A 57671-nucleotide genomic window follows, 5' to 3' on the forward strand; every position below is an offset into this window, starting at 1 on the left:
CCCCACAGGTTGCCCGTTACCGACCCACGCTCCTAGCTGCGGCCACCGCCGACGAGCTGATCTACGCCAAATCCGCCTGCGAGGTGCACAGGTGGATCGAGGCGAACGGAGGATCCCAAGCCGTCCTGAACCTCGTGACAAGACTCAACTCCGGCGACGAGTTCTCGGCCATCGTGACCGGACAGACATCGAGGTAGCCCGACCTTGACCCCGACCCCGCGGCACCTCGGTCACCGATTGCCGAGCAATCGCCGCTCAGCGGCCCTCGGTGGCCATCCGCACGCCGAGGGCGACGAGGACGGTGCCGTTGATCGCGTCGAGCCGGCGCCGGACCGTGGACCGGCGGAACCACCCGCTGGCCCGACCGACCACGGCCGCCAGGGTCAGGTACAGCACGATCTCGATGGCCACCTGGAGCACCGCGAGCAGCGCGGTCGTGGTGAACAACGGCCAGCCGGCCGGCACGAACTGCGGATAGAACGCGATCATGAAAGCGGCGGCCTTCGGGTTCGCCAGCATGACCAGCGCACCCTCACCGAACGCCTTCACCCACCCGGTATTCGGGTCGACCGGCGTGTCATCGGCGGGGCTCGCCGCGCTCGTGCGGCTGCGCCACGCCGAGCGCCACGCCTTGATCCCGAGGTAGAGCAGGAAGCCGGCGCCAACGACGCGGAGCACGAGGTACGCGATCTCCGAGGCGGCCACCAGCGCCGCCAGGCCGGCGGCGGCGAACAGCGCCCACAGGTACAGGCCGACCTCGAGCCCGAGCACCGTCGGCACGGCACCGGAAAACCCGCGCACGGCGGCGCGGCGCAGGATCAGCGCCATCGCCGGGCCGGGTGAAGCCGAGATCAGGACCACCGCGACCAGGAACGCGGGCAGCGAGACGACAAGATCCATGGCGACAGCATGACTACGGCGCAAGTGCGATTCAACCGCATTGCTGCCGCCGGCAAGGCGAGCCCTGTTCGTCACGCTGGACGTGGCCACCGCTGACCAGACGACCGTGGTCGTGGTTAAACCTGAAACAAAACCGCAGGCCCAAAACACGGAGAACGACACACTCTCGATCGAGCCCGATTCAGGCTACCGGGGATAAAAGCGCTTCGACGGATCGAGGTTGAGCCTTCGGCTGCTCCCACTCATGCGGCGCCGGGTGTGCTTCGGGCTGACCATGTAGCGGCCTCGCGTTAGCAAATTCTTGCTGGTGGGAATAGCGCCCCGGTCGCCGCGTGAGCCATAGTGATCCTGCTTCTGCATTTACCGGCGAAGTGATGCCCACGCGCGGTCCTCGCTGTGGACTGTCTCGAGCGCCGGGACGTGGCTTTTCGGTGGGTTGAAATACGAGAACCGGTGGGGGCGAATCTTGACGTGGGAGCGTTTGGCATCACGCTGGGCCTGGGCCGGGCTCCCGGCCCGAAAACGGTACGGCAACGGTGCTGCCGGACGGCGTTCAGGTCTTGGGTTGACCCGGGCGGGGCGGGTGAGATCCAGGCCGGATGGCTGGTCGGGGCGGCGATGACCTGGACATTGGCGCTGTGACGGCGCTGTTTTCCGGCGCGTGGGATCTGTCCTGAATGGCGGGAAGTTTTAACGATGTGGATCAGGGTGCCCCGAGGGCCGGAGGTGGTCGAATGGATTAGCTCGTGGTGGGAATCGCATTCGCGACCCGACGATTCTGGCGTTTTCCTGAACCAGACACGATTTGCCGAACGAAGCCGGCATATTGCAGCGGCCAAATCGGTAGAACCGCTTCCTATTGGCGTCATTCGGCCCTGCCGGCGGGTGGCTGAGCATGTCGACAAAGCGCTACTCGTCGACAGAAGCAGCAAAACGCCCGGTTGGCGTCGGATCGCTCCCGTGGGCTCTGCTCGCTGGTCAATTTCCCGTTTGGATGAAATGTGGCAACCTTTTCGGTTGCCGAAAAGTCAATGTCGGGCTTCTGTCATTGCTGCGGGATACCGATCAATCAAGAGCCCTCAATACGATGCGGTAGCCCGTATGGAGCACCACGGACAAGGGAGAACCTCTTGAAATCCGCTCTGCAATGGTCCGCAATGGCCAGCTTGGCGCTCGCACTGGTCGTGACCGGCGCGCCCGCCGAGGCGAAGCCGTCCACGAGCGACCGGAACGGCAACACGACCAGCGTCGCCCGCACCAGTGACGGTCGCGCGATCACCAGCGAGGCCGTCGCGAAGGAGGTCGCCGCGTTCTGGACGCCGGAGCGCATGGCGAAGGCCGTCGACCTGGACTTCGCCAGGCCCGCCCGCGCCACCGAGTCGTCGCACCGCGCGCCGAAGCCCGACGGACCGGTGGGCGCGGTCGCGCCGGTGAAGCCGAGCATCGCCAGCGGCGACGACATCCGCGTCCAGCTCAACGAGTCGCAGACCGTCGGCAAGGTCTACTTCACCACCCCCACCGGCGGGCTCGCCTCCTGCTCGGCCAGCACCGTCGCCAGCGGCAAGCGGCGTCTGGTCGTCACCGCGGGCCACTGCGTGCACCAGGGCCGCGGCGGGACGTGGTACAGCAACTGGCAGTTCGTCCCCCGGTACCGTAACGGCGTCCGGCCGTTCGGCACCTTCGTGGCGTACAACCTCACGACCCGTACCGCCTGGGCCAGCAACAGCAACCTCGACGAGGACATGGGTATCGCCATCATGAACAACGGCGGTATCTACGGCGCGAAGGTGGTCGAGACCGTCGGCGGCAACGGCCTGCGCTGGAACTACGGCTACAACGTCTACGTCACCGCGCTCGGCTACCCGTCCAACCTGGGCGGCGGCGAGAGCCAGTACTTCTGCCAGGGCAACACCTGGCACGCCGGCGGTCAGCAGATCCGGATGTACTGCAACATGACCTACGGCTCCAGCGGCGGACCCTGGCTGCAGGAGTACAACGACCAGACCGGCTACGGGTACATCAACAGCGTCGTGAGTCACGGCGACAACCCGGGTAACGGGCAGTTCGACGGCCCGTACTTCGACAACGACATCAAGAGCCTCTACGACTACGCGGAGAGCATCTCCCCGGCGTGAGCCACATGCTCATCGGAAGCCCCGGCCGTCGGCCGGGGCTTCCCCCACGTACCTGCGCCGCGGCGGCGAGAGCCGGCGCTGTTACTTCCGTGTTACGACACGGCGAAGTCGCTGCCGTGATCCGCCTCCACCGTGGACTCCGAGGTGCCGGCATGACGGAGGTCGGCACCGACACGGTCGGACGAGGAGGAGACAGATGCGGATCAGGAGTGCACTCACGGTGATGGCGGTCGTGGTCGCCGGCCTGGTCGGTGGCGGAGGCACCGGCACGGTCGCGAGCACGAAGGCGGCGACCGGGTCGCCGTACTGCGGAATCACCTGGGGCAGCGGTACGAAGGCGGCCGGCTCGCTGAGCACCGCCCCACTGGTCGACGTGCGGACGGGCCGGCACGACTGCTTCGACCGGGTGGTCTTCGAGTTCGCCGGCCCGGTCAGCGGCTACACCGTGACCTACGGTGAGACGTGGACCGAGGGAGAGGGTCTGCCGCTGTCGCCGTACACCGCCGGGGACGAGCTGCTGCGGGTCTCGTTGCGGGCCCCGTCGTACGACGACGGTCATGTTGCCACCGTCCCCTACCGGGTCGGCGAGCACACGGCCAACGTGCTGCGCTACCGAACGCTGCGGGACGTGGTGTTCGGCGGCAGCTTCGAGGGCTACACCACCTTCGCGGTCGGGGTGCGGGCGCGGCTGCCGTTCCGGGCGTTCGTCCTGGCCGGCCCCGGCCCGCACAGCCGGATCGTGCTCGACGTCGCCCACCAGTGGCAGGAGTGACGACCGTGCGGGCCGGCGCCGGCCGGGCCCGCACACCAACCGTTTTGCCAGGTCAGCGGGGAGCCTCACCCAGCTAGGCTCACCGCATGGATGGCCGGGTGCTCATCGTCGAGGACGACGCCTCCATCCGTGAGGTCACCGCCCTCGGCCTGCGACGCGCCGGCTTCCGGGTGGACACCGCCGTCGACGGCCGGTCGGGGATCGCCGCGTGGCGGGCCCGGCCGGTCGACCTGATCGTCCTGGACGTGATGCTGCCCGGTCTGGACGGGTTCGAGGTCTGCCGGGAGATCCGGCGGACCAGCAGAGTGCCGATCCTCATGCTGACCGCCCGGACGGACACCATCGACGTGGTCGTCGGGCTCGAGTGCGGCGCCGACGACTACCTGCGCAAGCCGTTCGACCTGCCGGAGCTGGTCGCCCGGGTCCGGTCGGTGCTGCGCCGGGCCACCGATCTGCCCGTACCGACCACCATCGAGGTCGGCGGGCTGGAGATCGATCCGGCGAGCTTCGTGGCCCGCAAGCACGGACGGGACCTCGCGCTGACGGCCACCGAGTTCCGGCTCCTGCTGGAGCTGGCCCGCCGGCCTGGCCAGGTCTTCACCCGCGAACTGCTGCTGGAGCGGGTGTGGAACCACGACTTCCTCGGCGACTCCCGGCTGGTCGACGTGGCGGTGCAGCGCCTGCGCGCAAAGGTCGAGGACGACCCGGCCCACCCCCGGTTGGTCCGGACGGTGCGGGGTGCCGGTTACAAACTGTCACCGACGTGAGGTAGGTGCCCGGTGCGGACAGCGGATCCCGTCGTCCCCGGCCGCCTGCGCCGCCGGCTGACCGTGGCGTTCGTGCTCGTCGCCGGGGTCTCCGCCGGGCTGCTCGCCGGTGGGTCGTACGCACTGCTGCGGCAGGCCCGGTTCGACGCCTCTGTGCAGCAGGCCGCGGCGGACGCCCGCTACCGGCTGGTGCTCGCCGGGCAGTTCGTGCCGCTCACCGCGCAACGCCGGAGCGAGCTGCTGACCAGCTTCGAGGGCAGTGGCCGGCACGTGGTGCTCGTCGACGGCGGGACGTACCCGTCGAACCCCGCGTACGCGCCGCCGCCGGGTGGGCGACTGCGGGCGACCGTGGCGGCCGGGCAACTCGGCTACGAACGGTCGGCCCCACAGGCCCGCCCCCGGCTGCTCGTGGTCGGCGGTCGTGTTCCCGGCTCGACCGCCGAGCTGTACGTGGTCACCGTCGAGGACGACATCGCCGCCGAACTCGACCAACTCCGCACCGCGTTGCTGGCCGGCTGGGTGCTGGTCGTGCTGCTCGCCGCCGCCGTGGGGCACACCCTCGCCCGCCGCACCCTCGACCCGGTGGACCGGGCCAGCCGGGCCGCCCGGGCGCTCACCGAAGGGCTGCTGGCCACCCGGCTGCCGGTCCGCGGCCGGGACGAGTTCAGCGTCTGGGCGGCATCGTTCAACGAGATGGCCGAGGCGCTCCAGGCCAAGATCGAGGCGCTGTCCCGGGCACAGGCCCGGGAGCGGCGGTTCACCGCCGATGTCGCGCACGAGCTGCGTACCCCCGTCACCGCCCTGGTGGCCGCGGCCTCGCTGCTGCGCGACCACCTGGACCAGCTGCCGGCCGACGCCCGGCGCGCCGGGGAACTGCTGGTCACCGACGCGGTCCGGCTGCGTCGGCTGGTGGAGGACCTGATGGAGATCTCCCGCCTGGACGCGGGCCGCGAACCACTCGCCGTGACCACGGTCGACGCCGCGGCGCTGCTACGGTCGGTTCTGCGGGCACGGGCCTGGACCGAGCTGGTGGCCGTCGACGTGGCCCGCGTCGACCTGCGGACCGACCCCCGTCGGCTGGAACGGGTCCTCGGGAACCTGCTCGCCAACGCGGTCGAGCACGGCGGCGGTGAGGTACGCGTCTGTGCCCGTCACACAGGCGCGGACGTCGTCTTCGACGTCGCCGACGAGGGCCCGGGTATCTCCGCCGAGCATCTGCCCCACCTCTTCGACCGCTTCTACAAGGTCGACCCGGCCCGCTCCCACCCGGGCAGTGGGCTCGGGCTGGCGATCGCCCGGGAGAACACCCGCCTGCTCGGCGGCCGGTTGAGCGTGGCCAGCACACCCGGCGTCGGTACCCTCTTTCGGCTCGCGCTCCCCGCCGCAGGCCCGCCGGGCACCCCTACCCGGGAACCGCGCGCCGACCGGCGGCCCGTACCGGGAGGTGCGCCGTGAGGCGGACGATGGGCGTCCTGGCCGTCCTCACCATGGTCGTGGTCGGCGGGTGCGGTGAGCCCCGGTCGGGCTCCCTCGGGCCGGCGCCGACGGCGGCCACGTCGACCCCGCCGACCCCGCCCGTCATCGCCCCGGAGCCGCCGCCGACCGGCCCATCGCCCGAAGCGCCGCGCCCGACCGAGACCAGTACGCCACCGGCTCCGACCGCGCAGCCATCCCGTACGGTCACCGTCGAGCTGTGGTATGTCAGGGACGGACGGATCGTCCCGACCCGGCGTACCCGTCCGGCGACCCTGGCCACGTCCCGCCTGGCGCTGGCCGAGCTGGCGGCCGGGCCGACGGCGGCGGAGGCATCGGCAGGGCTGGCCACGCTGGTGCCCACCGGCGTCGAGGTCACCCGGATCGCCGAGGCGACGGCGGTGCTCGGGGCGGTGCCGACGACCGGCGGGCCGGCCGCGGTACGGCTGCGCGAGGCACAGGTCGTCTGGACACTCACCCAGTTCCCCACCGTGCGGCGGGTCCGCTTCGGCACCGCCACTTCGGTCGACCGCACCGACTACGCCGACCTGCTGCCGCCGATTGTCGTTACCACCCCCGCGATCGGCGTGCGGATCGCCAGCCCGGTCACGGTCGCCGGGACGGCGGACGTGTTCGAGGCCACCGTGAGCGTTCGCGTCCTCGACGGCTCCGGCCGCGAGATCGCCACCACGTTCAGCACCGCCAGCTGTGGCACCGGCTGTCGGGGCGACTACCGCGTCTCCCTGGTCTACCGGCTCGACCGGGAGCAGGCCGGCACGGTCGAGGTGTACGAGGTGTCACCGGCGGACGGGTCGCGGACCAAGCTCGTCGCGGTGCCCGTACGGCTCGCCGCCAGCCGCTGACGACACCGACGCGCCGGCCCCTACCTCCATCTCGAACCGGATCTGGCCTACGTGGTGGCGCAGGGGAGCGGGTTGTCGGGCACGTGCTCGGCACGGCGGACACCCCCTCCTTCGTGCGCGCCTACCGGGAGAAGTGGGTTCCCCGGCTGGCGCACCGGTACCCGGCACCCACCCGGCCGCTGACGAGGAGATGATCGCCCTGCACCACCGGCCGGAGCGGATGCTTCTGCCACAACTGGCCGCCTACCCGGCTCACCTGCACATCGACCTGCTGCCCGAGGCCCAGGGCGCGGGCCACGGCCGCCCGCCGGCAGTGCCCGCCGTGCACGGTAGTCGGTGGCCGTACGGTCGCACCGCTGTCAGCGGGCGGCGTCCGGGTGTCCCGGCATACCGGAGCCGCCGCCGCTGCTGCCCGAGGCGCCACCGGCCACACCTGAGCCGTCGTCCTCGGTGACCACGTCCGGCTCCGCACCGTCCGGCGTCGGCACGTCGGTGTCCGCTTCGACCTGGACCAGCCGCGCCTGACCAACCTCGTCCTCGGCGTGCTCCGGGTCGACCGGCAGCTCACCGTCGCGCGCCCGATATCCCATGCGGTGCCTCCCGTTGCGTCGGTGTCGTCCGCCGTGGAGCTACCCGGGATAATCGCGACGAAACGTCGATTTCAGACACGGCGCGGCCGTCGGCCCGGCCCTGCTGAGACACGCCGGGTGCGCCACCTCGACGCGTCCCTTCCGTACGCCAACCGGCCCCACGGCGAGTTCTCCCTCGACCCGGTCCTGCGCGACCTGGCCGAACACACCGACCAGGCAACGGCCCGCACCACGGCCAAGTTCACCGGGTACCCGGCGCGGCACCTGCGCCTGACCGGCGACGCCTGGCCGTGGCGGACCACCCTGCTGGGTGCCCTGACCGTCGCTGTCGCCGTCGCGGCCGCCCTGCTACCGGCGGCCACCGCCCGGCTCCTCGCCCGCCGCCGATCGACCCCACGGGCCGGGGACGCCACCGCCGATCAGCGGCTTGTCCAGACCCGTCGAGGCGCCCACGGCATCATCGGGGTCGCCGACGAGCGAGTCCGGGGCACGCATGCGCCACGCGTCGGTGACGAGTTCCGTCAGGCGAATAACGCTCACCCGGGTCAGCCGCAGCATGACCAGGGGCAGGCCGCCGTACGCGGGCGTGGTGAAGAAGAGTTCGGGCTCGCCGAGGAGTAACGCCTGCTTCTCCGCCTCGTCTCCGACGTACAGCACGGCGATGTCGGTGCGGATCCGGCGCGGCGAACCGGGCCGGCGCTCGGGGTAGGACCAGACGAAGCCCTTGTCGGCGACCCGGAAGTCGAAGCCGTCGCTGTCGATCTCCACCACGTGCGGCAGCGCCAGCGCCAGCCGGCGCACATCGTCGACGTCAGCCACCGACGTCACTCCAGGGCACCGCTGCATGCACCCGCACAGCCTAGCCGGTATGTCCGTGGCAGCGGGTGTCCGGGATCTTGAGAGGTGTGGACGGTCCATACCGCTCACCTGATGCGACCGGGCGCCCTCGTTGGCTGGCCGCCCGTCGCGGGGCACCACGAGCGCCGGGCCGCGGATCTTCACCCGATGCCGGGACGGAATCCGGGTGGTTGCTCCGGGGCGAAGGCCCTGCGATGCTTTCCGTATGTCCTCCCTGCCGGCCACCCTCGCCGAAGACGTCATCGGGCAGCCGGTCCGGGCCCAGTTCGAGGCGTTCCTCGACGAGCATCGCAGGGCACTGCACGACTGCTTGGACGGGCTGACCGAGGAACAGGCGCGCCGGTCCCTGGTGCCCTCCCGGACGACGCTGCTCGGCCTGGTCAAGCACGCCACGTTCGTCGAGAAGGTCTGGTTCGACGAGGCCGTCACGTGCCGGCCGCGTACCGAGATCGGCATTCCGGCGACACCGGACGAGTCCTTCATCCTGCATGACGACGACACCATCGCCACCGTCCAGCTCGCACACCGTGAAGCGTGTGCGGCTTCCCGCCGCGCGACGTCGTTGCTGGGGCTGGACGACATGGTGTACGGGAACCGGCGCGGCCCGCTGCCGCTGCGCTGGGTGTACCTGCACGTGCTGCGTGAGCTCGCCCAGCACTGCGGGCACGCGGACATTCTGCGCGAGCAGCTGTTGCGCCAGTAGCTCGCCGTCGTCCGTGTCCGCCAGGGCAGACGTGCCACGGAGCATGGGCGGGCACTCGTGGGTGGGGCGCTCGGGCGTGCCACGGGCGAGCGCCACCCGACGTGGGCAGCGCACCTGCGTCGACCACCAGGCCGTGGGGTTTCAGTCCGGACGGCGACCATGGTCAGACCTGCGCTGGCGGTAGGCGCTCTGCTGGCAGGCCCGGGAGCAGTACCTTCGGGGGCGTCCGGTGCCGGAGTGCTCGACCTGGTTGCCGCAAACCTGGCACCTTTCGTCACGAGTTTCATCACGCACCTCGCCCCGGTAGCGGCGGACCAGAGCCTCGACGCCATCGAGTAAACACCGTAATCCGAATTCGAACGGATCCTCGGGGTCGTCGTAGCCTCCGGCTTGCCAGAGGCGCGTCAGGGTCGGGTAGCAGTCGAGTCTGGCGTAGAGCGAGTCGCGGGCGGCCCACCACTCATCCTCGGTCACCCCACTGAGCCGTTCCTCCCGTGCCACCTCCACTAGTCGCAGCGCCTCGGCGTCGATGAACCGGCCAACCAGGTTGACGACGGAGACCACCTGGGCCGGTGGCAGCCCCGTGCCGGCGGCGGCGCTCAGCATCCGCTCGTAACGCGCGACGCTGTGGGGGCCCGGCACGCGTCGGGTGCCGCGCACCTCGGCCAGCCAGGGATGCCGTTTCCGCAGTTCCCAGCTTTCCCGGGCGCAAGATTCCAGCCGCGCCCGCCAACCCGGCCCGGTAGGGGCGTCCGCTTCGGTCGCCCCTGTGGGCGGGGTGTCGGGAAGGCTCATGACCGCGTCACACATGAGGTCGATGAGGTGGTCGCGACCGGGGACGTGCCGATAGAGGGACATGGAGGTGAAGCCGAGCCAATCGGCGACCTTGCGCATCGACAGGCCTTCGAGCCCATCGGCGTCGGCCACCTCGACCGCGGCACGGACGATCCGGTGCAGGGTCAGCCCTGGCCGCGACCCGGCGGCCTCGTGCCGCCACAGCAGCTCGACCCCCTCGTCTGGATCCCCGGCCCGATGTCTCGTCATGATCGCCTCCTTCCGTCTATAGTAACCGAATCCTGTTTACGCCATAAACAGCAAAGGGTGATACTTCCATGCCTGAATTCCATGTGGCCCCCGCTGGTGACGACTCCTGGCCCGGCACGTCGCAACGTCCGTTCGCCACGATCGCCCGCGCCCGCGACGCGGCCCGCGCCACGGCCGGCGAGGTTCTCATCCAACTCAGGGCCGGCGTTCACCCGCTGACCGAGCCGCTCACACTGACCGAGGCGGACTCCGGCCGCGACGGTCACCGGATCATCTACCAGGCCCACGGCTACGGGACGCAGGAGCAGGAGGAGGCCGTGATCAGCGGCGGCCGTGAACTCACCGGCTGGCGCATCGAGGACGGGGTCTGGCTCGCCGAGGTGGGCGACCTGAACACCCGCCAGCTCTATGTCGACGGGCGCCGGGCCGAACGCGCCGGCGTCGACGGCCTGCCCGGAAACGCGACCAGGACGGCGACCGGTTACGTCACCGACAGCACCGAACCGCTCGGCTGGCGCAGTCCGGGCGATGTCGAATTCGTCTACCGGGGCGTCTACCCCTGGACCGAGGCGCGCTGTCCCGTCGCCACCGTGACCGGCGCAGATCCGGTCACCATCACCATGGTTCAGCCGGCGTTCGGTTGGGCGATCGACCTCTACAACTCCGTCTACGAAGGCGAGACCATGAGCGGGCCCGGTCTGCCCACCCGGGTGGAGAACGACGCCTCGTTCCTCACCGAGCCCGGCACCTTTGTCCTGGACCGCTCACGCCCGGGCCAGCACGTGGTGCGCTATCTCCCACGGGAGGGCGAGGATCCGGAACGGGCCAGGGTGGTCGCGCCAGTACTGGAACCACTGCTCCGTGCGGACGGTGCCCGTGACGTCTCCTTCCGCGGCCTGGTCTTCGCCGAGGCATCCTGGTCACAGCCGAGCAGTGGAAGGGGATTCCTGCACTACCACGGCAGCGGTTTCTACGAGGGCGGCCAGATCAACCGGGTGCCGTTCGGTGAGGGGGCGTGGGTGACGGTGCCCGCCACGCCGTCCGCCATCCCCGCCGGCGTGATGCTCACCGGCAGCGCCGGGGTGGAGATCGAGGGATGTCGGTTCACCCGGATGGGCGCGACCGGCCTGGGCATCTCCGGTGGCGAGCGCGTGACAGTACGCGGCTGCGACTTCGACCTGCTGTCGGCTGGGGCCGTCACCGTCGTCGACGCGGCCGAGGTCCTGATCGAGGAGAACCACGTCCAGCACATCGGGTTGGACTACTCCGGCTCCCCGGGTATCGCGGTCACGGGCACCCGGGACTGCGCCATCACGCACAACGAAGTCGCCGACGTGCCCCACTGCGGCATCGTTGTCGGACCGGGTGCGGGCAGCCGTGTCCTGCACAACCACACGGTCCGCACCATGGGCGTGCTAGCCGACGGCGGCGGGATCTACCTGGCCGGCCCGCAGGGCGAGTCCGCGCAGAACGGCGCGGTGGTCAGCGGCAACGTCATCGAGGACACCCGTACCCCGTACAACTTCGGGCTCTACACCGACTACGGGGCCGCGTGGGTCACCGTCGAGAACAACGTGGTCGTCCGTGCGGACAACACCGCCATCCTGCTGGTCTCGCCACCCCTGGAGAACGTCGTCTACCGGGGGAACTTCTGGGACGCCGACCCGGTCGGTGCCGCCGAACCGCCCGAGGGGGTCACCTACGAGGACAACAGGACGCTGGCCGACGAGGAGGCGCTGAAGGCGGCGACGGCCGAAATCCGGGACCGGGCCGGACTGGGCCGAAACCGCCGCTGACGGGGCCACGCCGCCGCATCGTTCCCGGGCGTCCCGGCACGAAGCGGCGGCACCCGGCACCGCCGGCCGGCCCGTCAGCCGCTGACCCCTCGCCGCCGAACCGGCCGGACCTCGCCGGTTCCGGCACGGCTGTCCCTACCCCACCGTGCAGGGACTGCCGTTGAGGCTGAACGAAGCGGGCGTCGCCGTGTTGCCGGTGTGGTTGGCCTGGAAGCCGATGTTCACCGATCCGTTGGCCGGGATGGCCGCGTTGTAGCTGACGTTCCGGGCGGTGATCTGCCCACTGGTCGGGCTGTAGTTGGCGTTCCAGCCGCTCGTGATGGTCTGCCCGGCGGGCAGGGTGAACGCCAGGGACCAGCCGTTGATCGCCGTGGTCCCGGTGTTGGCGATCGTGATGCCGGCGGTCAGGCCGGTGTTCCAGGAGTTGTTCGTGAACGTCACCCGGCACCCCGCGCCGCCCGGCGGCGGGGTCGTCGGCGGCGCGGTGGTGGGCGTGGTCGTCGGCGAGGGGGTCACCGTGCCGCCGGCACGGATGACGTACGTGACGAGCGACCGGGCCGGCACGGTCGCGCTGAAGGTGCCGCCGCCCACCGCGACCGACGGTTGCGCGGTCATGCTGGCCGAGCCGTTGGTCAGGTACGGGGTGGCCGTGCCGGTGCTGAACCCGGTGTTCCGCAGGGCGTACGACACCTGGTTGGCGCTGCTGGCCGCGTTGAGAGCGACCACCACGGCCGAGCCGTCGCCGTTGCGGTAGGCGGACAGCCGCAGGTGGCCGTCCGAGGTCGTCGCGCCGATCCGGTTGGCGCCCGGGCGGACGAAGCGGCTGTACGCCGCCATCGCCCAGAGCCGCTTGGAAACCCGGTAGCCGTCGCCGTTCATCTGGATAAACCCGCGGGTGGCGCCGGTGGACGCGCCGTACCAGTAGACGTACCCGTTGACCTGGCCGCCGGTGAGCGCGGTGTGAATCTCGTTGGCGACCCGGAAGCCGTCGTAGCCGCTGCCGTCGTCCCATGCCTCGTTCCAGCTGTCGCCGTCCGGCGACTACTCGGACATCCAGGTGTTCCGCCCGGTGACCGGCAGCGGTGAGGTCGGGTAGCTGCCGTACGAGTGGCCGGTGTGCAGGCCGACCTGGCGGTGCGCCTCGGCGTCGGCCACGACAGCCGAGGTGTACGTGCGCTGACCGCTCCAGCCCACGACGTCACAGCAGGTGACCCTGAGCCCGGCGGTGTTGGCGACCGGCCCGACGATCTTCGCGAACTCGACCGCCTGCGCCGGGGTGAACCGCATCGAGGAGTACGACGTCGTCCAGTTCGGTTCGTTGGTGAAGCCCAGATCGTTGATGGTGACGCCCTCCTGGGCGTAGAAGCGCGCGTACTGCACCAGGTAGTTCGCGTACGCGCGGCGCCAGTCGCCGCTGGGGCAGGACGTCCCGGACAACCCGCACAGCGTGCCGCCGTTGGCCTGGTCGCCGTTGTCCTTCATGTAGCCCGGGGCGCTCCAGGCGTTGGCGTAGAACCGGGACACCCCGTACGCCTGGGCCTGCTTGGCCAGCCAGACCTGGCCGTCGTCGTCGCGGTTCCACACGTACCGTGGTGTGGCGTTGGGGCCGCCCGGGTCGGTCGGCTGGATGGAGGTGTTGGGGGTCGAGCCGATGCCGAGCCGCAGGATGCTCAGTCCGGCGCCGGTGGAGCGGCTGAACAGCAGGTCGAGGATCTCCCGTTGGCGCGGCGCGGACAACCCCTGCGAGCCGCCCATGATCTTGGCCCTGCCGAAGTGCTCCGAGATGCCGAATCCGTCGATCGGCTGCAACACGCTGGACCCGTTGATGGTCGCCGCCGAGGCCGCGTACGCGCTCGTCGGGCGGGAGGCGACCACGACGCCCGACCCCAGCAGCACCGCCGCCGCGACCAGGGCCTGCGTGACCCGCCGGTGGGTGCGGGACATGGCCACTCCCTCCCGGGCCCGTGCGGGCCCGACCATTCATCGAAATCAATCGAATTGATGAACGAGAATTTCAGAAAGGGCTCGGTGAAGGCAAGCCCACGGGCGCGGCGGCCGGGCGACGTCATCCCGGGAACTCCTCGCGGCTGAGCACGGGCTGCGGCCCGTCCCACCCGCATACCGGGAACGGGCCGCAGCCGTGCCCACGGCGGGGGCGGCCGGCGATCAGATGGTGAAGCCGCCGTCGACGTTGAGCGTCGCCCCGGTGACGTAGCGTCCGTCCGGGCCGGCGAGGAACGCCACCGCGGCGGCGACGTCGGCTGGTTCTGCGTAGTGGCCGAGAGCCGTGAACCCGTTGATCGTCTCGGCGTTCGGGCCGTCGGCCGGGTTCAGTTCGGTGTCCGTGGCCCCCGGGTTCACCAGATTCACGGTGATCGCCCTGTTGCCGAGTTCGCGCCCGAGCGCCTTGGTCAGGCCGATCAGGGCGGTCTTGCTCGTCGCGTACAGCGAGAAGCCCGGGAAGACCGCCCGCTCGGCCACGTTGCTGCCGATGTTGATGATCCGCCCACCGGCCGGCATGTGGCGCACCGCGGCCTGTGAGGCGACGAACGGCGCCCGGACGTTGACCGCCATCGTCTGCTCGAACTCCGCCAGGCTTAGCTGCTCCAGCGGTCCGAGCAGGAACGCGCCGGCGTTGTTGACCAGGATGTCCAACCGACCCAGCTCACCGGCGACCCGGTCCACCGCGGCGACCACCGCCGCAGGGTCGGAACTGTCGGCCCGTACGGCGATCGCCCGCCGTCCCGCGGCCTTGATCTGGTCCACCACGTCGTCGGCGCGCTGCTGGTTCTGCTGGAACGTCAGCGCCACATCGGCGCCCTCCTGGGCCAGGCGCGACGCCACGGCAGCGCCGATGCCGCGACCGCCACCGGTTACCAGAGCGACCTTGCCATCAAGTGACTTGTTCATGAGGCAGAGCCTGCTGGACGAGGACCGAGCTGTCCGGCGGTGATCGGACGTCACGTTCGCGCCGCCGGCATCACCACGCAGGCCACGCAACCGTCGTGACGGTAACCGGCGGTGTGGCTGCAGATACCGCTCTCGTTCGCCCTGGTTCAGCCGGCCCGGGACACCGCGACCGGGCTGCCGGGCGTCCGTTGGTGCTCCACACCGGCGGGAAACGCGCGCCGGTAGTCCGTCGGTGACAGCCCGACATGGAGGGAAAAATGCCGGCGCAGATTGTTCGCCGTACCCAGCCCGCTGCGCCGACTGACTCCGTCGATCGGCAGGTCGGTGGTTTCCAGCAGGGCCTGCGCCCGGGCGATGCGCTGGGTCAGCAGCCACTTCATCGGCGTGAGTCCGGTTGCGGCGAGCAGGCGGCGGTGGAAGGTGCGCGGGCTCATCCGTGCCCGTGCGGCCAGGGCATCCACCGACAGCGGCCGGTCGAGTTTCTCCATGGCCCAGTGCAGCACCGGGGCGAGGCTGTCGTCGTCGCTGGGCGAGACCGGGCGCTCGATGAACTGCGCCTGCCCGCCGGGCCGATGGGCGAGGACCACCATGCGGCGGGCCAACTGGTTCGCGACGTGCGCGCCGAGGTCGCGCCGCACGAGGTGCAGGCACAGGTCGAGCCCCGCGCTGAGCCCAGCGCTGGTGAGGATCTGCCCCTCGTCGACGTACAGCACAGAGTCGTCGACGTGGACCGCCGGATAGCGTCTCGCCAGCAACTCCGTGTGGGCCCAATGGGCGGTGGCCCGACGGCCATCGAGTAGGCCGGCGGCGGCGAGGGCGAAGGCGCCGTTGCACAGCGAGACGATTCGCGCCCCGGCGTTGCCGGCGCGACGGAGCGCCTCGAGCAGCTCGGGCGGGAACGGTCGGTCGCCGGTGACGCAGTCGTCCGGCACCGACGGCACGATCACGGTGTCGGCGTCGGCAAGATCGGCCATTCCGTGGTTGGTGTTCACCACGAGGCCCGGCCCGCCGTGCGCGGCGCCCGGTCGGATTCCGCACAGCCGGAAGTCGTACCAGGGGTCGGCCAGGTCGCTGTGCGACCCGCCGAAGACCGCGCACGCGATGCCCAGCTCGTACACGTCCCACGGGGTCAGGGGGATGTCGTCGATGACGGAGGCCGCCACCGTGTGCGTGTTCATGAACGCCAGAGTAGTGGCAGGAAACTGGCGAAGGTTGTCAAGCCCGCCACTGTTCGGTGAGGTGATCCGATGCGAGCGTTGTTCCCTGCCGGGCCGGAAAGCGGCCCGTACGAAGTGGGGGACACGACGATGGGCGAAGGACGCGTGCCGGTGACGGTGATCGGCCTCGGCATGATGGGTCAGGCGCTGGCCCGGGCCTTTCTGGCCGGCGAGCACCCGACGACGGTGTGGAACCGTACGGCTGGCCGGGCCGAGGAACTCGTGGCCGCCGGAGCGGCCGGCACGGACAGCGTCGCCGCCGCGGTCTCGGCCAGTCCGCTGGTCGTGGTCTGCGTACGCGACTACCAGGCCGCATACGAGATCCTCGGTCCGGTGAGCGACGCCCTCGCCGGCCGGGTGCTGGTCAACCTGACATCCGGCACGTCGGCGCAGGCGCGGGCGATGGCCGACTGGGCCGCCGAACGCGGCGCCGGATACCTCGACGGCGCCATCATGATGACCCCACCGGGCATCGGAACTGCGGAGGCGGTCATCCTCTACAGCGGTCCGTCGGAGACATTCGCGGCACACCGACCCGCGCTGACGGCTCTTGGCGGTGGCACCATCCACCTGGGTGCCGGGGTGGGCCTTGCGTCGGTGTACGACGTGGCGCTGCTCGGCATCATGTGGAGCACCTTCAACGGTTTCATGCACGCCGTGGCACTGGTGGGCAGTGAGAACGTCCCAGCGGCCACCTTCCTTCCAGTGGCCAGGCAATGGCTCACCGGGGTCGCCTCGTTCCTCACGCCCTACGCCGAACAGATCGACACCGGCGACTACACGGCGAGCGACGCCACGCTGGAGACCCACCTTTCCCCGGTCGAACACCTGATCGAGGAGAGCCGGGCGCGGGGCATCGACGCGATGGCAGCCGAGTACACCAAGAGCCTCGTCGAAGAGGCGGTTGCCAGCGGTCATGCCCTCGACAGCTACGCGCGCATCGTCGAGCACTTCATGCCGGCCCACCGGGCATGAACGGCTCCTGGCCCAGCCTGGTCTCGTCGGCCGCCGGCGAATGCACCCAGGTGCTGGAGAAGGCGACCGACCAGGACTGGTCCCGCGACGCGACCGGCCTGGAGTGGACCTGTCGAGAGACGCTGGACCACGTGGCCCTCGGCGTCGTCGGCTACGCCGGGCTGCTCATCGCCCAGCCAACCGACCGGTACATCGCGCTCTTCGCCTCGCTCGACCCGCGCGCACCGATCCCCGCATGCCTGGAAGGCCTCCGGATCGCCGGAACCGTCCTCGCCCGGGCCGTTCGCGAGGCGACCCCCGATGTCCGTGCCTGGCATCCGTGGGGGCACTCCGACGGCCCCGGTTTCGCCGCAATGGGGATCGTCGAGTTGGTCGTGCACACCCATGACATCGCCCGCGCCCTCGAACTCGACTGGACGCCACCGGATTGGCTGTGCGGCCCCGCGGTCGAGCGACTGTTTCCGGACGCTCCGGCCGGTCACACCGCCGCCGACACCCTGCTGTGGTGCACAGGCCGGATCGCCCTGACCCGCCTCGGGCGCCGGAAGCAGTGGCAGTGGAACGGGAGAGTGCGGTGACGGCCGAGCGGGCCACCCGGCGCACGTCACCATCGTGCGAGACCGCTGATCCTGGGTGCGGCACGCCGCGGCAACGCGCGCCGGACACCTCCACCTACTGCCAACGGGAACGCCGCGTGCCCATGTCGACGCGGGTGGTGGCTCAACAACCCCGGGTGAGGCTGTCCACGGTGTAGACCCTGCCGCCCCACGCGATCCAACCCTTCGCCGAGACGCAGTAGTTGGCGGTGCCGGTGACGCCGACCGGTCCGGCGTAGGAGGAGTAGGTGCCCTCGTCCGGGGAGGAGAGCGCGGCGAAGTCGCAGGGGCGTCCCTCGCCGGAGCGCTGCTTGCAGCGCGCGATCTGGACCCCGGTCAGTGCGGACTTCCCGAAGGAGGCACCCCGGTGGTAGAAGCAGGCGCTGTTGGTGCCACCGTTGCTGGTGTTGTAGTAGATGACCAGCTCGCCGACGGGGTTGCTGCTCGGCACCGTCTTGCTGTAGGTCACGGTGCCCGAGCAGGAGACCGCGGCCTGCGCGGGCGCGGCGGCGAACAGGCTCGCGGCACCCAGGGTGGTCAGGCAGGCGGTCAGCACGCCGGCACGACGAAGTTTACGGAAAGTCATAGCGGTGCTCCCGTGATCAATATCAGGTGTGGATCTCCGGGGACCGTATCGGCGACCCGTGAAAGGGCGCTGAGATCCCGCTGAACGTGCTGTCTTGGCGTTCTGTCGGCCGTGGACACTAGGCTGACCCGCTCGCGGGGGGCTGCTCGGAAGCGGGGAACGGTGGACGGTGTCGAGTTTCGGGTGCTGGGACCGGTCGGCGTGTGGCGCGACGGCCAGCGGCTCCGCCCGACGAACGCCCAGCAGCGCACCATCCTGGCGATGCTCCTGTTGGCCCCGGGCCATGTGGTCACCCTCGACCAGTTGGTCACCGCGCTGTGGGGCGACAGCCCGCCCGCGTCGGCGCGCAACGCCATCCAGGGGCACGTGTCCCGCCTCCGCCGGCTCGTCCGCAGCATCCCGGCGGTCGAGCTGGCGACGGCGGGGCACGGCTACCAGCTGACCGTGCCGCGCGAGTCGGTGGACGCGCACCGGTTCCGACGGCTGGTGCAGCAGGCAATGGTCGCTGAGGCCACCTCCGACGAGCTGCTGCGAACCGCCGTGGACCTGTGGCGCGGTCCCGCATTCGCCGACGTCGCGGGCGAGTGGCTCGGGGCGACCATCGGACAGACCCTCGAACAGGAGCGGATCGCCGCCATCGAGGAGCTGTCTCGGGCCGAGCTCGGCGCGGGGCGGGTTGCCGACGCGGTGGCCCGGCTGGCCGCTGTGGTCGCCGAGCACCCGGTGCGGGAGAACGCGGTCGCGCTGTGGATGACCGCCCTGCACCGCGCCGGTAGACGCACCGAAGCCCTGGCGGTGTTCCGGGAAACCCGGCTCCGGCTGACCAGGGATCTCGGCGTCGAACCCGGCGACGAACTGCACCGCGTCCATCAGGCGGTGCTGGCAGACGGTCCCCCGGCGACGCCGACTGACCAGGGCAGTCCCTGCTCACGTCAGCTGCCCGCGCAGGTACCCCACTTCACCGGCCGTACCAGCGAACTGGCCGCGCTCGACGCGCTGCTGGAGTCGCGGCACACCGGCGTCGCGATCGCCGTGGTCAGTGGCGCTCCCGGCGCGGGCAAGACGGCGCTCACCGTGCACTGGGCCCACCGGGTCGCCGATCGTTTCCCGGACGGGCAGCTCTTCGTGAACCTGCGCGGCTTCGACACCATGGGCGCCGCGATGGACCCGGTGGATGCCCTGCGCCGACTGTTGGCCGGCCTGGGCGTGCCGGCAAGCCGGATTCCGGCGACGCTGGACGAACAGTCCGCACTCTTCCGCACGGCTGTCGCACAGCGACGCGTCCTGATCGTGCTGGACAACGCGCGAAACGCCGCACAGGTCCGCCCGCTGCTGCCCGGAACGCCGGGTAATTTCGTCCTGGTGAACAGCCGCGACCAGCTGGCCGGGCTGGTGGCCGGACACGGCGCGAAGCCGGTTCCGCTCGGGCGCCCCTCCGCGGTGGAGGCGCGAGCCTTTCTGTCCAAGCGCCTCGGCAGCGAGCGGGTCGCGGGCGAACCGCGGGCCGCCACGGGGATCGTCGAATCGTGTGGGCGGCTGCCCCTGGCGCTGGCCGTGGTCGCCGCCCGCGCCGCCATCAACCCCCGGCTGACGCTGGCCGCGCTCGCAGCCGAGCTGAGAGAGAGCCGTGGCCGCCTCGACGTGCTGGCCAACGGTGACTCCGCCACCGACGTGCGGACCGTGTTCTCCTGGTCCTACCGGGCACTCGGCCCGGAGGCCGCCCGGGTGTTCCGACGGCTCGGCCTGCACGTCGGCCCGGACGTCAGCCTGTCCGCGGCGGCCAGTCTCACGGGTTTGCCCGTGCCGCGGGCGCGGATGCTCATCGGTGAACTGATCCGGGCACACCTGATCGAGGAGCACCTTCCGGGCCGCTACCTGTTCCACGACCTGCTCCGGGCGTACGCGGAAGAACTGGCGCAGGCCACCGAGCCGGCGGAGGACCGCCGCCGGGCGATGCGCCGGCTCTTCGACCACTACCTGCACAGCGCCCGGCACGCCGACGCGCTCGTGGAGCCGAACCGGGCGCCGGTCCGGTTCGAGCCCTGCGCCGACGACGTGCACGTCGACGAACCGACCGACCGGAAGCAGGCCCTGGCGTGGTTCACCGCCGAACGTGCGGGGGTGCTGGCCGCGATCGACCGAGCCGCGGCCGAGGGGTTCGCCGCCCACTCCTGGCAGCTCGCCTGGGTGATCAAACCGTGGCTGAGCCGGCAGTGGCACCGCCACGACCAGGTGCGGGCGCAGCGTACGGCGGTCGCGATGGCGACGAGGGTCGCGGACGCCGCAGCGCAGGCGGTGGCGTACCGGTACCTGGCCGACGGCTACGACCGGCTCGGCCGGCACCGCGACGCCGAGACCACCTACCAGCACGCGCTCGACCGCTACCGGGCGGTCGACGACCGGGTCGGGCAGGCGCACGTGCAACTGGACGTCGCCCGGATGCTCGACCGGCGGAAACGCCACCGGGACTCGGTGCGCCATCTGAAGCTCGCCCTGGCTCTGTTCCGCGCGGAGGGCGATGACGTCGGAGAGGCCCGGGCTCTCGCCGCGCTGGGCTGGGAGCATGCCCAACTCGGCGAGTACGACGAGGCGCTGGTCCATTGCCGGGCAGCGCTGGCGTTGCTCCGGGCGAGCGCGGACCGCCACGGCGAGGCGGCCGGCTGGGACAGCATGGGGTACATCCACCACCAGCGCGGCGAGTTCTCACTCGCCATCCGGTGCTACGAGCGCAGCCTGGAGATGTCGCAGGAGTGCGGCGACCGGATGGGCTCGGCGCGTACCCTGATCAGCCTCGGGGAGAGCAGACTCGCCGCCGGCGAGGTGGCCGAGTGCGAGCGAGCATGGCGACGGGCGCTGGCCCTGCTTCACAACCTGGACGCCGCCGTGGCCGCCGAGCTGGCCGAGCGGCTGCGCCGGTTGTCGGACCCGCCGCACGGTGCCGGCGGGTTGCCGCGCCAGGGCGCCGATCAGGTGGCGGAGGACGCACCCCGGCGCCCGGCCCGGCAGTCCGGGCCGGGCTGAACCCGTCGGCCACAGCGACGGTGTGGCGCCGCGGGTGCTGCGCCGCCACACCGCCGGTTGAGCTAGCCGAGGGTGAACCGGAAGAACCGCGGGCGGTAGATACCCGGATCCCGGTAGTGGTCCCCTTCGGGGCTAACCCTGGTGTCCATGCTGTTCACGTTGTACGAGGCGACGAACGTGTTGCCCGAACTCAGCGACGCGTGGACGTGCGCGTTGTACGCGATGATGTTGCCGTTCCAGTAGCTGCCGTACGGGCCCGGTTCGGGCATCCGGTAGACCGGGGTGCGGTTGGTGAACGGCCCGAACGGCGAGCACGACGTGTACGCCATGATCTGACCGCTGAACGCCTCCGTGCTGTCCTGGCTGAGCAGCAGGTACTGGCCGTTCCACGGCGTCACGCTGTACTCGTTCGCGATGCCGGTGAGCGTGTTGCGGGCGTTCTGCTCCCGGAACGACCAACCCCACGGCGTGTAGTACTGCCAGGTGCCGGAACCGAGGTCGTCGCCCTGGACCCGGGCGATCCGCATCTGCTTGTGCGTCGGCGAGTCGTCGACGCCGTAGATGTAGGTGTAGCCGTCACCGCTGCGGCTGGCCGGCAGCAGCGCCGAACCCCACGCCACCCCACTGGCCGAGGGCAGGTCGCGGACCCGGACGGGAGTGCGCAGGTTGCCCAGGTCGAAGTCCGCCACCACGTTGCGGTTGAACCGGAAGTCCCAGGACCCGGGGCCGAACTTCAGGTACTCCTGGTACACCGCCTGTAGCCGGCCACCGGAGAGATGGCCGTCGCCGATCCAGAACCAGGTGGTCGTGGAGGTCGGACCCATGATGGGCCTGGGCGCCCCGGCCGTTCCACCGTGGTACGTCGTGAGGTTGTTGCCGTTCTGCACCACGAACGTGTTGTTCACCAGTGGCGCCGTCGTCGGCCGGGTGCCGTTGGCGTTGAGCGGGCCGAGCCAGGTGTCGGAGAACAGCCAGATGATGCGGCCGTCCGGCAGCTTCACCGAGTAGGTGGAGTCACCGCCGGTCCAGCCGTCCGGGGTGCTGGCCGCGTAGTTGTTGAACGTCGCCTCGGGGGCGGCGTTCAGGTGCAGGCTGGTGACGTTGGGCGCCCGCAACGAGCACTGCCGCTCCTTGATCGGCAGCGTGGTCTCCATGTAGGTGGTGAACGTCTTGGGGGACTCGGCGGCGTCCTGGGAGTGGACGTCCAGTTCGGTCCAGGTGGTCACCAGCGTGGCCACCATCGGGTACGCGAAGTTCGACACCGTGATGAGCCCGCCGGCGTCGGGGTACTTCACCGTCTGGATCGTCGGGTACTCGGCCAGTGAGCCGGGGCTGCCCTTGGGCGACCAGATGATGATGGCGGAGCTGCGGTTGGGATCCTTGGTGGTGTCCACCAGCAGCGTGGAGCAGTAGCCGCAGCTCGGGTCGCCGGACTGCGCCTTGGCCCAGAAGTCGTGGTAGACCGCCCCACCCTTGCGCAGGATGTCCTGGTACTCGGTGTGCGTACCGGCCGCGACGGTGTGCTTCTTGCGTGCCGGCCGGGCATCGCCGAGCCCGTCGTCGTCGGTCGGGGTGTGGCCGTACAGGTTCGACCGCCACAGGGTGGCGTCGGAGTCCTGGTAGCCGTAGAGATCCCAGCTGCCCGGCGGGGTCGGCAGGGGAGCGTTGTTCGCCCTCGCCAGCCGGTAGTTGGCGATGTGGTAGCCCAGCAGTATGTGCTTGAAGTTCATGCCGTAGCCCTCGACCGCGTTGCGGATCGCCTCGATCGGCAGGTGGTCGTGGTCGCGGACGCTCTCCCAGGTGTGCCGCACGAAGGCACCGTCGGTCCGCTCGGTGAGGTACGCGGGGAGCAGGAAAGCCCCGTACTGCGGGCCGGTACCGAGGCCACCCCACGAGTTCAGCGCCTGCCCGGGCTTGGCCAGCACGTCGGCCACGTTGCGGGCGTAGAGGTCGTCCTCGCCGAGCGGGCTGAACCCGCCGGTGCGGGCGTAGGTCTGGTGGGTCGCCCACTCCGCGGTGGCCTCCATCCACCAGTTCATCGAGCCGAACTCCTTGCCGCCGACGAAGTCCCAGAACCAGTCCTGGACGATGCCGGAGCGGTCCCAGTACTGGTACTGCATGACGTGGAACAGCTCGTGCCGTGGCATGTAGTCCCACCGGCTCTCGCTGGTCGGCACCAGGATGGTGGGCTGCTGGTTCAGGCCCAACGGCAACACAAACGGGGCGTGGATCGGCTGCCCTAACAGCTTGTTCACGCCGTACACCAGCACGTACGGCTTGTCGGTGCGAACCGGCAGGGGATACCCCATCTCCCGGTACTCGCCGACCGCGATCGACAGCGAGTTCAGCATGTGCTGCACGGCCTCGGGCCGCCCGTTCGGGTTGAACACCGGCGGGATGCCGGGCTGGCCGCCGCCGGCGACGTTGTACAGGATGAGGAACTCGCCGGCGCTGGCCCGACACTTGTAGTTGACGTCGAGGTACTCGTAGTCCTCGGCCGCGCAGTCGTCGTACCCGGTCGCCCTGGCTGGGGCGGGTGCGGTGAGCGTCGGCGTCACGGCGCGGGACGCGGCCGGCGTCGCGTTGGCCGACAGCATCGACAGGTACTTCAGGTACGTCGCCGGGTTCTTGACGGCGCCGGTGGGGCGCAGGCGCGCGGGCACCGAGCCGGGGGAGTCGACCGACATCATGCCGTACCGCACAGTGTCGTCGAGTGACAGCTGGCCGCGGTGGTACGCGCGGACGATCTTCTCGTGCGGCCCGAAGTCCGGCGGGCTCGCCTTTGGCCGCTTGGTTTGGCGGTCCGGCGTCACGGGCTGGTACGGCTTCGCGCGCTGCGGCGCGTACTGGCCGGTGTCGTGCCCGGGGTCGGGTGCCGCCGGCGCCGGTCGGGCCGACCGGTCGCCGACGGGGCGAGCGGTGCCGTCGGGCGGCGCGGCCTGGGACGGACCGCCGGCCAGTACGGCGGCGGCCAGGGTAACCGCCGCCGTAGCCATTGCCAGTATTTGTCTCACGCTGCTCCTCGCTGCGGGGGTGGGCGAAACGGGCGCACCGGGGCCGGGGCGCGCATCGGATCCACGCGTGAGGCTGGCTCAGGACCTCGTCGACCTTGACCAGACAGCCCGACCGTGCCGAACTGGACGGAGTGCTGGTGGGTGCTGCGGCACGCCCGCCACGGGCCGGAGGAAAGTAACGCTCGCCGCTGATCGCCCTCTGAAAATGTGCTGAGATCCCAGCGCTGACTGGGTGCCGGCGGCTTCCCGGCCGGCCGCCGGTCCCGACGAACTCCTGCCGGATACGGCCATGCTCGCTAGGATCCTCCTGACCGATTAGTGCCAATACGGGGGGTTTGAATGAAAAAACCGATCAGTGCCGGGATCGCCGGCGCGTTCGTGCTCGCGGCCGGGCTGCTCACCGCAGCGCCGGCCCAGGCCGCCACGTGCGCCGAGGACACCGCCTGCGACACGACGACGACCTTCGACGTCACCGCCGGCGCCCTGGAGATCACCGTGCCCGACACGGCGGACCTGGGGAACGATGCCACCCCCGGCGGGTACGCCTACGGATCGCTCGGGCCGGTGACCGTCAGCGACGAACGCGCGTCCCTCACGCCGACCTGGACCGCGACCGTCACCGGCACCGACTTCACCACCGGGGGCGCGACCACGCCGGAGACCATCCCCAACTCCAGCATCTACTACTTCTCCGGCAACGCCACGGCCACCACCGGCGACGGGACCTTCACCCCGGGACAGGCCGGGGCATTCGCCCCGCCGCCACCTCCTGTCGGGGAGACGCTGGATCTGTCGCGTACCGCCTTCAGCCACTCCGGTGGCACCGGCAACAACTCCGCCACGTGGAATCCCTCGCTGACCGCACAGGTCGCCCTCAACAAGGTGGCGGGCACGTACACCGGGACCATCTCCCACACCGTCACCTGACGGAATGATCACACCCAGCCGGCTGGCCAGAGCAGTGGGCGTCCTCGCCGTGACGCTGCTCCTGACGACGACCGCTCCGGCCCGACGGCGGCACGCTCGGCATCCGCCTTCTGGAGGCCTCCTCCAACCGCCGTGACGACCCCCGCGCGCGGCTGTACATCGTCGACCACATCAACCCGGGGACCACCATCACCCGCCGGTTCGAGGTCACCAACAACTCCGGCAAGCCGCACCCGATCAACGTCCATGTCACCGCCGCGGAGATCCGCGACAACAACTTCCGGCCGGCGGACGACCGCAACGGCAACGAACTGCCGTCGTGGATCTCCATCGACCAGCCGACGTTCCTGGCACCACCGCACAGCCGCACCCGGCTGATCGCCCGGATCAGCATCCCGCCGAACGCCACCAAGGGGGAGCGCTACGGCGCCATCGTCGCCGAGGTGGCGTCACCCACGCCGGGCCAGGGCGAGAACGTCCAGATCGTCAACGGGGTGGGTGTCCGGGTCTACCTTGACATCGGCCCCGGTGGCGATCCCCCGTCCGACTTCCGCATCGATCAGGTGACTCCCGGACGTACCGAGCAGGGCGTACCGATCGTGAAGGCCGACGTCCACAACACCGGCGAACGCGCGCTCGACATGGACGGGCATCTGTGGCTGTCAGGCGGCGGCGGCCGAATCAACGCCGGCCCGTTCCGCGCGCAGAAGAGCGCCACCCTCGCGCCCGGTAACGGTGGGCGGGTGACGTTCCTGCTCGACGAGCAACTGGCCGACGGCCCGTGGGACGCGAAGATCACCCTGGAGAGCGGGCGGATCCAACGTACCTTCACCGGCACGTTGACCTTTCCCGACCGGGCCGGGGCCTGGGGCCTGCCGTCCACGGTCGGCGACCGGTTGCCGCTGATCTTCGCCGTCGTCGGCGCGTTGATCGTCATGGGCGGCGGCGGGATGCTGCTCCTCGTCCGTAGAGGACGGCGGCGTCGCCGGGCATCGGCTATCCGCTGGCAGCGTCTCCGGTCCCCCCGAACGCAATGACCCGGGGTGATGAATTTGCGGACGCCGACGAGCAGGAAGACCGCCCCCACCGCCAAGGTGGCGGTGTGTACGGGGTGTTTCCGGTGGTCGCGGTGCTCGGGCCGGGCCTGGTGACCATCTCATCTACCTCCATCGAATACTTGATTGCTGATGCGCCCCCGCCGGGAACGGCGCGGCCGGTGAGCCGGCCCGGCCTGACTTGCCGGTTCCGGGTAGGCCCGGAAGGGCTGCTGCCGCGAATCGGACGCTTTCCGTGTAAGACGCATCGCGAAGGGTAGGAGTGGAGGTGGGGCAAATGCCTCGGACGGCACCCAGGTTCGTAGATCCCGCGGGGAGGGCGGCCGGAATCCCGGCGACACGGGCGGCCCGCAGAGACCCCCGAGGTGAACGGAGAGGCGATGTTCAATCCACTGGACCACAAGGGAATCCCCCTGGAAGACCAGATCCGCAACTGGCGTGAGCTGAACGTGGAGCCGATCGACCCGGAGGCGGTCGACCCCTACACCCGCTGCCGGATCATCACGATGAACGGCATCGAGGTGGAGGCGATCAACTTCCAGCACCAGTTCGCCCGCAACTGCCCAGACCAGGAGGTCCGCCGCCAGTTGGCGTACGTCCGGTACGTCGAGAGCCAGCAGCAACGGGTGGTGAACTGGCTGCTGCCCGGCGTGGCCAGCGTGCTGGAGACGACCCTGGGCTACGAACAGGTGGCGGTGGACCTGACCGCCTGGGTCGCCCGCCACGAACCCGACCCGTACCTGAAGCAGGCGTACGAGTTCGGCGTCCTGGAGGACTTCGACCACCTGTACCGCTACGCCAACCTGTACGAGATGGTGGAGCGGCGCAAGGCCGAGAAAATCGTCGACGGGCTCACCGAGGTGATGCCGGGGCGCCCCACCGTGCAGGAGCACCGGCACCCGTTCGACGAGGTCCGCACCCCCTACGACCGCGGCAGTGCCGACCCACGGTCGAAGCTGAACGCGCTGACGATCCTGTCAGCCGAGCAGCAGGTGATGTTCTACTACATGAACGTCGGTCCGCAGTACATGGAGCCGATCGCCCGCCAGCTCTACCAGGAGATCAGCCTGATCGAGCAGGAACACGTCACCCACTACGAGTCCCTGGTGGACCCGGGCGAGACCTGGTGGGAGCGGCTCGTCACCCACGAGTACAACGAATGCTGGCTCTACTACTCCTTTCTCCAGCAGGAGAGCGACCTTCGGATCAAGGCGGTGTGGGAGCTGCACCTGCAGATGGAGTTGGCCCACCTCCAGCAGGCCGCCGACCTGCTGCGCCGGCACGACGGCCGGGAGCCGGAGGAGATCGTCGGCAGCACGGGGCTGCCCGAGCCACTGACCTTCGAACCCAACAAGGAATACCTGCGTCACCTGCTGGCGACCCAGATCGACCTCACCAAGCTCGGCGAGGGGTACGTCCGGGAGGCGCACGAGCGCTTCGAGTGGATGCAGCAGCAGTTGCACGACGGCCAGCAGCCGCCGAGCGAGCAGGTCATCGACCTGCACCGGGACCGCTTCGGCGACGAGTACCGGATCGAGACCGAGGGCCCACACCCGGTGGAGAGCCTGCGCGTCCGCGACGGAGGCAGCCATGACTGACACCGGTGCCCAGGCCACGCCGGGCTCCGCCGAGGAGGACGTGGTCGATCTGCTGCTCGCCCAGCACGCACGGATCGAACAGCTGTTCCTGCTCGTCATCGGCGGCACCGGCGACATCCGCCGGGACGCCTTCGACGATCTGGTCAAGCTGCTCGCGGCGCACGAGACCGCCGAGGAGGAGATCGTCCATCCGCTGGCCCGCAAGCTGCCCGGGGGCGGCGGCGACGCGATGGTCGACGAGCGGCTGGCCGAGGAACGCCAGGCCAAGGAGACGCTGCGGACCCTCGTCGCGGGCGGTGTGGACGCCGACGGCTTCGAGACCGGCATCATCCTGCTGCGCGACGCCGTGCTGACCCACGCCCGCCACGAGGAACGCTACGAGTTCCCCCGGCTGCGCCAACACGTGCCCGCCGACCGGCTGCGCGGCCTCGCCGCCGCCGTGCGGGCAGCCGAGGCCACCGCCCCCACTCGACCCCACCCCGGCGCGCAGTCCGCCAAGGGCAACCTCGCGGCGGGTCCCGCCCTCGCGGTCATCGACCGGATCCGCGACGCGGTACGCAGGCCGTCCAACGGGAAGGGCTGACGCGGTACGGGCGGGACTGACGGACGCGAGGTGGTCACTTCCCGGTCAGCCAGCCACCTCGCGTCCGCAGTGCCGGCCCCGGCACCCCGCGCCGACGTCGCGTGCGAGGGCACCGGCCTGGTGTCAGGCGCGGACGACGTGCGGGAGCCCGATCCGGACCTCGACGCCGGTGGACGCGTGCAGTGCCGGTGGCTCGGCCGGCGCGGGCAGACCGGCGGCCTGGACGACGTCCTGGCGAAGGGCGAGCGAGGCGCCGCCAGCCCCTGCCGGACGCCTCGCACCACCATGCCGCTGCGGCTACCACCTGCTGCGCCGGATACACCTTTCGACACCGTCCCGCGAGCCGGAGAACGGCCTGGCGGGACCGCAGGCCTGCCGCCTGCTCGCCACCCTCGGCTGACGTGCGGGACGGCGCCGGCGGCGTTTCGGTCAACGGCCTGGAACGCAGGTGACCGGTGCGCGCTGGTTGCCGAACGCCGGCAAGAATGTCGCTCGATGTTCGCCGGGCGCGGCACTGGAAGGCCACCCGGCGTGAGCGCCACGATATGGGCATGACGAGCAACCTTGCCGTGCTCACCGAGGACTTGACGAAGTTCTACGGCCAGCGCCGCGGCATCGAGAGTCTCACGCTCCAGGTCGGTGCCGGTGAGGTGATGGGCTTCCTCGGACCCAACGGCGCCGGGAAGACCACCACCATCCGCCTGCTGTTGGATTTCCTGCGTCCGACCTCCGGTCGCGCGACCGTTCTCGGGCTCGACCCGCGCCGCGACAAGGCTGCCCTGCACCGGCAGATCGGCTACCTGCCCGGCGAGCTGGCGTTTCCCGGCCGGGAGACCGCCGAGGACCTGCTGCGCTTCTTCGGCGACGCCCGGGGCGGCGTGGCCTGGTCACAGGTGACCGGCCTGGCCGAGCGGCTCGACCTGGACCTGTCCCGCCCCGTACGCGCCATGAGCAAGGGCAACAAGCAGAAGGTCGGCCTGGTCCAGGCGTTCATGCACCGGCCGGCCCTGCTGATCCTGGACGAGCCCACCAGTGGCCTGGACCCGCTCATGCAGCAGGAGTTCCTGGCCATGGTCCGAGACGCCCGGGACGCCGGGCAAACCGTCTTCATGTCCTCCCACGTCCTGGCGGAGGTGCAGCAGACCGCCGACCGGGTCGCCATCATCCGGGACGGCCGGCTGGCGGCGGTCGAACGCGTGGAGTCGCTCGGCAAGCGGGCAATCCGGACGGTGGAGATCCACTTCGATGATCCCGTGGACCCGGCGGAATTCGGCGTCCTGCCCGGCGTCAGTGAGGTGACGGTGTCCGGGCCGGTGCTCAGGTGCACGGTGAGTGGCCGCCTCGACCCGCTGATCAAGGCGGCGGCACGGCACGAGGTCGTGGACGTGCTGTCGACCGAGCCCGACCTGGAAGAGACGTTCCTGTCGTTCTACTACCACTCCGAAGGAGCTGGCGATGCTTCCCGCGCTGGTGCGTAAGACCTGGCGCGACGACCGCCGTGCAGTGTTCGGCTGGGCCGCCGGCGTCGCCCTGTTCACCGTCATCTACACGTCCTTCTACAGCCAGTTCCAGGGGGCGGCGGAGCTGAAGCAGGAGGCCCTGCCCAAGGAAATGCTGGACTTCCTCGGCATCGCCGACATGCTCTCCCCGGCCGGCTACCTCCAGGCGACGATCTTCAGCCTGATCGGCCCACTCCTGGTCCTCATGTGCGCGATCACCCTGACCGCCCGGACCATCGCCCGGCCCGAGGAGGAGGGCGGCATGGAGCTGCTGCTGGCCAACCCGCTCTCCCGTACCGCTTTCGCCGGGCAGCGCCTCGCGGCCGCGGGCGCCGCCATCACCCTGGTCGCGGCCGTCCCGTTGATGCTGTTGATGATTATCGTTCCCCGGGTGGGCATGGACATCCCGCTGTCCAACGTCGCGGCTGCCGGCGTCGGCCTGATCGCCCTGGCGTGGTGTTTCACCGGCGTCGCCTTCCTCGCCGGCGCCGCCTCCGGCAGACGGGGCACGGTACTGACGATCACCGGTGTGCTCGCCGTGACCACCTACATGGCCAAAGCCATCGCGGGCATGTCCGACGGCTGGCACTGGCTGCGCTGGCTGTCGCCCTTCCACTACTTCATCGGCACAGATCCGCTGCACACCGGCTGGCACCCGGTCGAACTGCTCACCCTCGTGGCCGTCGGCGCCGTGGCCGCCCTCGTCGGGGTGCTGATGTTCGACCGGCGCGACGTCGGTGTCTGAAGCGGGTGCTGGTGGCCGCCGATCACCCCAGGGCGGCCACCAGCACGCGGACAGGGACCCGGCCATGAGCGACACCAGTTGGCTGGCGGCCGACTGCGAGGTCCTGCTGCGCACCCCGGCCGGCGACCGGCGCCTGCGGACCGCCGCCCAGGTGGGAGCTCGGGCCGCCGACGAGGGCCTGCACGTGCACGACCTGGTCGACGCGCTCTTCACCGCCGCCGGCGTCTGCTGGCGTACCCCGCCCCTCGATTCCGAGGACACGACGACCGCCGTCCACAGCCGGGCCACGACCCTCCTGGACGCCGCGCGCTGGGTGTTGGTGGCCGTCCTCGACGGCTATCTCCACCAGACCCGCGCCGAGTTGGATCGCCACGACACCGAGCGCGCCGCGTTCGTCAACGACCTGCTCACCGGTCGAGCCGAGCCCGGCAGCCTGGCCGAGCGGGCCCACCGTTACGGCATCCGCCTGTCGGCCACGCACACCGTCCTGGTCGCCCGTGCCGCCCGTCTCACCGCCGACATCACGCACCGCGTCGACGCGGCGCTCGCCGCCCGGTTCGGCGAGGGCAACATCCTCACCACCCTCCGCGACCGTGAGCTGGTGTGTATCAGCGCCGGAGGGCTACGAGGCATCGGCGCCGAACTGGCACACCTGCTCCTCACCGAACTCGGCGCCGACGGCTGGCAGGTGGCGGTCGGCCGCCCCCACCCAGGTGTGCACGGCCTGGCCACCTCCCTCGACGAGGCGCGCAACACCCTCGACCACGCCGCCAAGCTCGGTTTCACCGCACCCGTGCTCAACGCCGCCGACCTGCTGGTCTTCCCCGTCCTGCTGCGCGACCGGGACGCCATCACCGACCTGGTCACCACTGTTCTCGGCCCGCTCACCACCGCCCGTGGCGGCGTCGAGCCCTACCTGGACACCCTGGCCGTGCTCTTCGACAACCAGGGCAACCACACCGCCACCGCCCGCCAGATGCACCTGTCCGTACGCGCGGTCACCTACCGCCTCGACCGTATCCACAACCTGACCGGCTACCACCCGAACGAACCCACCCAACGCTTCACCCTGCACGCCGCCGTGCTCGGCGCCCGACTCCTCGGCTGGCCCCAGCGGAAGGAAAGCTAGCCAGGAGCCGTCGGCACCCGGGAACCGGACGGCCACGAGCCCGGCACCGGAGCGGTCGGGGAAAGGCACGGGCACACCGGCGATCAGCCGTCGACGGTCTGGGCGGCGAGGTAGTCGAGGACGGCGCGGACGTCGCCGTCGGTGCGAGCCAGGACGTCGCGCTGCCGCTGTGCGCCGTTGCCGTGGCGACGCAACCGGCTGAGCTGTTCGCGTACGTGATCGAGGTCGCCTTGGCGGTCCAGGGCCGGCGTGACCGTGGCGAGCAGCTCGTCGACGAGGTCCCAGGCGGGCCGGGCACGGCCGGAGCGCAGGTCGATCAGGTCGCCCGCGAGACCGTCGTGGGCGGCCCGCCAGTGCGCGGCGGAGACCAGGCAGTCCCGGATCCGGCGGGCCGGCGCCCCGGCGCGCACGTCGTCGGCGAGCGTCGCCACCAGCGCCCGGACCAGCCCGGCGACCAGCACGGTGTCGTCCACCGTCGGGCAGACGTCGCCGACCCGGACCTCCACCGTGGGATACGCGGCCGAGGGGCGCGCATACCAGTAGACCATCGCGGCGTCGAGCAGGATGCCGGCGTTGATCAGCTCCTCGACGGTGGCGTCGTAGTCGGCGGCGGACTCGAAGTGCGGGGTGGGTCCGATGCTGGGCCAGCGTTCCAGCTGCATCGACCGCCAGCTGGCGTGTCCGGTGTCGTGGCCGTCGTGCAGGGGCGAGTTGGCGGTGATGGCCTGCACCACGGGCAGCCAGGGGCGCAGGTGGTTGCAGACCTGCACGGCCAGCTCACGGTCCGGGACGCCGACGTGCACGTGACAGCCGCACACCGCCGGGTCGTGCGCCACCGGGCCGAAGCGGCGGGACATCGCGTGGTACCGCGGTTCGTCCGGCACCGAACGGTGCCGCTCGTGCACGGGCGTGGCGCCGACCGCGACGAGCCGGGCCTCGACGGCCCGGGCCGCGTCGGCGGCGCGCCGGCGCAGCTCCACCAGGTGGGCCCGCAGCTCACCGAGGTCGGCGCAGACCGGGGTGACCATCTCGACCATGCTGTGCCGGAACTCCTGCCGGCTCTGCTCCCGGGCCGCGGTCGACAGCGCGGCGCGTACCCGGTCGGCGGCCGGGAGGCTCTCCCCGGTGACCGGGTGGAGCAGCAGGAACTCCTCCTCCACCCCCAACGTCATCAGGGCCGAGGTGGTCTCCGCGATGGTGGCGCGGGGCCGGTTCATGACCTCACCGTACGGTCCGCCGCCCTGCTTCCGGTCGCGATCGGCCGACGCGCGGGTGGCTGTCGGCACGCCTCGGCACCGGACACCGCAGCTGCTCGGCGCGTCCAGGTGTGCGCCCCCGGAAGAGCGGGTAGCTCCCGGCGGCAGATCGCGCCGGCGGGGCAGCAGCGCCGTACAGATCAGGGAGGCCGTCGTGGGCGAACCGCCGGATGCGTGCGACGATCCGCCGCAGGGGCGGAGAGCCGGCAGGAGCCGACAAACCAGGAGGTTCACCGACGAACCGGAGATCCGAGCACGGAAGGGCGACCACTGATGTGTGGCATCAGCGGGGAAGCGCGGTTCGACGGTTCGACGCCCGACGCCGGCGCGGTGGCCCGGATGAGCGACGCGATGCGCTCGCGCGGGCCCGACGGTGAGGGAGCGTGGAGCGACGGGTGGGTCGCCCTCGGGCACCGCAGGCTCACCATCATCGACCTGTCCGACGCCGGAGCGCAGCCGATGGTGCGCGAGGACCTGGGGCTGGCGATGGTCTTCAACGGCTGCGTGTACAACTACCCGGAGCTGCGTGAGAAGTTGCTCGCCGCCGGGCACACCTTCCGCTCCACCAGCGACACCGAGGTCATCCTGGTGGCGTACGCGCAGTGGGGTGAGGCGTTCGTCGACCACCTGGTCGGCATGTTCGCCATCGGCCTGGTGGACCGGCGACGGCGGCGGCTGGTGCTGGCCCGCGACCGGCTCGGAATCAAGCCCCTCTACCTGGCCGAGGCACCGGGACGACTGCGGTTCGCCTCGACCCTGCCGGCGCTGCTGCGCGGCGGGGGCGTCGACACCGGCATCGACCCGGTGGCACTGCACCACTACCTGACGTGGCACTCGATCGTGCCGGCGCCCCGGACCGTGCTGCGCGGCGTGCGCAAGCTGCCCCCGGCGACGCTGCGGGTGGTCGACGCGGACGGGCGCAGCCGCGAGCGCGTCTACTGGCAGCCGGAGTACGTCCGTGAGCCCGCCCACGCCGGCATGGACGCCCGGGACTGGCGGGCCGCGGTCGGGGGCGCGCTGCGCACGGCGGTGCGGCGGCGGCTGGTCGCGGACGTACCCGTCGGGGTCCTGCTCTCCGGCGGGCTGGACTCCAGCCTCATCGTCGCGTTGCTCGCCGAGGCCGGTCAGCACCACCTGCGCACGTTCAGCATCGGGTTCGACAGCCGTGGCGGGGAGGCCGGGGACGAGTTCGTCTACTCCGACCTGGTCGCCCGCACCTATGACACCGACCACCAGCGCATCCGGTTGGCGAACGACGACCTGGTGCCGGCGGTGCGGGCGACGGTGGCCGCGATGACCGAACCGATGGGCAGCCATGACGTGGTGGCCTTCCACCTGCTCAGCGAGCAGGTCGCCAAGCACGTCAAGGTGGCCCAGTCCGGGCAGGGCGCCGACGAGGTGTTCGCCGGGTACGGCTACCACCAGCCGCTCGCCTCGGTGCCCCGCGACGGCGCGGCGGAGGCGTTCGTGGTGGCCTTCTTCGATCGGGACCACGCCGAACTGACCCGGGTGGTCGGCCCCGCGTACACCTGCGACCGGGACGCCAGCCGGGAGCTGCTCGTCGCGGAACTGGCCGCGCCCGGCGCGGCGACCGCGCTGGACGCGGTGCTGCGCCTGGACACCCACCGGATGCTCCCGGACGACCCGGTGAAGCGGGTGGACAGCATGAGCATGGCCTGGGGACTGGAGGTCCGTACCCCGTTCCTGGACCAGGACCTGGTGGCGCTCGCGGCGGCCTGTCCACCGGAGCACAAGGTGGCCCAGGGCGGCAAGGGGGTGCTCAAGGAGGTGGCCCGGGAGGTGCTGCCCGCCGAGGTGATCGACCGACCCAAGGGGTACTTCCCGGTGCCCGCGCTGCGCAACGCGGACGGGGCGGTACGGGACCTCGTCGTCGAGGCGCTGCGGGCGCCGGCGGCGCGGGAACGGGGACTCTTCCGACCCGGGTACGTGCAGGAACTGCTCACCGACCCGGGGGCGGCGCGGGCGGCGGCCGGCAGCAACAAGTTGTGGCAGCTCGGCCTGCTGGAACTCTGGCTCCAGACCCACGACATCAGCTGAGGCCACGGCGGGTGATGCGGAACCCGTGGCCGCCGGGTCGGCGTCGATGGTGCTCGCGAACCGGGGCGCGAGACCACCGAGGGGTGGTGGGCGTACCCGACCGCCCGCCCCTGCCGGCCAGCACGGTGTGGTGGTCGGTGTGAAGACGGCGTTAAGAATCTGGCATTTGTCGTCATGGTCGCGTCACGAACCCTGTCCTTGACCTGGGGACGGCGTTGGGATTGCCCAGCGCGGCCGGGACGCGGCCGCGGCGAACGAGTCCGGTTAGGGGAAGTCAGCCGTGTCTGACGTGGTCTTCGTGCTGGTGACGGTGGTGCTGTTCGCGGCGCTCGCCCTCGTGGTGCGGGGCGTGGGGAAGCTGTGAACGCCGTCAACGCCGTCGGCCTGGTCCTGGCCGTCGGCCTGGCCGTGTTCCTGGTGGTTGCCCTGCTGTTCCCGGAGCGTTTCTGATGTCCGTGTCGACAGCCGGTGTGCTGTTCGTCCTCTCGCTCGCGGTGGCGCTGGTCGCCGTCCACAGGCCCTTCGGGGACTACCTGCACCGGGTGGTGTCCGGCGAGCGGCACTCTCGCGTCGAGCGGGCCGTCTACCGGCTGGTCGGGGTCGACCCGACGGCCGAGCAGTCCTGGGGTGTGTACGCGCGCAGCCTGCTCGCCTTCTCCGCCGTCTCGGTCCTGTTCCTGTACGCCTTCCTGCGGCTACAGAACCACCTGTGGCTCTCGCTCGGGTTCGGCCCGGTGGTCGCCCACGGCGCGTGGAACACCGCCGTGTCGTTCGTGACCAACACCAACTGGCAGTGGTACTCGGGTGAGTCGACCATGGGCCATCTGGTCCAGATGGCCGGGCTGGCGGTGCAGAACTTCGTCTCCGCCGCCGCCGGCATCGCCGTCGCCGTCGTGTTGGTCCGCGGGTTCGCCCGTCGCCGCACCGGCGACCTCGGCAACTTCTGGGTCGACCTGACCCGGATCACGCTGCGGGTCCTGCTGCCGTTCGCGGTGCTCGCCGCGATCGTGCTGATGATCGGCGGCGCGGTGCAGAACCTCTCCGCCGGCACCCACGTCAGCACACTGACCGGCGGCGGCCAGACCATCACCGGGGGGCCGGTGGCCAGCCAGGAGGCGATCAAGGACCTCGGCACCAACGGGGGCGGCTTCTACAACGCCAACAGCGCCCACCCGTTCGAGAACCCGACGTCCTGGACGAACTGGCTGGAGATCTTCCTGCTGCTGGTGATCCCGTTCAGCCTGCCCCGGGTCTTCGGCCGGATGGTCGGTCAGGTCCGGCAGGGTTACGCCGTCGTGGCCGTCATGATGGTCCTGGCCGTCGCCAGCATCACCCTGACGAACGCGTTCGAGTTGGCCGGCAACGGCACCGTGCCGCATGCGGTGGGCGCCGCGCTGGAGGGCAAGGAGGTCCGGTTCGGCGTACCGGACTCGGCCACCTTCGCCGCCGCCACCACGCTCACCTCCACCGGCTCGGTGAACTCGTTCCACGACTCGTACACCCCGCTGGGCGGCATGATGCTGATGGTCAACATGATGCTCGGCGAGGTGGCGCCCGGTGGCGTCGGCGCCGGCCTCTACGGCATGCTCGTCCTCGCCGTCATCACCGTGTTCGTCGCCGGGCTGATGGTCGGCCGGACCCCGGAGTACGTCGGCAAGAAGATCGGCTCCCGGGAGGTCAAGCTCGCGTCGCTGTTCTTCCTGGTGACCCCCGCCCTCGTGCTCGTCGGCACGGCGGCGGCCTTCGCCACGGGCAACAACGCCACCGTGCTCAACGTCAGCCCGCACGCGCTCTCCGAGGTGCTCTACGCGTTCACCTCGGCGAGCAACAACAACGGCTCGGCGTTCGCGGGCCTGGCGGTCGACACGCCGTGGTGGAACACCGCACTGGGCATCTGCATGGTGCTCGGCCGGTTCCTGCCGATCGTCTTCGTGCTCGCGCTGGCCGGCTCGCTGGCCCGCCAGCAGCCCACGCCCGCCTCCGAGGGCACCCTGCCGACCCACGGTCCGCTCTTCGTCGGGATGGTCGTCGGCGTCACGGTGGTCCTTGTCGCGCTGACCTTCCTGCCCGCACTGGCGCTCGGTCCGTTGGCCGAAGGGCTGTGACCACCATGAGAGAGAAGGGCATGACCACGTCGACGCCGGCGCCGCGCGGCACCGCCGACGCGGCGACCGCCGGCACGCCGGCCACCCACGGCGACCGCGCCGGCGGGCTGCTCGACCCCAGGCAGTTGATCCGGTCCCTCCCGGACGCCCTCGGCAAGCTCGACCCGCGCACCCTGTGGCGCAACCCGGTCATGCTGATCGTGGAGATCGGTGCGGCCTTCACCACCGTGCTCGCGGTGACCACCCCGTCGGTGTTCGCGGTCGCGATCACCGTCTGGCTGTGGCTGACGGCGCTCTTCGCCAACCTCGCCGAGGCCGTCGCCGAGGGCCGGGGCAAGGCGCAGGCGGCCACGCTGCGGAAGGCGAAGATGGACACCGTCGCCACCCGGCTGCTCGGCTGGACGCCGGGTGCCGCTCCCGACACCTACCGCACGGAGGACGTCCCGGCGGCGCGGTTGACGCGGGGCGACGTCGTCGTGGTGGCGGCCGGCCAGATCATCCCCGGTGACGGGGACGTGATCGAGGGCATCGCCAGCGTCGACGAGTCCGCCATCACCGGCGAGTCCGCCCCGGTGATCCGGGAGTCGGGCGGGGACCGCAGCGCGGTCACCGGCGGCACCAGGGTGCTCTCCGACCGGATGGTCGTGATGATCACGCAGAAGCCGGGCGAGAGCTTCATCGACCGGATGATCAACCTGGTCGAGGGGGCCAACCGGCAGAAGACCCCGAACGAGATAGCGCTGAACATCCTGCTCGCGGCGCTCACGATCGTCTTCCTGCTGGCGGTGGTCACGCTCCAGCCCCTGGCCGTCTTCTCCAAGGGCTACCAGGGCGCGGCACCGGACACGCAGGCGATCACCGATGACGGCGTCACCGGGATCGTGCTCGTGTCGCTGCTGGTCTGCCTGATCCCGACGACCATCGGGGCGCTGCTCTCGGCGATCGGCATCGCCGGCATGGACCGGCTGGTGCAGCGCAACGTCCTCGCCATGAGCGGCCGGGCCGTCGAGGCCGCCGGCGACGTCAACACGCTGCTGCTGGACAAGACCGGCACCATCACCCTCGGCAACCGGCAGGCCGCCGAGTTCGTGCCGGTCGAGGGCGTGGACCGGGCGGCCGTCGCCGACGCGGCGCAGTTGTCCAGCCTCGCCGACGAGACCCCGGAGGGACGCTCGGTCGTGGTGCTGGCGAAGAACGAGTTCGGGCTGCGCGAGCGCGAGCCTGGCCTCATTCCGCACGCCACGTTCGTGCCGTTCACCGCGCAGACCCGGATGAGTGGCGTCGACCTGACCCCACAGGACGCCGGGCCGGCGCGGCGGATCCGCAAGGGCGCCGCCGCCGCGGTGATGACGTGGGTACGCGAGAACGGCGGCCATCCCACCGAGCAGATCGGTCAGATCGTCGACGAGATCAGCGGCGTCGGCGGCACCCCGCTGGTGGTCGCCGAGCACCTCGCCGGGCAGCCGGCGCGCGCCCTCGGCGTCATCCACCTCAAGGACGTCGTCAAGGCCGGGATGCGGGAGCGTTTCGACGAGATGCGCCGGATGGGCATCCGAACCGTGATGATCACCGGTGACAATCCGCGTACCGCCCGGGCGATCGCCGACGAGGCCGGTGTGGACGACTTCCTCGCCGAGGCCACCCCGGAGGACAAGCTCGCCCTGATCAGGAAGGAGCAGGAGGGCGGCCGGCTGGTCGCGATGACCGGCGACGGCACCAACGACGCACCGGCGCTCGCCCAGGCCGACGTCGGCGTCGCCATGAACACCGGTACGTCGGCCGCGAAGGAGGCCGGCAACATGGTCGATCTCGACTCCGACCCGACCAAGCTGATCGAGATCGTGGAGATCGGCAAGCAGCTGCTGATCACGCGCGGTGCGCTGACCACCTTCTCGATCTCCAACGACATCGCGAAGTACTTCGCGATCATCCCGGCCATGTTCGCCGGCATCTACCCGAGCCTGGACACGCTCAACATCATGCGGCTGTCCACCCCGGAGTCGGCGATCCTCTCGGCGGTCATCTTCAACGCGCTCGTCATCGTCGCGCTGATCCCGCTGGCCCTACGCGGCGTCCGGTACCGCCCGGCCTCCGCCTCGAAGCTGCTCAGCCGCAACCTGCTGGTCTACGGCCTCGGCGGCCTCGTGGTGCCGTTCATCGGCATCAAACTCATCGACCTGCTCATCCAGTTCGTCCCGGGGATCTCCTGATGCGCCTTCCCAGCTGGCTCGCCCAACACCTGGCCGCCCTGCGCGCGCTGCTCGTCTTCACCGCGCTGTTCGGGCTGGCGTACCCGCTGGCCATGGTCGCGGTAGGCCGGGTGCCCGGCCTCGCCGACAACACGGGCGGCTCGCTCGTGGCGGTCGACGGCCGTGCCGTCGGCAGCGCGCTGATCGGGCAGTCCTTCACCGACGCCGACGGCAACCCCGTCCCGCGCTACTTCCAGTCCCGCCCGGCGGCGGCCGGTGACGGCTACGACCCGACCTCCACCGGCGCCAGCAACCTCGGCCCGGAGAGTGTGGTCGACACCATCGCCGCCGACCCGGCGGAGTCGACGCCGAGCCTGCTCACCCGGGTGTGCGCGCGCAGCAGGGCGGTGGGGAGACTCGACGGCGTCGACGGGCGGCGCCCGTACTGCACCACCGACGGGGTGGGGGCGGTGCTCGCCGTGTTCCGCCGCGACGGGCTGACCGGCCCGGTCACCCGGGTCGTCAGCGTCAACCAGGTCGCCCCGGCCACGCCGTTCCTCCACAGCTACCAGGGGGTGCCGGTCGAGCTGGCCCGGCCCGGTGAGGACTACGTGTCCGCCGGCGGGCTGGTCGTCCCGGTCCGGGGCGACGCCCCGGCCGAGCCCGCCGTGCCGGCCGACGCGGTCACCGCCAGCGGCAGCGGCCTCGACCCGCACATCTCCCCGGCTTACGCCCAGATCCAGGTCGCCCGCGTGGCGCGCGAGCGCGGCGCGGACCCGGCGGCGGTCCGTCGCCTGGTCCGGGAGCACACCACCGGCCGGCTGCTCGGTTTCCTGGGCTCGCCGGCGGTGAACGTGCTGGAGCTCAACCTGGCACTCGACCAGCGGTTTCCCGTTCGCTGAGGCGGCGTCCCGGGCGGATCATGACAGAGGCACCTTCGGCGAAAGAGAGGACGCGGGTGGCGCGGGGAGAGCTGCGCATCTATCTCGGGGCCGCACCCGGCGTCGGCAAGACCTACGCGATGCTCGAGGAGGCCCACCGGCGGGCCGGACGCGGCACCGACGTGGTGATCGCCTTGGTCGAAACCCACGGCCGCCCCCACACCGCCGCGATGGTCGGCGATCTGGAGCAGGTGCCCCGGAAGACGGTGACGTACCGGGGTGCCGAGTTCACCGAGATGGACCTCGACGCGCTGCTCGCCCGGCGGCCGGAGGTGGCCGTCGTCGACGAACTGGCCCACACCAACGTGCCCGGATCCCGCCACGGCAAGCGCTGGCAGGACGTCCAGGAGTTGCTCGACGCCGGCATCACCGTGCTCACCACCGTCAACATCCAGCACCTGGAGTCGCTCAACGACGTCGTCGCCCAGATCACCGGCACCACCCAGCGGGAAACCGTCCCGGACGCCGTCGTCCGCGCTGCCGAACAGGTCGAACTCGTCGACATGACGCCCGAGGCGCTGCGCCGGCGGATGGCCCACGGCAACATCTACCGCCCGGACAGGATCGACGCGGCGCTCGGCAACTACTTCCGGGTCGGCAACCTCACCGCCCTGCGTGAGCTGGCTCTGCTCTGGCTCGCCGACAAGGTCGACGACCAGCTCGACGCCTACCGCGCCCAGCAGGGCATCTCTGCCACCTGGGAGACCCGGGAACGTGTCGTCGTCGCGCTCACCGGCGGACCGGAGGGCGACACGCTGATCCGGCGTGCCGCCCGCATCGCCGACCGGAGCAAGGGCGCCGACCTGCTGGGCGTTCACGTCGCCCGCAGCGACGGCCTGGCCGGGGCCGACCCCGCCCAGCTCGCCCGACAGCGTTTGCTGGTGGAGAGCCTCGGCGGCACCTACCACCAGGTCCTCGGCACCGACGTCCCCGCCGCGCTGCTCGACTTCGCCCGCGGCGTCAACGCCACCCAGCTCGTCCTCGGCGCCAGCCGACGCGGCCGGTTCGCCCAGCTTCTCTCCCGGGGCGTCGGGGTCACCACCACCGCGCTGTCCGGTGCCATCGACGTCCACCTGGTCACCCATCCCGCGGCCGGGCGGGGCCGGCGGGCCCCGGTGCCGGCGGCGCTGTCCCGGCAGCGCCGGCTACTCGGAACCGCGCTCACCATCCTGGGCATGCCCGCCCTGACCGCGCTGCTCAGAGCCCTGCCCGACCTCACCCTCACCAGCAACATCCTGGTCTTCCTCGCCGCCGTCGTCGGGATCGCCCTGACCGGTGGGCTGTGGCCGGCGCTGCTCGCCGCGCTCGGCGGGTCGCTCCTGCTCAACTGGTTCTTCACCCCGCCCTTCCACACGCTGACCATCGCCGCGGCCGACAACCTGCTCGCCCTGGCCGTCTTCGTCGGCGTCGCCATCGCCGTCAGCGGGGTCGTCGATGTCGCCGCCCGACGTACCCGCGAAGCAGCCCGCGCCTCCGCGGATGCCCAGACCCTCGCCACCGTCGCCGGCAGCGTGCTGCGCGGCGAGCGGCCCCTGCCCGCGTTGCTGAACCGGCTGCGGGAGACCTTCGGACTGCGCGCGGTGAGCGTCCTGGAAAGCGCCGGCATGGCAGTCGGACGCCCCGACCTCGGCCGTGACGACACCATCTGGCAGGTGGTGGCCGCCGTTGGAGAGCGACCGCCGAACCGTCCGGACGAGGGTGAGACCACGGTGCCGGTCGACGACCGGCTCACCGTCGTTCTCGCCGGCCGTCCGCTGCACGCCTCCGACCGGCGCATCGTCGAGGCGTTCGCCGCCCAGGCCGCACTCGCGCTGCGCCAGGAACGCCTCGCCGCGGAAGCCGCCACCGCCCGGCCCCTCGCCGAAGCCGACCGGATGCGCACCGCCCTGCTCGCCGCCGTCAGCCACGACCTGCGCACCCCACTAGCCTCCGCCAAGGCCGCCGTCTCCAGCCTGCGCAGCCACGACGTCGAGTTCGACACGGCTGACCAGAACGAACTGCTCGCCACCGCCGACGAGTCCCTCGACCGGCTCGACCGGCTCGTGGCCAACCTGCTCGACATGAGCCGCCTGCAGGCCGGTGCCCTCGGTGTCCACCCGGTCGCCCTCGGGCTGGAGGACGTCGTACCCCGCGCGCTCGACGAACTCGGCCCGGCCGCGGCCGACGTGCCCACCGACATCCCCGCCGACCTGCCCGCCGCCAGCGCCGATCCCGGCCTGCTGGACCGGGTCCTGGTCAACATCGTCGCCAACGCCCTGCGCCACAGCCCACCAGGCCAGCCACCGACCATCACCGCCAGCGCCCATGCGGGCCAGGTCGAGCTGCGGGTCATCGACCGTGGGCCCGGCATCCCGGAAGATCAGTGGGAACACGTCTTCCAGCCGTTCCAACGACTCGGCGACCGGGACAACACCACCGGAGTCGGCCTCGGCCTCGCCCTGTCCCGTGGACTCGTCGAGGCCATGCACGGCAGCATCACTCCCGAGACCACCCCCGGTGGGGGACTCACCATGGTCCTGCGGCTGCCCGCCGCCACGCCGACCCAGCCGACGGAGGGCCCGCAGGAATGACCCGGATTCTCGTCGTCGACGACGAACCACAGATCCTGCGTGCCCTGCGCATCAACCTGCGCGCCCGCGGCTACGACGTCGACCTCGCCGCCACCGGTGCCGCCGCGCTCAAGACCGCCGCCAGCCACCCGCCCGATCTGGTCGTGCTCGACCTCGGGCTGCCGGACCTGCACGGCGTGGACGTCATCCGAGGGCTCCGTGGCTGGACCACGGTTCCGATCATCGTGCTCTCCGGACGCGCCGGCAGCGACGACAAGGTGACGGCGCTCGACGCCGGCGCCGACGACTACGTCACCAAACCCTTCGGCATCGACGAACTCCTCGCCCGGATCCGCGCCGTCACCCGTCGCCACAGCCACGACACCGAGGCACCGGGCCCGACGGCACGAATCGGCCGGCACACGGTCGACCTCGCCGCCCGCACCGTCACCCGCGACGACGGCGCGGCGGTCAGGCTGACCCCCACCCAGTGGGGCGTACTGGAACAACTGCTGCGCAACCCCGGAAAGCTGATCACCCAGCGGCAGCTGTTGCGCGATGTCTGGGGACCCGAATACCAGAACGAGACCAACTACCTACGCCAGTACCTGGCCCAACTGCGTCGCAAGCTCGAAACCGACCCCGCCCGGCCCCGTCACCTCATCACCGAACCCGGCATGGGCTACCGGTACCGACCATGAAGAGCGCCAGGACCGGTACGGCACGGTCGGATTGGCGTCACCGCGGCCGACTTTCTGGCGGTGTCGGGTTGGAACCGGCGTGACCCGGAACTTGCTCCTGGTCGTCGCCGTCCTCGGTGCCGGCGGCGGGCTCGCGTTGCTCCTGCCGGTCCGCCGCCGGCCCGTCGTCGGACCGGATCAGGACACCACCGCGGAGTCCGCGTAGGACGCCGTTGCGGAGTCCGAGCAGAACACCACGGCGGACGACGCTGGCCCACCGGCCCTGTTCCACGCCGTGGGTGGTCGCCTTCGTCGGCTCACTGCTGCTTGTCCTCGTCCGGGCGAGTGAGACCGTCGCCGGCCTGCTCGACCGGCGCGACGAGCGGACCAGCCGGATCGACGGCGACGCCACCTCCTTCGCCGTGGGCGACCGGGGTTCCTGGCGGCGATGCCGTTCGGCCGCTTCGGCCGGCCCCGGCCGTCGTCGAAGGGGCCTCGAATGAAAAAGAAAACCACTTCCGTTAGTCTGTGGGCCCGTCGTCGAAGGAGTACCTCTCGTGGCCGTACCCAAGCGGAAGACCTCCCGGTCGAACACCCGGCACCGGCGGGCGCAGTGGAAGGCGAGCGTGCCGCAGCTGACCCCGTGTCCCTGCCCGCGCAAGGAGATGGTGGTGCCGCACCGGGCCTGCGCCCACTGCGGCCTCTACAAGGGCCGCCAGGTGGTGGACCAGCCGTGACCGGCCGACTGCCGGTCACCGTGCTCTCCGGCTTTCTCGGCGCCGGCAAGACCAGCCTGCTCAACCACGTCCTGGCCAACCGGGACGGGCTGCGGGTCGCGGTGATCGTCAACGACATGAGCGAGGTCAACATCGACGCCGCGCTGGTCCGTGACGGGGGAGCGCTGTCGCGAACCGAGGAACGGCTGGTGGAGCTGACCAACGGCTGCATCTGCTGCACGCTGCGCGACGACCTGCTCGACGAGGTGGCCCGGCTGGCGCGACTGGGTCGCTTCGACTACCTGCTCATCGAGTCCAGCGGCATCTCCGAGCCGATGCCGGTGGCCGCCACGTTCGCCTTCGGCGTGGAGAACGGGCAGGTGCTCGACGACCTGGCCCGGCTGGACACCACCGTGACGGTGGTCGACGCGGCCGGACTGCTGGCCCACGTCGAGGCGGGCGAGACGCTCGAACAGCGCGGGTTGGCCGCGTACGAGGGAGACGACCGCAGCATCTCCGACCTGTTGGTCGACCAGATCGAGTTCGCCGACGTGCTGGTGATCAACAAGACCGACCTGATCACGGCGGAGGATCTGGACGTGGTGGAGGCGCTGCTGACCCGGCTCAACCCGGCGGCCCGGCAGATCCGGGCGGTGCACGGGCGGGTGCCGCCGGCGGAGATCCTGCACACCGGCCGCTTCGACCTGGAACGCGCCGAGACCGCCCCCGGTTGGGTCGCCGAACTCAACGGCGAGCATGTGCCCGAGACCGAGGAGTACGGCATCTCCAGCATCGTCTTCCGGGACCACCGGCCGTTGCACCCGCAGCGGCTGTGGGACCTGCTCAGCGGTGGCCTGGACCGTTTCGGCGTGGTGCGCTCGAAGGGCTTCCTGTGGTTGGCCAGCCGCCCCGACGTGCAGGCGCTGTGGTCGCAGGCCGGGCCGTCCGGGCGCTGCGACCCCGCCGGCGTGCCGGTCGCGGTCTCCGGCGAGTGGCCGGACGATCCCGCCGACCGGGCCGAGTTGGAGTCCCGCTGGCATCCGGTCTTCGGCGACCGCCAGCAGGAACTGGTCCTGATCGGGGTCCGGCTGGACGCCGACGGACTGCGCGCGGCGCTGGGGGACTGCCTGCTCACCGAGGCGGAGATCGCCACGGGCATGGACGGCTGGCGGGCACTGCCCGACCCGTTCCCGGAATGGGACCTCGGCGACGAGGACGAGCACCGGCACCCGGAGCCGGTCGGCGTCACGGGCCGGGGCTGAGCGGTGTCCATCCTCCTCGCGCCCGAGGACGTCGCCGGGTGGCGGCGTGACTGGGAGACGATGATGCGCCACTACCAGCCCGGCAGGGACGTCCTCGTGACAGCCGGGTTGGACGCGGTGGAGGCGCTGAGCGGCCGGCCGCCGCGGCGGGTGCTCGATGTCGGCGGCGGACCGGGCACCACCGCCGACGCCGTCCTCGCCCGCTGGCCCGGCGCACAGGTCACCGTGCTCGACGTCGACCCGGTGCTGCTGGCACTCGCCGACGCCGCGCTGCCGAGCGGCGTCCGCACGGTGTCCGCGGACATCGACTCCCCGGACTGGACGGCGTTCGCCGGTGACCCGTTCGACCTGGTGCTGACCATCATGACCGCGCACTACCTGCCGGAACAGCGGCTACGGGACTGGTACGCCGAGGTGCACCGGGTGTTGCGCCCGGACGGGCTGCTCCTGGTGGCCGACCCCATCCCCAACGACGCACCGGCGCGGGCGACGGCAGTGCGGCGGCAGCGGCAGGACAGCGCCGAGGATCCGTGGGCGGACTGGTGGCGTCAGCTCGCCGGGCACCCTGAGCTGGAGCCGCTGCTGCGCCGACGGGCCACCATCCTGGCCGGGCTGACCAGCGCGGAGTTCGTGGCGCCGGCCCACTGGCATGGTGAGGCCGCGTCCCGGGCGGGCTTCGGTCCCGCCGTGACGCTCTGGCGGGACGGCGACCACGCGCTGCTGGCCCTGCCTGCGTCCGGAGGTGTGCCGTGATCGGTTCCTCGTCAGCCTGATGCGTCCGTCGGATCGGCGGCGGGACTGACCGAGTCCCGCCGGCCGCCGGGTGGCGCGCACGCCGGTGGCCGGCAGACGTGCCTCCTCCACCGGCGGCGCGTCATTGGTCATCGCAGGTCAGCCGTGCCGACGCAGCGGGGCGTACGGGCCGAACGGTCGATGCCCACCACGGTCATCGTGACTGCTGCGGCCCGCGTCGGGCGTACTTGGCGCGGAACTTCTCCACCCGGCCCTCGGTGTCGAGCAGGCGCTGTTTTCCGGTCCAGAAGGGGTGGCTGGCCGAGGAGATCTGCACGTCGATCACGGGGTACGTGTTGCCGTCGGCCTATTCGGTGGTCTGGTCGCTGGTGGCGGTGGAGCGGGTGAGGAAGGCGAAGTCGGCGGCACGGTCGCGGTAGACGACGGGCCGGTAGGTGGGGTGGATGCCGGGCTTCACGTGGGTTCTCCTCCGGTGGTGGTCGGTTCCAGGCCGGCGAGCGGGAAGCAGCCGGCGAACGGGTCGTGGTAGGTGCGCCAGATGTCCTCGCCGTCGGCGAGTTCGGCGTCGGTGAGCAGGCAGCGGGCGAGGGCGCGGTGCACGTCGGCGGGGTCGAGGTCCAGGCCGATGAAGACGAGGTGCTGATGACGGTCCCCGTAGTAGGGATCCCAGTCCAGGGCGGCGGCGAGCCGCCGGTGGTCGGAGACGTCGTCCCAGTGCGGATCGGGGAGGGCCGCCAGCCAGCGGCCGAGGGAGCCGAGGCCGAGGCCGCCGCCGGCGAACTCCCAGGCGATCACCGTCTCGGGCTGGCTGGCCAGCCACAGGTGGCCCCGGGAGCGGACGACGTCGGCGTTGACCTCTTCGAGGACGTCGTGCAGTCGGTGGGGATGGAAGGGCCGGCGCGCGCGGAAGACCACCGAAACCACGCCGCAGTCCGGGTGGGGCTCGTGTACCCCGAGGGAGTAGCCCTCCAGGCCGCGGGCCAGCACGCCGGGGGTTTCGGGGCGGTGCCGGTTGGTGCCGCGTAGCCGGCGGGTCAGTTCGCCGGCGTCGACGTGGTCGTCCTGGACGCGGACCAGGGTCGCCCAGGGCGTCATCCGTTCCAGCAGTACCGCGAGGCGGCTGGTGTCGTACTCGCCGTCGGGGGAGTCTCCCCAGAGGACCAGGGTGTCGGCGTACTCGATCTGCCGGACGACGACGTCGGCGAGGGCGCGGTTGTCGTTGTCGGCGGCCTGTATGCCGAGGGTCTGGAGGTCGTCGGTGCTGGCGAGGCCGTCGAGCAGGTGCTCGGCGGCCACGACGGTGACGTAGGAGTCGATTCGCAGCAGGTCGGCGAGGGCCGCGCCGTCGACGAGGCAGTGCGCGCAGGCGGCGGCGACGGCCTCGGGTTCGACCACCTCGGGCAGCATCAGCAGCAGGTCCCGGCCGGGGTGGGCGCGGGCGAGTCGGGCGAGGGTGGGCAGCACATCCTCCCGCAGCGTGCAGGAGACGCAGCCGTGCGCCAGCGTGATCCGCTCGTCCTCCAGCAGACCCGCGCCGTCGCGGACCACCCGGTGCACGGTGCCCTCGCGCACCTCGGCGAGGTCGTGGCGGACCAGCAGCAGCGCCGGGTCGGCGGCGAGGAGCGCGCGGGCGACGGCGTACGTGGCGGCCGGCCAGAAGCCGCTGAGCACGGTCAGCGACGGGCGGGTGTCGGCCGTCGGGGCTCCGGCGTCGGCCGGTGCGAGCGGTGACGTCGACATCACAGTCCTCTCGACTTAGTTGAAAACGGTTGTCATTATATGCACGTCGTGGGGAGGGTCGGCACGTGGGCTTCTCGGGGTGACGGCGTGCGGGGGTGGAGGGTGTTCGCCGGCACCGTCCGGGCGGAGGCCCGTCCGTGACCCCGCCGGAAGACTCCCTGACTGGCCGTGTAGAAACGAAAACGATTGTCGTTATGGTCAAGGCTCGTTGAGAAGGAGTAACCGTGTCCCGACGTTGTGACGTCACCGGTGCGAAGCCGAGCTTCGGCAACGCCGTGTCCCACTCCCACCGGCGCACCCGCCGCCGGTGGAACCCGAATGTGCAGAGCCACCGCTACTGGCTGCCCTCAGAGCGGCGGTGGATCCGGCTGACGCTGACCGCCAAGGCGCTGAAAACCGTAAACCGCAAGGGCATCGAGAAGGTCGTGGCCGAGCTGCGCGCCCGTGGGGTGACCCTCTGATGGCCCGGCAGACCGACGTCCGCCCGATCGTGCGGCTGCGCAGCACCGCCGGCACCGGCTACACCTACGTCACCCGCAAGAACCGCCGCAACGACCCTGACCGGCTGGTGCTGCGCAAGTACGACCCGGTCGTGCGGCGGCACGTCGAGTTCCGCGAGGCACGCTGACATGGCCCGCAAGAGTCTGGGCAACCGGCAGGCCCGCCGAGCCGAACTGGTCGCCCGGCACGCCGGACGCCGCGCCGAACTGAAGCGGACCGTCGCCCGGGCGGACACCGATCCGGCCGTCCGCGACGACGCCGTCCGCCAACTGGCTCGCCTGCCGCGGGACTCCAGCCCGGTGCGGCTGCGCAACCGGGACATGGTCGACGGGCGGCCACGCGGGGTGCTGAGTCGCTTCGGGTTGTCCCGGGTGCGGTTCCGCGAGATGGCGCTGCGCGGGGAACTCCCCGGCATTCGGAAGGCGTCCTGGTGAGCCGGCGGCGACGGCCGGCGGTGAAGCCCGGCAGGTAGCCGTCCGGTTGATCATCAGATAGTTGAAATCCGTTACCATTACCAGGATTCGCCGAGGTGGGGGGTGCCTCTGGGGGGCGGATTCGGCCGGCGTGGCTCCCACACCCGTGGGGTGCCGCGCCGGCCGGTGCCCGTTGGCGCGGAAACGACGCTGCTGGCGGTCAGCGACCGCCGACGTCCTCGCCGCCGGTGCGGCCGAGGGAGTGTGCTGCCGTGCTGCCGTCGTGGTGGTCGGCGTGGAAGAGCGCCTCGGTCAGCAGCCGCTGCACGTGTACGTCGGCGGCCGAGTAGTAGACGAACGTCCCCTCCCGCCGGCCGCGCACCAGCCCGGCGAGACGCAGCTTCGCCAGGTGCTGGCTCACCGCGGTCGGTGCCGCGCCGACCAGTTCGGCCAGGCAGGCGACCGAGGACTCGCCCTGTAACAGCGCCCAGAGGATCTTGATGCGGGTCGGGTCGGCGAGCAGCCGGAACCCTTCGGCGGCGAGCTGGACCTGCTCGTCGTGCGGCATGCGGAAATCCGGCAACGACGTGTGCACGCCCCTACTCTACCGATCGCCCACTCCATGCCTGTCCTACTGCATACGAAGATGTGCAGATATGCTGCCTGCTGTGACGATGACCCGGGAAGCCACCCGAGCGCCCTCGGCGGCCGCGACGCCGGCCAAGCCACTCGCCCACCGCCTCTGGACCCTGCCCGAGGTGCGGTGGGCCGTCGCGGCCCTGGTGCTGTTCGCCCTCGGCGGCACCGCGCAGCTGGCCGGCGCCCCCGCGCCGCTGTGGTGGACGCTCTACCTCGCCTGCTACGCGGCGGGCGGCTGGGAACCCGCACTGTCCGGTCTGCGGGCGCTGCGCGAACGCACCCTGGACGTCGACCTGCTGATGATCGTCGCGGCGCTCGGTGCCGCCGGGATCGGGCAGGTCTTCGACGGGGCGCTGCTGATCGTCATCTTCGCCACCTCCGGGGCGCTGGAGGCGTTCGCGACCGCACGGACCGCCGAGTCCGTCCGAGCGTTGCTCGACCTGAACCCCGACCGGGCCACCCGAATCGGCCCGGACGGCAACGAGGAGACGGTGGATCCGGCGCTGTTGCGCGTCGGGGACCTGATCCTGGTACGCCCCGGTGAGCGCATCGGCGCCGACGCCGTGGTCGTCGACGGGACGAGCGAGGTCGACCAGGCGAGCATCACCGGTGAGCCGCTACCGGTGGACCGGCAGACCGGTGACGAGATCTTTGCCGGAACCGTCAACGGCACCGGGGCGCTGATGGCCAGGGTGCACCGCCCCGCCGCAGAGACGGTGCTCGCCCGGATCGTCGCCCAGGTCGAGCAGGCCTCCGCCACCAAGGCAGGCACCCAGCTGTTCATCGAGAAGGTCGAGCAGCGCTACTCGATGGGCGTCGTGGTGGCCACGCTCGCCCTGTTCACCGTGCCGCTGCTGCTCGGAGCCGCGCTACAGCCCACCCTGCTGCGGGCGATGACCTTCATGATCGTGGCGTCTCCCTGCGCGGTGGTGCTGGCCACCATGCCGCCGCTGCTGTCCGCGATCGCCCTCGCCGGCCGCCACGGCGTACTGGTCAGGTCCGCGGTGGTGATGGAGCGCCTCGCCGACGTCGACGCCGTCGCCTTCGACAAGACCGGCACCCTCACCGAGGGCACCCCCGTGGTCACGGCGGTCCACCCGACCGGCCCGACCCACGACGAGGACACGCTGCTGCGCCTGGCCGCTGCGGCGGAGCTGCCCAGCGAGCATCCACTCGGCGCGGCGGTGACCGCCGAGGCCCGGCGCCGGGAGCTCACGCTCCCCGCCCCGCGCGACTTCACGGCCACCCCGGGTGTCGGGGTCGTGGCCACGGTCGACGGTCACCGGGTACGGGTCGGCAACCCCACCCTGCTCGACGCGTTGCCCACGTCGCCAGGGCAGGACCGGATCAACGCCGCCGTCCAGGCGGCCCAGACTGGCGGGCGTACCGCCGTGGTTGTCGTGGTCGACGACGCGCCGGCCGGCGTCCTCACCCTCACCGACCGGGTACGCGCGGACGCCGCGCACACCGTGGCCACCCTGGGCACGTTGACCGGCCGCCCCCCGGAACTGCTCACCGGTGACAACGCCGCAGCCGCCGGGCGTCTCGCCGACGACCTGGGTATCCGCACCGTCCATGCTGGACTGCTGCCCGCCGACAAGGTCGACCGCGTCCGCGCCCTGCAACTCGACGGACGGCGGGTGCTGCTGGTCGGTGACGGGATCAACGACGCACCGGCCCTCGCAGCCGCCGACGCCGGCGTCGCCATGGGCCGGCGCGGCGCGGACCTCGCCCTGCAGACCGCCGACGCGGTGCTGATCCGCGACGACCTCACCGCTCTGCCGGCGGTGCTCGCGCTCGCCCGCAGAGCCCGGCGGATCGTGGTGGCGAACCTCGTGATCGCAGGCACGTTCATCACCGTGCTGGTCACCTGGGACATCCTCGGTCACCTCCCGTTGCCGCTGGGAGTCGCCGGCCACGAGGGCTCCACCGTCATCGTGGGCCTCAACGGTTTGCGTCTGCTGCGTACCGCCGCCTGGCGCCGCGCCCGCGACGGTCGCTGAGTCGACCCGCCGAGCTGCCCCCCGCCTGCCGATCCGCCGCGCTCATCGCTGTGCTTCCTCGGTACGAAAGTGGTGCGGTGCCTGCCGGTGACCGGGAAGCTGGTCGGCCAGCAGGCCCGCGAGGGGTTGCCGGTCGCGCAGGCGGTCGAAGGCGCCGTCGGCGACGACGCGGCCGGCGTCGAGCATCACGACCCGGTCGGCGCGCATGATGGTGGAGAGCCGGTGGGCGACCACCAGGGTCGCCCGTTCGCCCCGGGTCGCGTCGAGGGCTCGGGTGAGGTCGTGCTCGGTGCGGGCGTCGAGGTTCGCCACGGCCTCGTCGAGGATGAGCACCGGCGCTTCGGTGAGCAGCGCCCGGGCGACGGCGACCCGGGCCCGCTGGCCGCCGGACAGGCTGGCCCCCCGCTCCCCGACCATGCTGTGCAGTCCGTCCGGCAGCCCGTCGGCGAACGCGCTGACCTGCGCGACGTCGGCGGCCCGTCGCACCTCGGCATCGGTGGCGTCCGGCCGGCCCAGGCGGATGTTGTCGGCGATCGACGCGGGGAAGAGATGCACGTCCTGGGACACGACGGTGACGGTGCGCCGGAGGTCGGCGTCGCCGAGGTCCCGCAGATCCACGCCGCCGACGGTGATCCGCCCGGCGGTGGGGTCGGCGAAGCGTTGCAGCAGGTGGACGCAGGTGGACTTGCCGACGCCGGAGGCGCCCACCAGGGCGACGGTCTCGCCAGGACGCACGGTGAACGAGACGCCCCGCAGAACGGGCCGCCCCCGCCGGTAGCCGAAACGCACGTCGTCGAAGACCACTGCGCCGCCAGCGGGGGCGGCAACAGGCGCGGCCGGGCCGGTGACCACCGCCGGGGCGCGCAGCAGCGTGTCGATGCGGCCGGCGGCGGCGCGCAACGTGCCGGCCTGCTTCAGCAGCAGCGCGACCTGGGCGGCCGGCCCGAGCACGGTCCCGGCGAGGACGACCGCGACGGGCCCGAGTCCCGGGTCGAGGCGCTCGGCGCGAACACCGTCGACCACCACGAGCAGCGCGCCGACCCCGGCCACCGCCAGCAGCGCGTCGATGAGCGCCGTCTCCAGACCCGCCCGGGCGGCGTTGACCCGCTGCGCCCGGCCGAGCTGCCGGGTCCGCGCGGCCAGGTGCGCACGCCGCCGGTCGAGCGCTCCGAAGGCGGTCAGTTCCCTGAGGCCCTGCACGGTGTCGACGACGTCGGCGGTCAGCTCGGCGGTCGCCTCCCGAACCCGGGCGCCGTGCCGGTCGGCGTGGCGGCGCAGCAGCCAGGGCACCACCGTGACCAGGGCAGCCAGCGGCAACACCACGGTGGGAAGCCACGGGTCGATCGCCGCCGCGAGCAGTGTGCCGGCGGCCAGGACGACGGTGGCGGTGAGCAGCTGAGCGATCGTGTGGGCGAAGAGCCATTCCAGGGTCTCCACGTCGGACAGCGCGACGGTGGTGAGGTCACCGGAGCGGCGGCCGGCCAGCCCGCCGGGGGCGAGCCGGGTGATCGCGTCGTAGACCCGCAGCCGCAGGTCGGCCAGGACCCGGTAGGCCAGGTCGTGGGAGACGAGCATCTCCCACCAGGTGGCCGCCGCGACCACCACCACCAGCCCGCCGAGCACGGCGACGACGGCCGTGACCGGAGCGTGAGCGGCGGTCACGGCGCGACCGAGCAGCCACGCGCCGAGCACGGCCGCGGTGACGGCGGCGAGCTGCCCGACGAGGTTCGCCGCCAGGGTCGCCCAGAACGCCCCGGAGTGCCCGGCGACCGCCGGCAGCAGCCGCCGCAGTGCGCCCGGCCGCGGGCCGCCGCTTGCGGACTCCGCGCCGGCTGCGGGCGGCGTGCCGGTGGAGCACACGTCGGAGGCGTGATCCGTCGTGACCATCAGGCCACCTCCTGCGCGGTGATCAGGTCGGCGTACGGGCCCGTGGTGCGCAGCAGTTCCTCATGGCTGCCGGCGGCGATGATCCGCCCGTCCTGCATCACCGCGACCCGGTCGGCGTGCCGGACGCCGGCCAGGCGGTGCGCGATGACCAGGCAGGTACGCCCGCGCGCGGCGGCGGCGAGCCCGGCCAGAACCCTGGCCTCCTGCGGTCTGTCCAGGTGGGAGGTGGCCTCGTCGAGGACGAGCACCGGGGTGTCGGCGAGCAGCGCGCGGGCGATGGCCAGCCGCTGCCGCTGCCCGCCCGAGAGGGCGGCGCCACGTTCGCCGACCGGGGTCGCGTACCCGTGCGGCAGGGCGGCGACGAAGTCGTGCGCGCCGGCGGCGCGGGCGGCGGCCGCAAGGTCGGCGTCGGAGGCGTCCGGGCGGGCCAGGCGCAGGTTGTCCGCCACCGTGCCGTGGAACAGGTACGTCTCCTGCGCGACCACCGTGATCGTCCGGTGCAGCGCCTCGCGGGTGAGGTCGCGCAGGTCGACGCCGTCGACGGTGATCCGACCGATGTCCGGGTCGAGGTGCCGGAGCAGCAGGTTGGCCAGGGTCGACTTGCCGGCGCCCGACCGGCCGACCACGGCAACCGTCTCTCCGGGGGCCAGCCGCAGTGTCACGTCCCGTACCGCCGGGGTGGGCCGGTCGGGGTAGCGGTAGCTGACGCCGTGGAAGTCGACGGCCGGGCCAGCGGTGAACCGGCGCTGCACGCGGCCGGTGTGCACGACCGGGGCCGGCGCGGTGAGCAGGTGGGTGAGGCCGTCGACGGCGGTGACGCCGAGGTAGCCGGCGTGCCAGTGGGCACCCAGGTCGCGGACCGGCCGGAAGCACTCCACCGAGACGAGCAGCACCAGGAACACCGCGGCGGCGTCGGCGCGGCCACTGGTCGCGGCCACGGCCGCGGCGACGGCCGCCGCGGCGAGCCCGGCCTGGACCAGCAGGGCGCTCACGCCGCTCTCGACCAGCGACAGGCGGAGCTGCGCCATGGTGGTGGCGTGCAGGTCCCGGCTGCGCGCCTCGATCCGGTCCCGCATCCGGCCGACCGCGCCGAAGGCCCGCAGGGTCGCCGCCCCGTGCAGGGTGTCGAGGAAATCGGCGGCGAGGGCGGTGAAGGCCGCCCACCTGCCCCGGCCCCGCCGCAACAGGGTGGCGTCCCACACCCGGGGCACGGTCAGCACCAGCAGCACCGCGGCGCCGAGCAGGGCCGCCGCCACCGGTTCGACGGTGGCCAGCCACGCCACCAGCGCGGTCGGGACGGTCACCGTGACCAGCACCTGCGGGACGTACCGGCTGTAGTAGGCGTCCAGCCCTTCCACCCCGTCGACCAGGGTGGCCTGTGTGCGCCCGGTGCGCGAACCGGTCAGCCAGGCCGGACCCAGCTCGGCCAACCGCACCACCAACCGGTCGCGCAGCCGGGCCCGGATCCGCGCCCCCGCCGTCGCGGTGGCCACCTCCCGCCACCACAGCAGCACCGCCCGGGTCACGATCGCCGCGAGCACCCCGGCCAACAGTGGTGGAGCGGCGTCCAGGTCGCGTCGGGCCACCGCCGCCAGCGCCGCGGCGAGCAGCAGCGCCTGACCGACGTACGCGGCCGAAACCGCCACCCCGAGCGCCGCGCAGCCGACGATCTGCCCCGCGACGGCCCCGCCCAGCCGTACCAGCTCCCGATGGACGATCACGTCGTCTCCAGCGGGCTGTCCGCCAGCGCCCGGACCGCGCCGGTGTGCGCGTCGGTGACAACCCGGCCGCGTACGCCGAAAACCTCGGCGAGCAGGCTCGGGGTGACCACCTCGGCCGGTGGCCCGTCCGCGGCGACCCGGCCACCGGCGAGCGCCACCACACGGTCGGTGAAGCGGGCGGCGTGGTCCAGCTCGTGCAGAACCGCCACCACCGTCAGGCCCCGCTCACCGTGCAGCCGACGGACCAGCGACAGCACCTCCAACTGGTGCCGTACGTCGAGAAAGGTGGTCGGCTCGTCGAGCAGCAGCACCGGGGTCTGCTGCGCCAGCGCGAGCGCCAGGCGGACCCGCTGCCGTTCGCCGCCGCTGAGCGTGTCCACCCTACGCCCGGCCAGCCCGGCCACGCCCGCCGCGTGCAGCGCGCCGGACGACTCGGCGTCGTCCGGGCGCCACAGCATGCCCAATGGACCGCGATGCGGGTAGCGGCCCTGGGCCACCAGCTGGCGGACCGTCATCCCCGGCATCGGCGGCAGCTGCTGGTGCAGCACCGCCACCTGCCGTGCCACGTCGCGGCGGCGCATCGCGTGCGCCGGTCGGCCGTGCAGCAGCACCCGCCCGCGCTCCGGCCGGTCCAGCCCGGCGAGCAGCCGCAGCAGGGTGGACTTGCCGCACCCGTTGCGCCCGACCAGCGCCACGCACTCGCCGGGGCGGACGACCAGGGACACCCCGTCGAGCACCGGCTGGTCCCGGTACCGGTACCGGACCTCCTCCGCCACGAACACCGGTTGGGTCACGACACCTCCACATGTGACGACCTGCGCGCCACGACGACCAACGCCACCGCCCCGACCAGCGCGGTCACCGCGCCCGCCGGTACCCCCAGCCGCTGCGCGGCCGGCCCGGACTGCACCAGGACCGTCAACACCTGCGCCAGCGCGTCCGCGCCCGCGACCGCCGTCGCGCCGACCAGCGCGGCGGCCGGCAGCGCCCGACGCAGGTCCGACCCGCACATCGCCCGGGCGACGTGCGGCACCACCAGCCCGACGAAGGCCAGCGTGCCGGCCAGCGCGACCGCGCCGGCAGCCAGCGCCACGGCCAGGGCGAGGGCGACCGCCCGGGTCGGGCGGGGTGGCACACCGAGCGCGGCGGCGTGCCCGTCCCCGGCGGCCAGCACCCCCAGCGCGGCCGAGCACAGCCAGGCCAGCACCAGTGCGGTCGCCAACCACGGCCACGCCGTCTGCACGTGCGCCCAGACCCGCCCGTCGACCGAGCCGACGAGCCACCGCAACGCGTTGCCGAACCGGCTGGGCTGGTACGCCAGCAGCAGCGTGGTCACGCCGGCCAACGCCGCCGACCCGAGCAACCCGTACGCCGCCACCTCCACCGGCGAGCCGTGTCGGGCCAGCAACCACATCAGCGCGCCGCCGCAGGCGCCGCCGGTCAGCGCCGCGAGCAGTGCGCCCGCCGCTGAGTCCGCGGGCACCAGACCGAGCTGCATGCCGGCGAGCACACCAAGCACCGCCCCCGGGTTCACCCCGGTCAGCTCCGGCGCCGCCAGCGGATTACGCAGCACGGCCTGCAACAGCAGCCCGGCCGCGCCCAGCCCGGCACCGGCGAGCAGCGCGGTGGTCAGCCGGGGCAGCCGCAGCTCGATCAGGATCCGCTGCTCCAACGGGTCCAGGTGCGGCCAGTCGACGCCGCGGCCGACCGCCAGTTCCGCGGCCGCCGCCACCAGCAGCGCCACCACCGCCCAGCGCCACCTCACGACGTGCTCCGGCGGGCCAGCATGACCAACCCGGCCACGATGCCCACGGCGGCGGTCCACGCGCCGAGCGGGGTCTCCGCCGGGGCGAAGACGTGCCGGGCGGCGAGGTCGGCGACCGTCGTGAAGAGCGCGCCGAACACCACCGCCCAGGGGAGCAGGAGCCGCGCGTCCGCAGCCGGGCGCAGCCACCGGGCGGCGTGCGGCGCGACGAAACCGATCCAGGCGATCGGGCCGCACGGCCCCACCACCACGGCGACCAGGACGGCGGCGAGCCCCAGCACGGCGACCCGCGCCCGGCCGACGTGCAGCCCCACGGCCGCAGCCGCCTCGTCACCCAGGCGCAGTACGCCCAGCGCGGGCAACGCCAGCACGGTCAGCGGCGCGCAGCCCAACAGCCAGGGCAGGGAGAGCCCGACGTGGTCCCAGGTGATGCCCGTCAGGCTGCCCACCAGGTAGCGGAACAACGTGTCGTACTGGAGCCGGTCGGCGGCGGCCATCACGGCCAGCAGCACCGCCTGCAACGCCGTCGACACCGCCGCGCCGATCAGCAGCACCGCGCCCGGGCCCCGGCCCGCGCCGGCGGCCGCCAGGCAGACCGCACCACCGCACACCGCCCCGACCAGCGCGACCAGGGGCTGAAGCGCCGCCGGGACCGGCAGGGCCCAGACCACCATGACCGCCGCGGCCAACGCGCCGCCGGTGGACACCCCCAGCAGTTCCGGCACGGCCAGCGGATT

Annotated in this window: 51 protein-coding genes and 2 pseudogenes (1 of these 53 running past the window's edge); 34 read left to right on the top strand and 19 right to left on the bottom strand. The window is 71.8% G+C overall.

Features of this window, described 5'->3' with window-relative positions; all coding sequences use genetic code 11:
• Positions 1-197: hypothetical protein (locus E1193_RS32445; protein WP_207922608.1), on the top strand; the 197-nt coding region annotated here is incomplete at its 5' end.
• Positions 198-255: 58 nt separating this feature from the next.
• On the opposite strand, the gene E1193_RS07315 is transcribed toward E1193_RS32445, so the two are convergent.
• Complete coding sequence (locus tag E1193_RS07315; protein WP_243707363.1) at positions 256-1062, bottom strand: LysE family translocator; 807 nt, start codon at positions 1060-1062, stop codon at positions 256-258.
• Positions 1063-2057: 995 nt separating this feature from the next.
• Here E1193_RS07315 and E1193_RS07320 point away from each other — a divergent pair.
• From E1193_RS07320 to E1193_RS07340, 5 genes are all read left to right on the top strand, one after another.
• A complete protein-coding gene (locus E1193_RS07320; RefSeq protein ID WP_243707366.1) occupies positions 2058-3035 on the top strand; it encodes a hypothetical protein in 978 nt (325 codons plus the stop codon).
• Positions 3036-3231: 196 nt separating this feature from the next.
• Positions 3232-3807: a hypothetical protein gene (locus E1193_RS07325; RefSeq protein ID WP_132181485.1), complete on the top strand. Its 576-nt coding sequence runs from the start codon at positions 3232-3234 to the stop codon at positions 3805-3807.
• Between the two features lie 86 nt (positions 3808-3893).
• The gene (locus tag E1193_RS07330; RefSeq protein WP_132181487.1) at positions 3894-4574 is read left to right on the top strand and encodes a response regulator transcription factor; all 681 of its coding nucleotides are present in this window, start codon (positions 3894-3896) and stop codon (positions 4572-4574) included.
• Between the two features lie 12 nt (positions 4575-4586).
• A complete protein-coding gene (locus E1193_RS07335) occupies positions 4587-6029 on the top strand; it encodes a HAMP domain-containing sensor histidine kinase (protein WP_132181489.1) in 1443 nt (480 codons plus the stop codon).
• Positions 6026-6910 carry a Gmad2 immunoglobulin-like domain-containing protein gene (locus E1193_RS07340; RefSeq protein WP_243707368.1) on the top strand — a complete coding sequence of 295 codons (885 nt, stop codon included), beginning with the start codon at positions 6026-6028 and terminating at the stop codon, positions 6908-6910. The genes E1193_RS07335 and E1193_RS07340 overlap by 4 nt, the downstream gene beginning before the upstream one ends.
• A gap of 359 nt (positions 6911-7269) precedes the next feature.
• Here the strand turns inward: E1193_RS07340 and E1193_RS07350 are convergent, their stop codons facing one another.
• Together E1193_RS07350 and E1193_RS07355 are read right to left on the bottom strand one after the other, a co-directional pair.
• Positions 7270-7500 (bottom strand): preprotein translocase YidC, encoded by a 231-nt coding sequence (locus E1193_RS07350; RefSeq protein WP_132181491.1) that lies wholly within the window; start codon positions 7498-7500, stop codon positions 7270-7272.
• 483 nt (positions 7501-7983) lie between these two features.
• Positions 7984-8319 (bottom strand): annotated as a pseudogene (locus E1193_RS07355) (hypothetical protein); the annotation flags it as partial.
• Positions 8320-8563: 244 nt separating this feature from the next.
• Here E1193_RS07355 and E1193_RS07360 point away from each other — a divergent pair.
• Entirely contained in the window at positions 8564-9061 is a 498-nt protein-coding gene (locus E1193_RS07360; RefSeq protein WP_132181493.1) for a DinB family protein, read from the top strand.
• Between the two features lie 141 nt (positions 9062-9202).
• Here E1193_RS07360 and E1193_RS07365 read toward each other — a convergent pair whose 3' ends face one another.
• Positions 9203-10105 (bottom strand): TetR/AcrR family transcriptional regulator, encoded by a 903-nt coding sequence (locus tag E1193_RS07365; RefSeq protein ID WP_132181495.1) that lies wholly within the window; start codon positions 10103-10105, stop codon positions 9203-9205.
• 68 nt (positions 10106-10173) lie between these two features.
• On the opposite strand from E1193_RS07365, the gene E1193_RS07370 reads away from it, so the two are divergent.
• Complete coding sequence (locus E1193_RS07370) at positions 10174-11901, top strand: right-handed parallel beta-helix repeat-containing protein (protein WP_132181497.1); 1728 nt, start codon at positions 10174-10176, stop codon at positions 11899-11901.
• Positions 11902-12036: 135 nt separating this feature from the next.
• On the opposite strand, the gene E1193_RS33705 is transcribed toward E1193_RS07370, so the two are convergent.
• The 4 genes from E1193_RS33705 to E1193_RS07390 form a co-directional block, all read right to left on the bottom strand.
• Positions 12037-12780: a cellulose binding domain-containing protein gene (locus E1193_RS33705; protein WP_207922609.1), complete on the bottom strand. Its 744-nt coding sequence runs from the start codon at positions 12778-12780 to the stop codon at positions 12037-12039.
• Positions 12781-12942: 162 nt separating this feature from the next.
• A complete protein-coding gene (locus E1193_RS07380; protein WP_132181499.1) occupies positions 12943-13845 on the bottom strand; it encodes a glycoside hydrolase in 903 nt (300 codons plus the stop codon).
• A gap of 222 nt (positions 13846-14067) precedes the next feature.
• Complete coding sequence (locus E1193_RS07385; RefSeq protein WP_132181501.1) at positions 14068-14811, bottom strand: SDR family oxidoreductase; 744 nt, start codon at positions 14809-14811, stop codon at positions 14068-14070.
• 146 nt (positions 14812-14957) lie between these two features.
• The gene (locus E1193_RS07390) at positions 14958-15989 is read right to left on the bottom strand and encodes a helix-turn-helix domain-containing protein (RefSeq protein WP_132181503.1); all 1032 of its coding nucleotides are present in this window, start codon (positions 15987-15989) and stop codon (positions 14958-14960) included.
• A 129-nt stretch (positions 15990-16118) separates the two neighbouring features.
• Between E1193_RS07390 and E1193_RS07395 the strand changes: the two genes are divergently transcribed.
• Both E1193_RS07395 and E1193_RS07400 read left to right on the top strand, forming a co-directional pair.
• Positions 16119-17003 carry an NAD(P)-binding domain-containing protein gene (locus tag E1193_RS07395; RefSeq protein WP_132181505.1) on the top strand — a complete coding sequence of 295 codons (885 nt, stop codon included), beginning with the start codon at positions 16119-16121 and terminating at the stop codon, positions 17001-17003.
• On the top strand, positions 17000-17581 hold the full coding sequence (locus tag E1193_RS07400; RefSeq protein WP_132181507.1) for a maleylpyruvate isomerase N-terminal domain-containing protein: 582 nt from the start codon (positions 17000-17002) through the stop codon (positions 17579-17581). The genes E1193_RS07395 and E1193_RS07400 overlap by 4 nt, the downstream gene beginning before the upstream one ends.
• A gap of 142 nt (positions 17582-17723) precedes the next feature.
• On the opposite strand, the gene E1193_RS07405 is transcribed toward E1193_RS07400, so the two are convergent.
• Complete coding sequence (locus tag E1193_RS07405) at positions 17724-18185, bottom strand: hypothetical protein (RefSeq protein WP_165945672.1); 462 nt, start codon at positions 18183-18185, stop codon at positions 17724-17726.
• 162 nt (positions 18186-18347) lie between these two features.
• Between E1193_RS07405 and E1193_RS07410 the strand changes: the two genes are divergently transcribed.
• A complete protein-coding gene (locus tag E1193_RS07410; RefSeq protein WP_132181509.1) occupies positions 18348-21206 on the top strand; it encodes a BTAD domain-containing putative transcriptional regulator in 2859 nt (952 codons plus the stop codon).
• A 62-nt stretch (positions 21207-21268) separates the two neighbouring features.
• Here the strand turns inward: E1193_RS07410 and E1193_RS07415 are convergent, their stop codons facing one another.
• Positions 21269-24220: a hypothetical protein gene (locus E1193_RS07415; protein ID WP_132181511.1), complete on the bottom strand. Its 2952-nt coding sequence runs from the start codon at positions 24218-24220 to the stop codon at positions 21269-21271.
• A 339-nt stretch (positions 24221-24559) separates the two neighbouring features.
• Between E1193_RS07415 and E1193_RS07420 the strand changes: the two genes are divergently transcribed.
• From E1193_RS07420 to E1193_RS07450, 7 genes are all read left to right on the top strand, one after another.
• The gene (locus tag E1193_RS07420; RefSeq protein WP_132181513.1) at positions 24560-25147 is read left to right on the top strand and encodes a hypothetical protein; all 588 of its coding nucleotides are present in this window, start codon (positions 24560-24562) and stop codon (positions 25145-25147) included.
• 443 nt (positions 25148-25590) lie between these two features.
• Positions 25591-26184 carry a hypothetical protein gene (locus E1193_RS07425; protein ID WP_132181515.1) on the top strand — a complete coding sequence of 198 codons (594 nt, stop codon included), beginning with the start codon at positions 25591-25593 and terminating at the stop codon, positions 26182-26184.
• Positions 26185-26582: 398 nt separating this feature from the next.
• Entirely contained in the window at positions 26583-27800 is a 1218-nt protein-coding gene (locus tag E1193_RS07430; protein WP_132181517.1) for a hypothetical protein, read from the top strand.
• Entirely contained in the window at positions 27793-28383 is a 591-nt protein-coding gene (locus E1193_RS07435) for a hemerythrin domain-containing protein (RefSeq protein WP_132181519.1), read from the top strand. Before E1193_RS07430 ends, E1193_RS07435 begins: the two co-directional genes overlap by 8 nt.
• 551 nt (positions 28384-28934) lie before the next feature.
• Positions 28935-29861, top strand: a complete 927-nt coding sequence (locus E1193_RS07440) for an ABC transporter ATP-binding protein (RefSeq protein WP_132181521.1) — start codon at positions 28935-28937, stop codon at positions 29859-29861.
• Positions 29839-30627 (top strand): ABC transporter permease subunit, encoded by a 789-nt coding sequence (locus tag E1193_RS07445; RefSeq protein WP_132181523.1) that lies wholly within the window; start codon positions 29839-29841, stop codon positions 30625-30627. The genes E1193_RS07440 and E1193_RS07445 overlap by 23 nt, the downstream gene beginning before the upstream one ends.
• A 64-nt stretch (positions 30628-30691) precedes the next feature.
• On the top strand, positions 30692-31756 hold the full coding sequence (locus tag E1193_RS07450; RefSeq protein ID WP_243707369.1) for a helix-turn-helix domain-containing protein: 1065 nt from the start codon (positions 30692-30694) through the stop codon (positions 31754-31756).
• 83 nt (positions 31757-31839) lie between these two features.
• On the opposite strand, the gene E1193_RS07455 is transcribed toward E1193_RS07450, so the two are convergent.
• The gene (locus tag E1193_RS07455; RefSeq protein ID WP_132181527.1) at positions 31840-32973 is read right to left on the bottom strand and encodes a glutamate--cysteine ligase; all 1134 of its coding nucleotides are present in this window, start codon (positions 32971-32973) and stop codon (positions 31840-31842) included.
• Positions 32974-33285: 312 nt separating this feature from the next.
• Here E1193_RS07455 and E1193_RS07460 point away from each other — a divergent pair, with 312 nt between their 5' ends.
• From E1193_RS07460 to E1193_RS07510, 12 genes are all read left to right on the top strand, one after another.
• Positions 33286-35070 carry an N-acetylglutaminylglutamine amidotransferase gene (locus E1193_RS07460; protein WP_132181529.1) on the top strand — a complete coding sequence of 595 codons (1785 nt, stop codon included), beginning with the start codon at positions 33286-33288 and terminating at the stop codon, positions 35068-35070.
• A 360-nt stretch (positions 35071-35430) separates the two neighbouring features.
• The gene (gene kdpF / locus E1193_RS07465; RefSeq protein WP_132181531.1) at positions 35431-35520 is read left to right on the top strand and encodes a K(+)-transporting ATPase subunit F; all 90 of its coding nucleotides are present in this window, start codon (positions 35431-35433) and stop codon (positions 35518-35520) included.
• Complete coding sequence (gene kdpA, locus E1193_RS07470) at positions 35520-37175, top strand: potassium-transporting ATPase subunit KdpA (protein WP_132181533.1); 1656 nt, start codon at positions 35520-35522, stop codon at positions 37173-37175. Before kdpF ends, kdpA begins: the two co-directional genes overlap by 1 nt.
• 20 nt (positions 37176-37195) lie before the next feature.
• Positions 37196-39385 (top strand): potassium-transporting ATPase subunit KdpB, encoded by a 2190-nt coding sequence (gene kdpB, locus E1193_RS07475; RefSeq protein ID WP_132181535.1) that lies wholly within the window; start codon positions 37196-37198, stop codon positions 39383-39385.
• A complete protein-coding gene (locus E1193_RS07480) occupies positions 39385-40266 on the top strand; it encodes a potassium-transporting ATPase subunit C (protein WP_132181537.1) in 882 nt (293 codons plus the stop codon). The genes kdpB and E1193_RS07480 overlap by 1 nt, the downstream gene beginning before the upstream one ends.
• A gap of 56 nt (positions 40267-40322) precedes the next feature.
• The gene (locus E1193_RS07485) at positions 40323-42875 is read left to right on the top strand and encodes a DUF4118 domain-containing protein (RefSeq protein ID WP_132181539.1); all 2553 of its coding nucleotides are present in this window, start codon (positions 40323-40325) and stop codon (positions 42873-42875) included.
• Entirely contained in the window at positions 42872-43555 is a 684-nt protein-coding gene (locus E1193_RS07490; protein ID WP_132181541.1) for a response regulator, read from the top strand. The genes E1193_RS07485 and E1193_RS07490 overlap by 4 nt, the downstream gene beginning before the upstream one ends.
• Before the next feature lie 79 nt (positions 43556-43634).
• Complete coding sequence (locus E1193_RS33710) at positions 43635-43760, top strand: hypothetical protein (protein ID WP_279433306.1); 126 nt, start codon at positions 43635-43637, stop codon at positions 43758-43760.
• A 73-nt stretch (positions 43761-43833) separates the two neighbouring features.
• On the top strand, positions 43834-44037 hold the full coding sequence (locus E1193_RS07495; RefSeq protein ID WP_132181543.1) for a hypothetical protein: 204 nt from the start codon (positions 43834-43836) through the stop codon (positions 44035-44037).
• A gap of 54 nt (positions 44038-44091) precedes the next feature.
• Positions 44092-44271 carry a 50S ribosomal protein L32 gene (gene rpmF, locus E1193_RS07500; protein WP_132181545.1) on the top strand — a complete coding sequence of 60 codons (180 nt, stop codon included), beginning with the start codon at positions 44092-44094 and terminating at the stop codon, positions 44269-44271.
• Positions 44268-45512 carry a GTP-binding protein gene (locus E1193_RS07505; RefSeq protein WP_132181548.1) on the top strand — a complete coding sequence of 415 codons (1245 nt, stop codon included), beginning with the start codon at positions 44268-44270 and terminating at the stop codon, positions 45510-45512. The genes rpmF and E1193_RS07505 overlap by 4 nt, the downstream gene beginning before the upstream one ends.
• 3 nt (positions 45513-45515) lie before the next feature.
• The gene (locus E1193_RS07510; RefSeq protein WP_243707370.1) at positions 45516-46265 is read left to right on the top strand and encodes a class I SAM-dependent methyltransferase; all 750 of its coding nucleotides are present in this window, start codon (positions 45516-45518) and stop codon (positions 46263-46265) included.
• A 193-nt stretch (positions 46266-46458) separates the two neighbouring features.
• Here the strand turns inward: E1193_RS07510 and E1193_RS07515 are convergent.
• Positions 46459-46722 (bottom strand): annotated as a pseudogene (locus E1193_RS07515) (type B 50S ribosomal protein L31).
• On the bottom strand, positions 46719-48008 hold the full coding sequence (locus E1193_RS07520; RefSeq protein ID WP_207922610.1) for a GTP-binding protein: 1290 nt from the start codon (positions 48006-48008) through the stop codon (positions 46719-46721). The pseudogene E1193_RS07515 and the gene E1193_RS07520 overlap by 4 nt, the downstream one beginning before the upstream one ends.
• A 221-nt stretch (positions 48009-48229) precedes the next feature.
• Here E1193_RS07520 and rpmB point away from each other — a divergent pair, with 221 nt between their 5' ends.
• From rpmB to rpsN, 3 genes are read left to right on the top strand one after another with little or no spacing between them, the layout of a single operon-like run.
• On the top strand, positions 48230-48466 hold the full coding sequence (gene rpmB / locus E1193_RS07525) for a 50S ribosomal protein L28 (RefSeq protein ID WP_132181552.1): 237 nt from the start codon (positions 48230-48232) through the stop codon (positions 48464-48466).
• Entirely contained in the window at positions 48466-48633 is a 168-nt protein-coding gene (gene rpmG, locus E1193_RS07530) for a 50S ribosomal protein L33 (protein WP_013287204.1), read from the top strand. Before rpmB ends, rpmG begins: the two co-directional genes overlap by 1 nt.
• Position 48634: 1 nt before the next feature.
• Positions 48635-48940, top strand: a complete 306-nt coding sequence (rpsN, locus tag E1193_RS07535; protein WP_132181554.1) for a 30S ribosomal protein S14 — start codon at positions 48635-48637, stop codon at positions 48938-48940.
• Positions 48941-49139: 199 nt separating this feature from the next.
• On the opposite strand, the gene E1193_RS07540 is transcribed toward rpsN, so the two are convergent.
• Positions 49140-49487 carry a metalloregulator ArsR/SmtB family transcription factor gene (locus E1193_RS07540; RefSeq protein WP_347877016.1) on the bottom strand — a complete coding sequence of 116 codons (348 nt, stop codon included), beginning with the start codon at positions 49485-49487 and terminating at the stop codon, positions 49140-49142.
• 106 nt (positions 49488-49593) lie between these two features.
• On the opposite strand from E1193_RS07540, the gene E1193_RS07545 reads away from it, so the two are divergent.
• Entirely contained in the window at positions 49594-51561 is a 1968-nt protein-coding gene (locus tag E1193_RS07545; protein WP_132181574.1) for a heavy metal translocating P-type ATPase, read from the top strand.
• 42 nt (positions 51562-51603) lie between these two features.
• On the opposite strand, the gene cydC is transcribed toward E1193_RS07545, so the two are convergent.
• The 5 genes in view from cydC to E1193_RS07570 are tightly spaced (each overlapping or abutting the next) and all read right to left on the bottom strand, a layout consistent with a single transcriptional unit that may run on beyond the window.
• A complete protein-coding gene (cydC, locus tag E1193_RS07550) occupies positions 51604-53448 on the bottom strand; it encodes a thiol reductant ABC exporter subunit CydC (protein ID WP_132181556.1) in 1845 nt (614 codons plus the stop codon).
• The gene (locus E1193_RS07555) at positions 53448-55169 is read right to left on the bottom strand and encodes an ATP-binding cassette domain-containing protein (RefSeq protein ID WP_207922612.1); all 1722 of its coding nucleotides are present in this window, start codon (positions 55167-55169) and stop codon (positions 53448-53450) included. The genes cydC and E1193_RS07555 overlap by 1 nt, the downstream gene beginning before the upstream one ends.
• Positions 55166-55963, bottom strand: a complete 798-nt coding sequence (locus E1193_RS07560; protein WP_132181558.1) for an ABC transporter ATP-binding protein — start codon at positions 55961-55963, stop codon at positions 55166-55168. The genes E1193_RS07555 and E1193_RS07560 overlap by 4 nt, the downstream gene beginning before the upstream one ends.
• Positions 55960-56934 (bottom strand): iron chelate uptake ABC transporter family permease subunit, encoded by a 975-nt coding sequence (locus tag E1193_RS07565; protein ID WP_132181560.1) that lies wholly within the window; start codon positions 56932-56934, stop codon positions 55960-55962. Before E1193_RS07565 ends, E1193_RS07560 begins: the two co-directional genes overlap by 4 nt.
• Positions 56931-57671 carry the 3' portion of an iron ABC transporter permease gene (locus tag E1193_RS07570; RefSeq protein WP_132181562.1) on the bottom strand. The gene runs 234 nt beyond the window's last position, so only the last 741 of its 975 coding nucleotides appear in the window; its start codon lies off the right edge, out of view — the gene reads right to left on this strand; its stop codon occupies positions 56931-56933. Before E1193_RS07570 ends, E1193_RS07565 begins: the two co-directional genes overlap by 4 nt.

Origin of the sequence: Micromonospora sp. KC606 (assembly GCF_004348675.1) — a bacterium.
Classification (GTDB): domain Bacteria; phylum Actinomycetota; class Actinomycetes; order Mycobacteriales; family Micromonosporaceae; genus Micromonospora.

Bases quoted from the DNA above. Each gene is read 5' to 3' on its own strand.
- E1193_RS07405 (WP_165945672.1), bottom strand. From the start codon at position 18,185: ATGACTTTCCGTAAACTTCGTCGTGCCGGCGTGCTGACCGCCTGCCTG.
- E1193_RS07390 (WP_132181503.1), bottom strand. From the start codon at position 15,989: ATGAACACGCACACGGTGGCGGCCTCCGTCATCGACGACATCCCCCTG.
- E1193_RS07360 (WP_132181493.1), top strand. From the start codon at position 8,564: ATGTCCTCCCTGCCGGCCACCCTCGCCGAAGACGTCATCGGGCAGCCG.
- E1193_RS07330 (WP_132181487.1), top strand. From the start codon at position 3,894: ATGGATGGCCGGGTGCTCATCGTCGAGGACGACGCCTCCATCCGTGAG.
- E1193_RS07450 (WP_243707369.1), top strand. From the start codon at position 30,692: ATGAGCGACACCAGTTGGCTGGCGGCCGACTGCGAGGTCCTGCTGCGC.
- E1193_RS07325 (WP_132181485.1), top strand. From the start codon at position 3,232: ATGCGGATCAGGAGTGCACTCACGGTGATGGCGGTCGTGGTCGCCGGC.
- E1193_RS07350 (WP_132181491.1), bottom strand. From the start codon at position 7,500: ATGGGATATCGGGCGCGCGACGGTGAGCTGCCGGTCGACCCGGAGCAC.
- E1193_RS07365 (WP_132181495.1), bottom strand. From the start codon at position 10,105: ATGACGAGACATCGGGCCGGGGATCCAGACGAGGGGGTCGAGCTGCTG.
- E1193_RS07380 (WP_132181499.1), bottom strand. From the start codon at position 13,845: ATGTCCCGCACCCACCGGCGGGTCACGCAGGCCCTGGTCGCGGCGGCG.
- E1193_RS07490 (WP_132181541.1), top strand. From the start codon at position 42,872: ATGACCCGGATTCTCGTCGTCGACGACGAACCACAGATCCTGCGTGCC.
- E1193_RS07540 (WP_347877016.1), bottom strand. From the start codon at position 49,487: ATGCCGCACGACGAGCAGGTCCAGCTCGCCGCCGAAGGGTTCCGGCTG.
- E1193_RS07395 (WP_132181505.1), top strand. From the start codon at position 16,119: ATGGGCGAAGGACGCGTGCCGGTGACGGTGATCGGCCTCGGCATGATG.
- E1193_RS07370 (WP_132181497.1), top strand. From the start codon at position 10,174: ATGCCTGAATTCCATGTGGCCCCCGCTGGTGACGACTCCTGGCCCGGC.
- E1193_RS07455 (WP_132181527.1), bottom strand. From the start codon at position 32,973: ATGAACCGGCCCCGCGCCACCATCGCGGAGACCACCTCGGCCCTGATG.
- cydC (WP_132181556.1), bottom strand. From the start codon at position 53,448: ATGGTCACGACGGATCACGCCTCCGACGTGTGCTCCACCGGCACGCCG.
- E1193_RS07440 (WP_132181521.1), top strand. From the start codon at position 28,935: ATGACGAGCAACCTTGCCGTGCTCACCGAGGACTTGACGAAGTTCTAC.
- kdpA (WP_132181533.1), top strand. From the start codon at position 35,520: ATGTCCGTGTCGACAGCCGGTGTGCTGTTCGTCCTCTCGCTCGCGGTG.
- E1193_RS07420 (WP_132181513.1), top strand. From the start codon at position 24,560: ATGAAAAAACCGATCAGTGCCGGGATCGCCGGCGCGTTCGTGCTCGCG.
- E1193_RS07545 (WP_132181574.1), top strand. From the start codon at position 49,594: ATGACCCGGGAAGCCACCCGAGCGCCCTCGGCGGCCGCGACGCCGGCC.
- E1193_RS07320 (WP_243707366.1), top strand. From the start codon at position 2,058: ATGGCCAGCTTGGCGCTCGCACTGGTCGTGACCGGCGCGCCCGCCGAG.
- E1193_RS07430 (WP_132181517.1), top strand. From the start codon at position 26,583: ATGTTCAATCCACTGGACCACAAGGGAATCCCCCTGGAAGACCAGATC.
- rpsN (WP_132181554.1), top strand. From the start codon at position 48,635: ATGGCCCGCAAGAGTCTGGGCAACCGGCAGGCCCGCCGAGCCGAACTG.
- E1193_RS33705 (WP_207922609.1), bottom strand. From the start codon at position 12,780: ATGAACGGCGACGGCTACCGGGTTTCCAAGCGGCTCTGGGCGATGGCG.
- E1193_RS07460 (WP_132181529.1), top strand. From the start codon at position 33,286: ATGTGTGGCATCAGCGGGGAAGCGCGGTTCGACGGTTCGACGCCCGAC.
- E1193_RS07400 (WP_132181507.1), top strand. From the start codon at position 17,000: ATGAACGGCTCCTGGCCCAGCCTGGTCTCGTCGGCCGCCGGCGAATGC.
- kdpB (WP_132181535.1), top strand. From the start codon at position 37,196: ATGACCACGTCGACGCCGGCGCCGCGCGGCACCGCCGACGCGGCGACC.
- rpmG (WP_013287204.1), top strand. From the start codon at position 48,466: ATGGCCCGGCAGACCGACGTCCGCCCGATCGTGCGGCTGCGCAGCACC.
- E1193_RS07385 (WP_132181501.1), bottom strand. From the start codon at position 14,811: ATGAACAAGTCACTTGATGGCAAGGTCGCTCTGGTAACCGGTGGCGGT.
- E1193_RS07480 (WP_132181537.1), top strand. From the start codon at position 39,385: ATGCGCCTTCCCAGCTGGCTCGCCCAACACCTGGCCGCCCTGCGCGCG.
- E1193_RS07445 (WP_132181523.1), top strand. From the start codon at position 29,839: ATGCTTCCCGCGCTGGTGCGTAAGACCTGGCGCGACGACCGCCGTGCA.
- E1193_RS07435 (WP_132181519.1), top strand. From the start codon at position 27,793: ATGACTGACACCGGTGCCCAGGCCACGCCGGGCTCCGCCGAGGAGGAC.